This is a genomic window from Rheinheimera texasensis DSM 17496, from assembly GCF_000711985.1.
GTDB classification, from domain to species: Bacteria; Pseudomonadota; Gammaproteobacteria; order Enterobacterales; family Alteromonadaceae; genus Pararheinheimera; species Pararheinheimera texasensis.
Window position 1 is genome coordinate 1 of record NZ_KL544007.1, and the last position, 57,671, is coordinate 57,671.

The 57,671-nt window shown below is 51.9% G+C and carries 45 protein-coding genes and 1 tRNA gene (1 of these 46 running past the window's edge); 22 read left to right on the forward strand and 24 right to left on the reverse strand.

Annotation, left to right across the window (positions count from 1 at the left end):
• Positions 1 to 607: 607 nt before the first annotated feature.
• Positions 608 to 1,240: a hypothetical protein gene (locus Q399_RS0119220; RefSeq protein ID WP_031571430.1), complete on the forward strand. Its 633-nt coding sequence runs from the start codon at positions 608 to 610 to the stop codon at positions 1,238 to 1,240.
• Between the two features lie 171 nt (positions 1,241 to 1,411).
• On the opposite strand, the gene Q399_RS0119225 is transcribed toward Q399_RS0119220, so the two are convergent.
• Both Q399_RS0119225 and Q399_RS0119230 read right to left on the reverse strand, forming a co-directional pair.
• Positions 1,412 to 1,594, reverse strand: a complete 183-nt coding sequence (locus Q399_RS0119225) for a hypothetical protein (RefSeq protein WP_031571432.1) — start codon at positions 1,592 to 1,594, stop codon at positions 1,412 to 1,414.
• Positions 1,595 to 1,819: 225 nt separating this feature from the next.
• Entirely contained in the window at positions 1,820 to 2,440 is a 621-nt protein-coding gene (locus Q399_RS0119230; RefSeq protein WP_031571433.1) for a DUF2726 domain-containing protein, read from the reverse strand.
• A 269-nt stretch (positions 2,441 to 2,709) separates the two neighbouring features.
• On the opposite strand from Q399_RS0119230, the gene aceB reads away from it, so the two are divergent.
• On the forward strand, positions 2,710 to 4,302 hold the full coding sequence (aceB, locus tag Q399_RS0119235) for a malate synthase A (RefSeq protein ID WP_031571435.1): 1,593 nt from the start codon (positions 2,710 to 2,712) through the stop codon (positions 4,300 to 4,302).
• A gap of 81 nt (positions 4,303 to 4,383) precedes the next feature.
• Here aceB and Q399_RS0119240 read toward each other — a convergent pair whose 3' ends face one another.
• Positions 4,384 to 5,322 (reverse strand): LysR family transcriptional regulator, encoded by a 939-nt coding sequence (locus Q399_RS0119240; protein ID WP_031571437.1) that lies wholly within the window; start codon positions 5,320 to 5,322, stop codon positions 4,384 to 4,386.
• A 204-nt stretch (positions 5,323 to 5,526) separates the two neighbouring features.
• On the opposite strand from Q399_RS0119240, the gene Q399_RS0119245 reads away from it, so the two are divergent.
• Complete coding sequence (locus Q399_RS0119245; protein ID WP_031571439.1) at positions 5,527 to 7,122, forward strand: isocitrate lyase; 1,596 nt, start codon at positions 5,527 to 5,529, stop codon at positions 7,120 to 7,122.
• Positions 7,123 to 7,241: 119 nt separating this feature from the next.
• Here Q399_RS0119245 and Q399_RS0119250 read toward each other — a convergent pair whose 3' ends face one another.
• Positions 7,242 to 7,475, reverse strand: coding sequence for a hypothetical protein (locus Q399_RS0119250; RefSeq protein ID WP_157836356.1), 234 nt, complete (start codon positions 7,473 to 7,475; stop codon positions 7,242 to 7,244).
• Positions 7,476 to 7,605: 130 nt separating this feature from the next.
• Positions 7,606 to 8,490 carry an LOG family protein gene (locus Q399_RS0119255; protein WP_031571443.1) on the reverse strand — a complete coding sequence of 295 codons (885 nt, stop codon included), beginning with the start codon at positions 8,488 to 8,490 and terminating at the stop codon, positions 7,606 to 7,608.
• A gap of 127 nt (positions 8,491 to 8,617) precedes the next feature.
• Here Q399_RS0119255 and Q399_RS0119260 point away from each other — a divergent pair, with 127 nt between their 5' ends.
• Positions 8,618 to 10,024: an MBL fold metallo-hydrolase RNA specificity domain-containing protein gene (locus Q399_RS0119260; protein WP_031571444.1), complete on the forward strand. Its 1,407-nt coding sequence runs from the start codon at positions 8,618 to 8,620 to the stop codon at positions 10,022 to 10,024.
• On the opposite strand, the gene Q399_RS0119265 is transcribed toward Q399_RS0119260, so the two are convergent.
• From Q399_RS0119265 to Q399_RS0119275, 3 genes are all read right to left on the reverse strand, one after another.
• On the reverse strand, positions 9,990 to 10,766 hold the full coding sequence (locus tag Q399_RS0119265) for a type 2 periplasmic-binding domain-containing protein (protein ID WP_031571445.1): 777 nt from the start codon (positions 10,764 to 10,766) through the stop codon (positions 9,990 to 9,992). The genes Q399_RS0119260 and Q399_RS0119265 overlap by 35 nt on opposite strands.
• 57 nt (positions 10,767 to 10,823) lie before the next feature.
• Positions 10,824 to 11,981 (reverse strand): chorismate mutase, encoded by a 1,158-nt coding sequence (locus tag Q399_RS0119270; RefSeq protein WP_031571447.1) that lies wholly within the window; start codon positions 11,979 to 11,981, stop codon positions 10,824 to 10,826.
• A gap of 167 nt (positions 11,982 to 12,148) precedes the next feature.
• Positions 12,149 to 14,503: a penicillin acylase family protein gene (locus tag Q399_RS0119275; RefSeq protein ID WP_031571448.1), complete on the reverse strand. Its 2,355-nt coding sequence runs from the start codon at positions 14,501 to 14,503 to the stop codon at positions 12,149 to 12,151.
• 58 nt (positions 14,504 to 14,561) lie between these two features.
• On the opposite strand from Q399_RS0119275, the gene Q399_RS0119280 reads away from it, so the two are divergent.
• Positions 14,562 to 15,254: a cytochrome b/b6 domain-containing protein gene (locus Q399_RS0119280; RefSeq protein WP_037046792.1), complete on the forward strand. Its 693-nt coding sequence runs from the start codon at positions 14,562 to 14,564 to the stop codon at positions 15,252 to 15,254.
• Positions 15,255 to 15,316: 62 nt separating this feature from the next.
• Here Q399_RS0119280 and Q399_RS0119285 read toward each other — a convergent pair whose 3' ends face one another.
• Positions 15,317 to 15,772, reverse strand: coding sequence for a c-type cytochrome (locus tag Q399_RS0119285; RefSeq protein WP_031571453.1), 456 nt, complete (start codon positions 15,770 to 15,772; stop codon positions 15,317 to 15,319).
• 138 nt (positions 15,773 to 15,910) lie between these two features.
• Here Q399_RS0119285 and Q399_RS0119290 point away from each other — a divergent pair, with 138 nt between their 5' ends.
• From Q399_RS0119290 to Q399_RS0119300, 3 genes are read left to right on the forward strand one after another with little or no spacing between them, the layout of a single operon-like run.
• Positions 15,911 to 18,907: a bifunctional diguanylate cyclase/phosphodiesterase gene (locus tag Q399_RS0119290; RefSeq protein ID WP_031571455.1), complete on the forward strand. Its 2,997-nt coding sequence runs from the start codon at positions 15,911 to 15,913 to the stop codon at positions 18,905 to 18,907.
• 15 nt (positions 18,908 to 18,922) lie between these two features.
• Positions 18,923 to 22,027 carry an amidohydrolase family protein gene (locus Q399_RS0119295; protein ID WP_031571457.1) on the forward strand — a complete coding sequence of 1,035 codons (3,105 nt, stop codon included), beginning with the start codon at positions 18,923 to 18,925 and terminating at the stop codon, positions 22,025 to 22,027.
• A 15-nt stretch (positions 22,028 to 22,042) separates the two neighbouring features.
• A complete protein-coding gene (locus tag Q399_RS0119300) occupies positions 22,043 to 23,341 on the forward strand; it encodes an amidohydrolase family protein (protein ID WP_031571460.1) in 1,299 nt (432 codons plus the stop codon).
• A 218-nt stretch (positions 23,342 to 23,559) separates the two neighbouring features.
• Here Q399_RS0119300 and Q399_RS21250 read toward each other — a convergent pair whose 3' ends face one another.
• On the reverse strand, positions 23,560 to 23,961 hold the full coding sequence (locus Q399_RS21250) for a translation initiation factor (RefSeq protein ID WP_037046794.1): 402 nt from the start codon (positions 23,959 to 23,961) through the stop codon (positions 23,560 to 23,562).
• Between the two features lie 206 nt (positions 23,962 to 24,167).
• Between Q399_RS21250 and Q399_RS0119310 the strand changes: the two genes are divergently transcribed.
• The 3 genes from Q399_RS0119310 (at position 24,168) to Q399_RS0119320 (ending at position 27,007) form a co-directional block, all read left to right on the forward strand.
• Entirely contained in the window at positions 24,168 to 24,845 is a 678-nt protein-coding gene (locus Q399_RS0119310; RefSeq protein ID WP_031571464.1) for a GAF domain-containing protein, read from the forward strand.
• Between the two features lie 90 nt (positions 24,846 to 24,935).
• Positions 24,936 to 26,126 (forward strand): amino acid aminotransferase, encoded by a 1,191-nt coding sequence (locus Q399_RS0119315; protein WP_031571467.1) that lies wholly within the window; start codon positions 24,936 to 24,938, stop codon positions 26,124 to 26,126.
• Positions 26,127 to 26,275: 149 nt separating this feature from the next.
• Positions 26,276 to 27,007, forward strand: a complete 732-nt coding sequence (locus Q399_RS0119320) for a substrate-binding periplasmic protein (RefSeq protein ID WP_051686190.1) — start codon at positions 26,276 to 26,278, stop codon at positions 27,005 to 27,007.
• Between the two features lie 67 nt (positions 27,008 to 27,074).
• Here Q399_RS0119320 and ettA read toward each other — a convergent pair whose 3' ends face one another.
• Complete coding sequence (gene ettA, locus Q399_RS0119325) at positions 27,075 to 28,736, reverse strand: energy-dependent translational throttle protein EttA (RefSeq protein ID WP_031571471.1); 1,662 nt, start codon at positions 28,734 to 28,736, stop codon at positions 27,075 to 27,077.
• 189 nt (positions 28,737 to 28,925) lie between these two features.
• On the opposite strand from ettA, the gene Q399_RS0119330 reads away from it, so the two are divergent.
• A complete protein-coding gene (locus Q399_RS0119330) occupies positions 28,926 to 29,279 on the forward strand; it encodes a DUF2750 domain-containing protein (protein ID WP_031571474.1) in 354 nt (117 codons plus the stop codon).
• 71 nt (positions 29,280 to 29,350) lie between these two features.
• On the opposite strand, the gene Q399_RS0119335 is transcribed toward Q399_RS0119330, so the two are convergent.
• Entirely contained in the window at positions 29,351 to 30,082 is a 732-nt protein-coding gene (locus Q399_RS0119335) for a polyphosphate kinase 2 family protein (RefSeq protein ID WP_031571476.1), read from the reverse strand.
• Between the two features lie 137 nt (positions 30,083 to 30,219).
• Between Q399_RS0119335 and Q399_RS0119340 the strand changes: the two genes are divergently transcribed.
• From Q399_RS0119340 to Q399_RS0119350, 3 genes are read left to right on the forward strand one after another with little or no spacing between them, the layout of a single operon-like run.
• Entirely contained in the window at positions 30,220 to 30,819 is a 600-nt protein-coding gene (locus tag Q399_RS0119340) for a PepSY-associated TM helix domain-containing protein (RefSeq protein WP_031571479.1), read from the forward strand.
• A 55-nt stretch (positions 30,820 to 30,874) separates the two neighbouring features.
• Entirely contained in the window at positions 30,875 to 31,372 is a 498-nt protein-coding gene (locus tag Q399_RS0119345; RefSeq protein ID WP_031571483.1) for a DUF2271 domain-containing protein, read from the forward strand.
• A gap of 30 nt (positions 31,373 to 31,402) precedes the next feature.
• Positions 31,403 to 32,203 carry a DUF4198 domain-containing protein gene (locus Q399_RS0119350; protein WP_031571485.1) on the forward strand — a complete coding sequence of 267 codons (801 nt, stop codon included), beginning with the start codon at positions 31,403 to 31,405 and terminating at the stop codon, positions 32,201 to 32,203.
• 109 nt (positions 32,204 to 32,312) lie between these two features.
• On the opposite strand, the gene Q399_RS0119355 is transcribed toward Q399_RS0119350, so the two are convergent.
• Positions 32,313 to 32,516 (reverse strand): PA3496 family putative envelope integrity protein, encoded by a 204-nt coding sequence (locus Q399_RS0119355; RefSeq protein WP_031571487.1) that lies wholly within the window; start codon positions 32,514 to 32,516, stop codon positions 32,313 to 32,315.
• Positions 32,517 to 32,784: 268 nt separating this feature from the next.
• Between Q399_RS0119355 and Q399_RS0119360 the strand changes: the two genes are divergently transcribed.
• Entirely contained in the window at positions 32,785 to 33,342 is a 558-nt protein-coding gene (locus Q399_RS0119360; protein WP_031571489.1) for a glutathione peroxidase, read from the forward strand.
• A 50-nt stretch (positions 33,343 to 33,392) separates the two neighbouring features.
• Here the strand turns inward: Q399_RS0119360 and Q399_RS0119365 are convergent, their stop codons facing one another.
• Positions 33,393 to 34,157, reverse strand: coding sequence for a glycosyltransferase family 25 protein (locus Q399_RS0119365; protein ID WP_031571492.1), 765 nt, complete (start codon positions 34,155 to 34,157; stop codon positions 33,393 to 33,395).
• Positions 34,158 to 34,322: 165 nt separating this feature from the next.
• On the opposite strand from Q399_RS0119365, the gene Q399_RS0119370 reads away from it, so the two are divergent.
• Positions 34,323 to 35,066, forward strand: coding sequence for a sulfite exporter TauE/SafE family protein (locus tag Q399_RS0119370; protein WP_031571494.1), 744 nt, complete (start codon positions 34,323 to 34,325; stop codon positions 35,064 to 35,066).
• A 74-nt stretch (positions 35,067 to 35,140) separates the two neighbouring features.
• Positions 35,141 to 35,356, forward strand: coding sequence for a YgaP family membrane protein (locus Q399_RS0119375; protein ID WP_031571497.1), 216 nt, complete (start codon positions 35,141 to 35,143; stop codon positions 35,354 to 35,356).
• A 47-nt stretch (positions 35,357 to 35,403) separates the two neighbouring features.
• Here Q399_RS0119375 and rnhA read toward each other — a convergent pair whose 3' ends face one another.
• Positions 35,404 to 35,871 carry a ribonuclease HI gene (rnhA, locus tag Q399_RS0119380; RefSeq protein ID WP_031571501.1) on the reverse strand — a complete coding sequence of 156 codons (468 nt, stop codon included), beginning with the start codon at positions 35,869 to 35,871 and terminating at the stop codon, positions 35,404 to 35,406.
• 65 nt (positions 35,872 to 35,936) lie between these two features.
• Between rnhA and dnaQ the strand changes: the two genes are divergently transcribed.
• The 3 genes from dnaQ to Q399_RS0119395 all read left to right on the forward strand — a co-directional run bounded on the left by dnaQ (position 35,937) and on the right by Q399_RS0119395 (position 38,304).
• Positions 35,937 to 36,638, forward strand: coding sequence for a DNA polymerase III subunit epsilon (dnaQ, locus tag Q399_RS0119385; RefSeq protein ID WP_031571502.1), 702 nt, complete (start codon positions 35,937 to 35,939; stop codon positions 36,636 to 36,638).
• The gene (locus tag Q399_RS0119390) at positions 36,626 to 38,122 is read left to right on the forward strand and encodes a TIGR03503 family protein (protein ID WP_031571504.1); all 1,497 of its coding nucleotides are present in this window, start codon (positions 36,626 to 36,628) and stop codon (positions 38,120 to 38,122) included. The genes dnaQ and Q399_RS0119390 overlap by 13 nt, the downstream gene beginning before the upstream one ends.
• A gap of 105 nt (positions 38,123 to 38,227) precedes the next feature.
• Positions 38,228 to 38,304 (forward strand) — tRNA-Asp (locus Q399_RS0119395).
• A gap of 322 nt (positions 38,305 to 38,626) precedes the next feature.
• On the opposite strand, the gene Q399_RS0119400 is transcribed toward Q399_RS0119395, so the two are convergent.
• From Q399_RS0119400 to Q399_RS0119410, 3 genes are read right to left on the reverse strand one after another with little or no spacing between them, the layout of a single operon-like run.
• Positions 38,627 to 39,106: a hypothetical protein gene (locus Q399_RS0119400; protein WP_031571507.1), complete on the reverse strand. Its 480-nt coding sequence runs from the start codon at positions 39,104 to 39,106 to the stop codon at positions 38,627 to 38,629.
• 11 nt (positions 39,107 to 39,117) lie between these two features.
• The gene (locus Q399_RS0119405; RefSeq protein ID WP_031571510.1) at positions 39,118 to 43,959 is read right to left on the reverse strand and encodes an RHS repeat-associated core domain-containing protein; all 4,842 of its coding nucleotides are present in this window, start codon (positions 43,957 to 43,959) and stop codon (positions 39,118 to 39,120) included.
• A gap of 13 nt (positions 43,960 to 43,972) precedes the next feature.
• Positions 43,973 to 46,789, reverse strand: a complete 2,817-nt coding sequence (locus Q399_RS0119410; RefSeq protein WP_169739332.1) for a VCBS repeat-containing protein — start codon at positions 46,787 to 46,789, stop codon at positions 43,973 to 43,975.
• Between the two features lie 344 nt (positions 46,790 to 47,133).
• Between Q399_RS0119410 and Q399_RS0119415 the strand changes: the two genes are divergently transcribed.
• Positions 47,134 to 48,072, forward strand: coding sequence for a chemotaxis protein CheV (locus Q399_RS0119415; RefSeq protein WP_031571517.1), 939 nt, complete (start codon positions 47,134 to 47,136; stop codon positions 48,070 to 48,072).
• A gap of 85 nt (positions 48,073 to 48,157) precedes the next feature.
• Here Q399_RS0119415 and iadA read toward each other — a convergent pair whose 3' ends face one another.
• The 6 genes from iadA to Q399_RS0119445 all read right to left on the reverse strand — a co-directional run.
• Positions 48,158 to 49,333 carry a beta-aspartyl-peptidase gene (iadA, locus tag Q399_RS0119420; RefSeq protein ID WP_031571518.1) on the reverse strand — a complete coding sequence of 392 codons (1,176 nt, stop codon included), beginning with the start codon at positions 49,331 to 49,333 and terminating at the stop codon, positions 48,158 to 48,160.
• Between the two features lie 12 nt (positions 49,334 to 49,345).
• Positions 49,346 to 50,800, reverse strand: coding sequence for a putative basic amino acid antiporter YfcC (gene yfcC / locus Q399_RS0119425; RefSeq protein ID WP_051686192.1), 1,455 nt, complete (start codon positions 50,798 to 50,800; stop codon positions 49,346 to 49,348).
• A gap of 4 nt (positions 50,801 to 50,804) precedes the next feature.
• Entirely contained in the window at positions 50,805 to 52,550 is a 1,746-nt protein-coding gene (locus Q399_RS0119430; protein ID WP_031571522.1) for a cyanophycinase, read from the reverse strand.
• 60 nt (positions 52,551 to 52,610) lie between these two features.
• Positions 52,611 to 55,586 carry a TonB-dependent receptor gene (locus tag Q399_RS0119435; protein WP_031571525.1) on the reverse strand — a complete coding sequence of 992 codons (2,976 nt, stop codon included), beginning with the start codon at positions 55,584 to 55,586 and terminating at the stop codon, positions 52,611 to 52,613.
• A 318-nt stretch (positions 55,587 to 55,904) separates the two neighbouring features.
• Positions 55,905 to 56,798 (reverse strand): response regulator transcription factor, encoded by an 894-nt coding sequence (locus Q399_RS0119440; RefSeq protein ID WP_031571528.1) that lies wholly within the window; start codon positions 56,796 to 56,798, stop codon positions 55,905 to 55,907.
• 178 nt (positions 56,799 to 56,976) lie between these two features.
• Positions 56,977 to 57,671, reverse strand: the final stretch of a protein-coding gene (locus tag Q399_RS0119445) for a glycoside hydrolase family 3 protein (RefSeq protein ID WP_031571530.1). 1,861 nt of this gene lie beyond the right edge of the window; 695 of the gene's 2,556 nt are visible here — the last part of the coding sequence; its start codon lies beyond the right edge, outside the window; its stop codon occupies positions 56,977 to 56,979.

The following is a 57,671-nucleotide window of genomic DNA, read 5'->3' on the forward strand; positions in this document are numbered from 1 at the left end:
CATCATTCCGGGGGAGCACACCCGAAGCTCTGCGAGGGTGCAGACTATCAAGAAGCCGCGATGTTGAAGCCTTAAAATCTCCAAAGCCAACAGTTTGGCTCGTCTGGCCGTCACACGGCGGCTGAACGCCCTGAGCTCTGCGAGGGTGCAGACTCCCACGAAGCCGCAATGGTGAAGCCTTGAAATCTCCAAAGCCAACAGTTTGGCTCCTCTGGCTGTCACACAGCTGATGAACACACCCGAAGCTCCGTGAGGGGGCAGACTCAAACAGCGGGCCGCGTAGAGGCGAATCCATACATGGGGTGAGCAACTAGTACAGTGAAATCGGGAATAAGAGAGTCCGCTAGTTTGGCGTTGGTTCGGCGCTTTACTTCTGAGCAGCTTCTTTGGGGTAGAATCTGTCAGTCATTTCTAAAAGTTTAAGGAACTCAACGAAACAGAGTGACCATTGGTGCATTAATTGGCTTTTATCAGTATATCTGCCCCTAATCAAGGTAATAACTGTAGTCTCATATGATAAAATAATGATAAATATTTGTTTATTATTCCTAATCTGTTTTTGTGTTCTAAATTCTCCTGACCCAGATAAATACACAAGGAAGATAGAATGAAACGGTTTAGCGCCATGTTGGCTTATCTCGTGTTAGCAATGAGTTTTAATACATCTGCTGTAGAAAAAAATTACTTCGATACCTTTCCTTACGCTTGCAATCAAATGGAACAACCCAGTTCGGTTGCATACTTTAAGCAATACTCCCCTCATATGCTGATCCATGCTATCGACATTGATTTTGTTGTAAAACAAACAGGTGTTTGTACTTCGTTGTTGATTGCGCTAATGGAACAAGAAACAGGTCTTATCCGCCGTCACACCGTCAAGCGCAAGCCATGGATCCAGCCTTTTGGTCAATTGTCCAAGAAGTATGGATTTATTGCTCAACTTGTTGATGTTGCTGTAAAGCTTCGGCAATTGAAAAATCGGGCTTATTCAGGTTATCTCCCGGCAAATGAGAAAATGGCTTATTTATTTAATGTACAAATGCCGGTAGGAACTCCAAATCGTCTTCTGCAAATTGAAGCGCGAGCGCAATTTAAAACTCTATATAGAGATATGTTCATGTTGGAGTATGTTCCGACCTATTACTTGCATAGCAGCGATTTTGGTTTAAAGCAGGACTTGTTACTACGGAGTTGGCAGTTTCGTCAGGACATGGTCAGACCCATATTCGCAGTTGCCTGATAATGAGTTACCTGAGTGTTTGAAGTGCGGTAAAGAAGTTATCTTTTAAAAATGCTGAGAACTGAGAAGTTGCCTGCAAAATAGCGCTCCAGAAGATACTTAATTCATAAACTCTGATTTTCTTCCGTTTATCAAACGAAAAACGGACCTGAATCTTCAGGTCCGTTACGCTTACACCATTATATCAACATTCTGTCCCAAATTTCCGATTGGTGCTGCGGGTTGCGCCACAGTTGCACTTTGTAACAGTTGCATCGTCATTTGAGCTTCTTGTTTCTGCTGGGTTTTTGCCAAGGCGGCTCCCAGCATTTCATAGCTTTGGCCGACAGCCTGGCTACCGATGCTTTCAGTCATAGTTCCTCCCATGCCGTTACATCCTGTAGGTTATCGGCATATGCGCATGCAACTTTAAGGGAGTGATTATCACGCTAGCGGCTTATCACTGCAATTATGACAAGATCGTCAAGCTCGACAATCCGGCAAATAAAAAAGCCCCGTTTGTTGCAGCAAACGGGGCCGGGGGCTTTTCGCTAGGAGTGACTTATGGTTTCCAAAGCGTCAAGGTTCGATGGGTATTGGTCATCCAATCTGGACCAATGCCGTTGAATTCGTTTTCAATGCTTGTGTCGGTAAGGCAGTTGTCAGTGGGCGAACCGGCCGGGTAGGGCCTTTTTTCACTGTTCCTTTGACTAAAGGGAGCGGGGCCATCGGGATATTGCCAAGTTTCGCAGCCAAACCTTGTTGTATATCGGCAACAGTATAACCAGCTTTAATCTTCATTCGAATGTAAGGGATGCCGCTGGCTTCCAAAGCGCCGCTGACAAACCAGTCTGGCACTGCTTTGTGGCCTTCTTTATTGGTATTGTTGACCAGATCGATCACCGCAACAATGGACATATCGTCTGCGTTACAAAGCACATAATCCAGATATTTGGCGTTGAGCTTCAACAGCGCAGCTCTGCGGGTTTTACTGTCGGCATTATCTTTCAGTTCTAAGATATCAGCCAGTTTCACTCTATTGATAATTTTGTACTGTCCGCCTACGGCACGTTCGAGCAGTTGTAGAAATGATCGTTCGACCTGAGTAAACAGTTGGGTCTTTTTGTGAAAGGGGAATGGGTTGCCATGATGGATAAAACGGTTCACGACAATTGCCGCCATCACCGCTAACAACACCAATAGTACAATGATCAATTCCATAAACACCTCAGACAAATTTTTGACGTTCAGCAGAAACGGCGGTGCGCCGTGTGATTACTTAGCAGAAGTCATGCCAGAAAATGCGAGGTATTGATTGGATGATCATAATAATCGGTGATGCCAGACATATTTGGCATTAATGCCTGTGATAGTCTTTTCAGGCCTATAGTGCTGCAAGTAACAATAGTGCAGCGATATCCCGGCTGTCCTGTATTAAAGGACAGTTGATCGGTGTACTGAGAAAGTCCATACCAGATGAGGAAACTGTGATGACCACTTGTGCAGGATTAACGATTAAAGGCCCGCTGACGGCGGAATACGGACAAATTCTGACAGAAGCTGCCTGCAGCTTTGTCGTCGACCTTGTCCGTGAGTTCAGACCTGAACTGCACCAGTTACTAGCAACACGTCAGCAAGCGCAGGCCCGCTTCGATGCTGGTGCTTTACCAGACTTTTTACCAGAAACTGCACATATTCGTCAAAGTGACTGGCAGGTTGCTGCTATCCCTGCTGATTTACAGGATCGACGCACTGAAATCACAGGCCCGGTTGATCGGAAAATGATCATCAACGCGCTCAATGCCGACGTGAAAGTCTTTATGGCGGACTTTGAAGACTCGCAAGCGCCCAGCTGGCAAGGTGTGATTGAAGGCCAGATCAATTTGCGTGACGCCAATCTTGGTACTATCAGCTACAGCGACCCGCAATCAGGTAAACAGTATGCGCTGCGCGACAATCCGGCGCTGCTGATTGCCCGAGTTCGCGGTTTACATCTGTGGGAGCGACATCTGGAAGTCGACGGCGCTCAGGTACCGGGTTCACTGGTCGACTTCGCTTTGTATTTCTTCCATAACTATCAGATCCGTAAGAAAAAAGGCACTGGTGTTTATTATTACCTGCCGAAGCTGCAAAGCCACAAAGAAGCCGCCTGGTGGGATAAAGTGTTTCGCTTTACTGAAGCGCGCTTCCAGCAACCCGTTGGTTTTATCCGGGCGACAGTGCTGATCGAAACCTTACCCGCAGTGTTTGAAATGGACGAGATCCTGTACAGTCTGAAAGATCATATCGTGGCGCTGAACTGCGGTCGCTGGGACTATATTTTTAGCTATATCAAGACCTTGAAGAATCATCCAGACCGCGTTTTGCCTGACCGGCAAGTGGTAACGATGAATCAGCCGTTTTTAAGCGCATATTCCCGGTTGCTGATTAAAACTTGTCACAAACGGGGGGCGCTGGCTATGGGCGGTATGGCTGCTTTTATTCCGGCGAAAGATCCGGTGGCCAATGCGGCCATTTTGCAAAAAGTGACGGCAGATAAATCACTGGAAGCAAATAACGGCCATGACGGTACCTGGGTGGCGCATCCGGGGCTTGCCGCTACAGCCAATGCTGTCTTTGACGCCAAACTCGGTGAAAAGCCGAATCAGTTACATGTACTGCGTGAACAGGACGCGCCAATCAGCGCAGCCGAGCTGCTGCAACCGAGCGAAGGCGAGCGGACCGAAGCCGGGATGCGGACTAATATCCGCGTGGCACTGCAATATATTGCCGCCTGGATCAGCGGCAAAGGCTGCGTGCCGATCTATGGCCTGATGGAGGATGCGGCCACCGCAGAAATTTCCAGAACTTCAATCTGGCAATGGATAAAACATGGTAAGTCATTGTCAAACGGGCAATTAATTACCAAGGCTTTGTTCAGCCAGATGTTAACAGAAGAAAGTGCCGTCGTTCGGTCCGAAGTTGGGGAAGAGCTATGGCAACAACAATCCTTTGACAAAGCGGCGGCTTTATTGCTAAGTATCACCACAGCTGATGAGTTGGTGGACTTCCTGACCCTGCCAGCGTATGAGCTTTTAGTGTAACCCGAAGCAAAGAGGGGCATCCCAACCGCCCCTCTTTTTTTATCCGCAATCTGGCTCAGACACCATATGTCTGCCATTTGCCTAACTCAATTCATCCGCAATCTCGACAATCAATCGGCGCAACCAGATATGGCTGGCGTCCTGATGCAATAACGGGCTCCAAATCATCTTCAGTTCAATAGACGGGATGGGGAAAGGCGGGTCCAGTACCTGCATGCTGCTGTCGTTTCTATACAGCATAGCGGCGCGATAGGGCAGGGTCGCAATCAAATCGGTTTCGACGGCCAGATGCATCGCCACATGATAGTTTCGGGTGAATACGCCGATATTGCGCTGCTTACCAAATTTGGCCAGTGCTTCGTCGACCCAGCCGAGTTTTTGCACATCTGCCGGATCCATACCGACCCCAACGCCAAAACCGGTTTTACTGACCCAAATATGCTGGCCTTTTAAATAGGTATCTAAATTAAAGTTCTGCAAAATCGGGTTTTGTTTATGCACCAGACAAGCAAAGGCATCTTTCCAAATGGTTTTTTGGTGGAAGGATTGTGGTAGCTGGTCAAAGCGGTTAATCGCCATGTCCACTTTGCCGTTTTCAACGTCGTGGAAGGTCACGTCAGACGGCGTCATGATATCCAACGAAGTACCGGGCGCTTGCGCCCGCAACCGCTTCAGCAGTGCAGGGATCAGCGTGGAAGCCGCATAATCACTGGCCATAATACGAAACACCCGATGGCTGTGTGAAGGCTCAAACTCTTTGTTCGGCTGCAGCGTTTCTTCCAGCGTTAACAACACGCCGCGTACGATAGGCGCCAGTTCTTTTGCGCGTTCGGTTGGCACCATGCCGTCTGAGGTTCTGACCAAAATTGGGTCGTTCAACAGGTCGCGCAGGCGCTTCAGGCCATTGCTCATCGCCGGCTGCGTGATACTGAGCTGGTTGGCGGCGCGGGTGACATTTTTCTCCCTGAGCAACATGTCCAGATAGACCAACAGGTTTAAGTCGATTTTGCTGATATTCATCAAATCCCCCGTGAATTGGCTGTGCCGGCGGCAAATAAACCATTTTTCATATTCATATAATGAATGATGAGCATCAAAAAAATCAACTGGATGAATCGTTTTGCTGAAACCTATAGTGAAATGCAACAGCGCAGGGCACATACAACACCTGCATAGCTGCAAACAGAAAGAACCTAACAGCCCGAACCCGATGAGGATGCAGTGATGTCAGCCTACTTACAGAAAGTCCAGCAACTGGAACAAAGTGTTAAAGCCAATGGCAACGCCTGGAATGCCATCAGCGCTGAATATGCAACCCGGATGCAACTGCAGAACAGATTTAACAGCGGCCTCGACATTGCGCAGTACACCGCCGATATCATGCGCCGTGATATGGCAGAGTACGACGCCGACAGCGCCAGCTACACCCAGTCACTTGGCTGCTGGCACGGTTTTATCGGTCAGCAGAAACTGATTGCCATCAAAAAGCATTTTGGCAGCACGAAGAAACGTTATTTGTACCTGTCCGGCTGGATGATTGCAGCACTGCGCTCTGAGTTCGGACCACAGCCTGATCAATCAATGCATGAAAAAACCGCAGTGCCGGCGCTGATTGAAGAGCTGTATACCTTCTTAAAACAAGCAGATGCCCGTGAACTCGGCGGTTTGTTCCGTGAACTGGATGCTGCCCGTGCAGCCGACCAGCAAAGCAAAGTGACAGAGATCCTGGCGAAGATCGATAACTTTGAAACCCACGTGGTGCCGATTATCGCCGACATCGACGCCGGTTTTGGTAATGCCGAAGCGACTTACCTGCTGGCGAAAAAAATGATTGAAGCCGGCGCCTGCGCCATTCAGATTGAAAACCAGGTGTCAGACGAAAAACAATGTGGTCACCAGGACGGTAAAGTCACAGTGCCACATGCGGACTTCCTGGCAAAAATTAACGCGGTACGTTACGCCTTCCTCGAGCTTGGCATCGAAAACGGCATCATCGTGGCGCGCACCGATTCTTTAGGTGCTGGCCTTACCAAACAAATCGCTGTGACCAACGAACCTGGTGATTTAGGCGATTTGTACAACAGTTTCCTGGATGGCGACTACATCCAAAGCGCTGACGATATTCAGAACGGCGACGTGGTGGTAAAAGCCAATGGCAAGCTGTTAAAACCGAAACGCCTGCCAAGTGGCCTGTTCCAGTTCAAAGCTGGCTCAGGCGTTGACCGAGTGGTGCTGGATTGTATTACCTCGCTGCAGCATGGCGCTGACTTGCTGTGGATTGAAACGGAAAAACCACACGTTGGCCAAATCGCCGAAATGGTCGATCGTATTCGCGCTGTGGTACCAAACGCCAAGCTGGTATACAACAACAGTCCGTCCTTTAACTGGACATTGAACTTCCGTCAGCAGGTGTTTGATGCCTGGGCGGCAGAAGGCAAAGATGTGTCGGCTTATGACCGCGCCAAACTGATGAGTGTTGATTACGACAGCACCGCACTGGCGCTGGAAGCAGATGAGCGTATCCGTACGTTCCAGGCCGATGGCTCAAAACGCGCAGGGATTTTCCACCATCTGATCACGTTGCCGACGTATCACACGGCGGCGCTGTCGACCGACAATCTGGCCAAAGAGTATTTTGGCGAGGCCGGCATGCTGGGTTACGTAAAAGGTGTGCAGCGTCAAGAGATCCGTCAGGGCATTGCCTGCGTTAAACACCAGAATATGTCAGGGTCAGATATTGGCGATGACCATAAAGAATACTTTGCCGGTGAAGCTGCATTAAAAGCAGCCGGTAAAGATAACACCATGAATCAGTTCTGAGGGGCGCTGATTTGTTAACAGCCGGTAAGCATGGACAGCTTGCCGGTAATTGCTGAAACGAGTTTTACGTGGTCGGGTGAATCGACTGTTGGCAGCCAAAGATTGGCTGCCTTTTTTATTCAAGCGCTAAACTCACCCTGCGGCTGCAAATTTAGCAACAGCTGACTTAAACGTACTTTGTGATACGGCAGATGACGCTCGGCTTTGCCGGTTTTGAGCAGGACCAATGAGTGTTCCTGAAATTCTACTGCTGCCCGCGCCGTGCGGATTTGATTGCCGTGCCGGCTGAAAGGTACCTGGGCCAGCGTCAGGCGTTCACACAATAATAGCTTTAACATCCGTTTATCATACATCTGCATGTCTCCGCAAAACTGCAAGCAACATCAGGAGATATCCTGACGCCGGGCAGTCTATCGGCCAGAGATGACAGAAAATTGAATCTGAGCTGATTAAGTGGTTGAAAAATAACCGCTTGCTATCAATCTATTCTGCTGGCAGCTGATAGCTGTCGCAAATCACTTGCCAGGCAGCTTCTGCGCTATCTACAAAGCGGATCAGGGTCAAATCCTGCGGGCTGATGAGCCCCTCTTCAACCAGCAAATCAAAGTTGATTAATTTGCGCCAGAAGTGCTCGTCAAACAGCACCACCGGCACCTTACTGGCTTTTCCGGTTTGCAGCAGGGTCAGGGTTTCGAACAACTCGTCCAGAGTACCAAAACCACCCGGAAAGGCGACCAAAGCGCGGGCGCGTTGCAAGAAATGCATTTTGCGGATGGCAAAATAGTGAAACTGGAAACAAAACTCCGGCGTGATGTAAGGGTTGGGTTTTTGCTCGTGTGGCAGCACGATATTGAGGCCGATACTTTTGCCGCCGACCTGATAAGCGCCGCGATTGGCCGCTTCCATCACACCGGGGCCACCACCGCTGATAATCGTCAGGGCGCTTTTTGGGCAGTGCAGACTGTGTTGGGTCACCAGTTCGGCAAAGCGTTGTGCTTCAACATAATAACGGCTGTTACGCACCTGACGTTTGGCTTGTTGCAACAGCTGCTGATGTCGGGGTTCGTCAGGGGCCAATGCCAGTTGTTGCTGCGCCTGCGCCAACTTAAGCGACGCTTGTTCCGGCGACAAAAAACGCGCACTGCCAAACACCACGACAGTGGCTTTGACCTGATGTTGTTCCAGAATTAATTGCGGCTTCAGGTACTCCAGCTGCAGGCGGGCTGAACGTAATTCGTCTTGCATCAGAAATTCAGTATCGGCAAAAGCAAGGCGGTACGACGGATGGTCCTGCAGTTCCAGCGCCTGCTCTAAAGCGTCACGCGCCGAACTGAAGTGACGGGCTTCTAACGGGTTTTTTGCTTTCATAAAAAAGTCCTGTCTGTTTCCCTGTATTGATGGCATGAAGTGTCACAAATCAATAGTTTGATCTAGCCTAACATGTCCCAATTTTTTTTGGTGTAAGTTAGGCCTGTCTCTCCAGAAGGAAGCTGTCATGCCATTAGATGCACGTTTAACATTTTTAGGCGCGGCCCGTCAGGTGACCGGGTCTTGTTATTTATTGCAGTGGAACGGCCGGAATGTGTTGCTGGATTGCGGGATGCAGCAGGGCGGCGATCAGGTAACAGACTTGCATAAGTTCCGTTTTCAGTTCAGACCCAAAGATATTGACGCAGTCATTTTGTCGCATGCCCATATCGATCACAGTGGTTTGCTCACGTTACTGGTAGCGCGTGGATTCCGCGGCCGGATTTTTTGTTCAGAAGGCACAGCCAGTCTGTTACCAATTTTGTTAAAAGATGCGTTTTCGCTGTATATCAAAGATCTGGAGTGGCAGAACCGGCAACGGGCGCGGCTCGGTAAGCCGGAGCAAGACCCGATCATGAGTCTCAAAGATGTCATGGCGGTGACTGACAGTCTGGAGCCTTTGCCTTATCAGCAGGACACGGACGTGCTAGAAGGCTTGACACTACGCTTGCACGACGCTGGGCATATTCTGGGCTCGGCCATCGTTGAACTTTGGATCAAAGCCCATAAAGCGATGCGCCACCTGGTGTTTTCCGGCGATTTGGGCAATCCGGCCACCGTACTGATGCACGACCCGTCGCTAATTGAGAGCGCAGATGTGGTGTTGATGGAAAGTACCTATGGTGACCGCGACCATCAATGTCTGGACAATACCCTGGAAGAATTTGCCAGCGCGCTGGATGCGGCGCACAAAGCCGGTGGCAATGTGTTTATCCCGGCGTTTGCACTGGGTCGCTCGCAGGAAATTTTGTATTACTTAGGCTTGTTATATCATCAGGGCCGGCTAAAGCAACGCATGGTGGTGCTGGACAGCCCGATGGCGATCGAGATCACGCAGATTTACGACAAGCTGATCAAAGAGTTTGATCACAAAGATACGCAGGTGTTTGCCCGTTATGGCGCCAAAGATCTGAAATCGTTTTTGCCGATTTTGCATCTGACCAAAGATGTCGAAGAATCGATGGCTCTCAACCGGATTAATCAGGGCGCGATTATCATCGCCGGCAGCGGCATGTGTAACGGTGGCCGCATCCTGCACCACTTTAAACACAACCTGTGGAAAAACGTCAACCATCTGATTTTTGTTGGTTTTCAGGCCAAGGGAACCTTAGGACGCCGGTTGATTGACGGCGAAACTCGGGTGAAAATTCTCGGTCAGCCATTAGTGGTGCGGGCGGCTATCCATACCATCGGCGGTTTTTCTGCGCATGCCGGCCAAAGCCAATTGCTGGCCTGGGCCAAACATATCGGCGGTAAACCACAGTTTTATCTGGTTCACGGCGAACCGCAGGCGCAGGATGCCCTACAGGCCAAACTGACAGCGCTTGGGATCAACGTCTCTATTGCTGAACCGGCACAGTCGGTGGCTTTGTAAGATTTTCTGTGTGATTTGAGACCACATCCATATCACAAAGGGCTGATTGTTCAGCCCTTTTTTTCAAGATGAGTTCGTCGACTCTTTGGATAAAGTCGGTTGGGACTGTCGCGGAAAAAGCAATGCGTAATAAACCGTCGTCAACGGGCAGCGCTAAAGCCTTGTATTGCGACCGTTGCTCAGCCGGTAAACGGCGCAGATAAACTTCCGGGCTAATCAACAAATCAGCTCTGTTACCATCCAATAGAGCAAAGGTCTGTTCGAGACCTCGCGGATTTTCAATAAACCATTTGCTGCAGTTTTTATCGTGGCGTAACTTTTCAACCTGTTCACCCAGATATAAACCGGACATCGCGACGATAGTCGCTTGTTGCATCATAGGGTCGCACCAGCTTTTAATCTGGTCCCATTGTGGAGCGCCACTACGCCGGTACAGCCGGCTTTTACTGACAGCAAAAGCCTCACTGAACTGGAAACTGCGTTTGGGAGATTTAACCAGCCCTGTGACCAGCTGGATCTTATCTCGTTGTAACGCCGTTTCTTTTTGCGCAACTGACGGGTTGCCGCTAACAAACTGCAATGGACACCCAAGCTCTGCAAATAACTGTTGTTGCCATTGGTCAAGACAACCTAGCTGTTTACCTGTGCGCTCATAGATATGAAAGGTCGCTAATTGCACCGGGCATTCGGCGGCAATAGCTGCAGGAAAAATCAGCCAGCTAAGCCATAGCACTTGTTTCATGATCTCTCCCCCGCAGCATGCTGTAGCTTCCGGTATAGATGCCTGAGCGAACTGCTGTCAAGGCTGCACCACTGTCGGTGCCACATCCTCGCTCGGATAACAGCCCAATACTTTGACAAAGCGGGTGATGCGATTCAGTTCATCCAGCGCCCGTTTCATTGCGTAGTCATCGAGGTTGGCAAAGACGTCGACATAAAACATCTCTTCCCATGGATTGCCCGGGATTGGCCGCGATTCCAGTTTGCCCATGCTGATACCATGTTGTTTCAGTACTGTTAAAGCGTCGACCAAAGCGCCCGGTTGCTGGCCGGTGTACATAATAAAAGTGGTTTTGGCCGGAATGGCTTTGGCCACATTGATTGGTTTACGCGCGACCACAATAAAACGGCTGACATTGTCTTTTTGGTTGGCGAGTTCACGGCCTAAGACTTCGAGGCCATAGAGTTTGCCGCCTTCTTCACCGCCAATGGCGACCACGGACAAATCCTGCGCCTGACGTACCCGGTTAAAGGCATCACTCGAAGCGTCGCAATATTCGATTTTGACGTTGCTGAGTGTCTGCAGATATTGACTACACTGCGCGATAACTTGCGGGTGGGCGCAAATCTGTTTGATCTTACTCAGATCAGTGCCAGGTAATCCAAGCAGACAATGTTTAATCGGGTGGGTTAGTTCACCCACGATCGATAACCGCGTGTGCTGCAATAGATCAAACACTTCGTTGATACTGCCGCTGGAGGTGTTTTCAATCGGTAACACGGCGTAATCGGCGTGGCCGGTTTCCACCGCCTGCACGATTTCGTTAAAGCTGTCGCAGCCAATTTCAATCAGTTTTTCGGCGCGGCGGGTGAAGTATTTTTGCGTCGCCCAATAACTGTAGGAGCCCTGCCGGCCGAGGAATGCGACGCGGCAGACCGGACCGTTGTCGCCATTGAGCTGGCCTTGTACTTTGGCTTGTTGTTGTAAAACAGAATCTTCGATAATCACATGGTAAAGCCGGGTGACGTATTGGGCATCGAGGCCTAAGTCTTTGCCTTTACCAATTAGCGACAGCAACAGCTCTTCTTCGCGCTTCTGGTCGCGGATTGGTTTGTTTTGCGCCAGTTTGGCTTCAGCCACAGCGAGCGCCAGCGCGCGGCGTTTGGCTAATAAGCCCAGCAATTGCTGGTCTGTGTCACTGATGTCGTGACGAATTTGATCAAGTTCGATTGCCATTTTTCCTATCCCCTGAAACGAAAAAACCTCCCGGCTTGGGAGGTTTTCAACTGGTTTGACACACGCGCAGCCAGTTACCTCCCGGATTGGGTGGTAAAGCTAAAAAAGAAGCGAGTGGTCAGAATTTTTTGCATAGCCGTTACCTTATTCCGTCTGGATGGCTAAAGTCAACGCTGTGGCAGCAATTGCAGTGAATATTTTTCCGCCTGCGGCAAAAAGCCCAGCGGTTTTTCACCAAGCCAATAGGCGTGATCGGCCGCGTAAAACTCTGATAGCGGATGACCGGACTGACCGGCCGGGATCACTAAAATGCCGTCGGCTTCGTGGCCTGGCGATACCACCATGCGTTCGCTCTGTCCGTGTACCTTCAGCTGCACTCGCGGCATATGCCGGTCGCCGGCCAGTGGATCGGCCGGCATATTTAACCAGCGGCCGAGAAATGGCAGCGCTTTAGTCAATGGATGCTGAATTTCAGCGCTGTTGAGCGTTCCCCAGCGTGCTTTGCTTAAATCGCCTTCGGTTTGCGCTTTAAGCTGTGCGACCGAATCCAGTACGGCTTGTTGCAAAAGTGCATCCCAGCTCTGGAAGCTTCCAGGCAGGGTATCGCCGCGTCGGGCTTGTAACAGCGCCCAGGCCGGTGTTTCCGGCACCATTTTTAGATCACGTAGGCGCAGCTGCTGCGCTTCCAGTTGTGCGGCTAGTGGTGCAAACATCAGCTCCAGCGTTTTGTCGCGAAAGGCGCGTAGCAGACTATATCCGATGGCATCACGGCTGGCGGCCTTACTGTCGGTTTCAATCCACTGGCGGTATTGCTGCAGTTGCTGTGCGGCGACAAATTCAGGTGTCAGCACTTGCAATAACAGCTGTTGCCAGCGCTGGAGGAATAACGCTTCATGGTCGAGCTGAATATCGTGCAGTGATTTTTCGTCGTGCTGCGCTATGGCAAACAGGCGGTCGCGGATTTGTTTGCCACGGGCGCCTAAGTCATAGCCACCATTACCAAGCACCGCTAACGCATCGCCGCCGACCGAACGGGCATTGGCGGTCCAGAGCCGGCTGTCTTTTGGCGCATAGATTTGTGGATAATCTTTGGCAGACAAATAACCGGACCAGTAGTTTTTACCTTCACTCCAGTCCTGCGGCGTATCCCAGTCTTGTAACTGGCGGGATGGGATGGCACCGATGATGGTCCAACCGATTTGACCTTTGCTGTCGGCAACCAGCAGGTTCTGCGCCGGTACGCCGATACTGGGTGCAAGAGCTAATGCTTCGCTGCTGCTTTGCGCTGTCTCCAGTGCCAGTAAATTCAGGTTCAGACTTTCGCGGTCATAACCCACCCAGCGCAGCGCAAATTTATCAAATGGTGCTGGCATGACCGGGCCCCATTGGGTTTCTTTGACCAGCAGCACCACATCGGCTTCGCCTTTGACCTTAATCACTTCGTTGTTGTAGCTAAATTCCTGCAGACCGGCCGGTGTCTGATATTTTTGCCCGCTGGCGTCCAGCTTGAGGGCAATGACGTCATGCCAGTCGGCAGTGCTGTTGGTAAAGCCCCAGGCAATATGGCCGTTGCTGCCGGCGACTACCGCTGGCGTGCCGGGCAGAGTGACACCGGCGATGTTGTGTTGTTTGTCGCCTTCAGACCAGCTCATTTGCGCTTTATACCAAGTGCCCGGCACCCTAATGCCTAAGTGCATGTCGTCGGCCAGAATAGCGCGGCCATCTTTGCTGGCGCTGGCGGCAACGGCAAAGTTATTCGAGCCGATATCGCGGCTGTCAGTTAAGCCACAATCGCGGCACGCCTGCGCCGGAATGGCTTTTAACAATGCAGGCAGCGGGTTTGCCGGCAGTGGCAATGCCTTGGCTTCAGAGCCGTCGATGGCTGCCTGCCAGTCACTGCTGTGCTGAGTTAAAAACTGATACCACTCCAGCGGTAATGCTGCTTTCAGGGCACCTTGTGCCAGCTCATCTTTGCCTAATGAGCCCTGCAAATCCAGAAACATGCTGTAAATGACCAGCAGTGAATCGGCGCTTTGCCAGGGGCGCGGCTTTTGAGTCAGCAACAAGTATTCAAATGGCGGCAATCCAAGCTGTTGTAAGCCTGCGTTTGCTCCGGCGGCGTAGCGTTCCAGCATGTCGCGTTGCTGTTTCGGTAATTCGCGTAAAATGGCGTCCGCCCGGTCGCGGAAACGATGCATGCGTTGTTTTTTATCAAAATCTAGTGCGGCCGCGCCAAATAACTCTGCCAGTTCTCCGGCTGAGTTACGTCGCAGTAAATCCATCTGAAAATAACGTTCCTGGGCATGGGCAAACCCGAGCGCAAAGGCGGCATCGCCGCGGTTTTGTGCCCGGATACTCAGATAACCCTGAGCATCACGGCTGGATACGACCTGTTGCTGTACTGCTGCGCTCAGTTGACCTTGATATAAAGGCAGGCTTTGGTGCACCATCCAATAGGCGGCTATAGCGGCTATCGCCAGCAACGCTATGACGACTGCTAACATATTTTTTATAATTTTCATGCAGATGCGCTCATTTTGACTTGGAAAACTTAGATTATCACAGAAGATCAGGTGTTATATGCAACAAATTCAATCTGCCCTCACGCCGGTGTTTGACCTGGCAGTCCGGCTGTTTCACTGGTTGCAGGTACTGCTGCTGGGTGGGCTTTGGTACAGCGCTGAGCAGGAATGGTATGGCATTCATCAGCTGTTGGCTTACACGTTGGCGTCCCTGCTAGGAGCGCGGCTGATTTGGGGGCTGATTGGCAGTGACACGGCGCGTTTTCGCCATTTTGTACCTGGTTTTAGACAATTACGGCATTATCTGGCTACCAAAACACCTGCTGTCGGGCACAATCCGCTTTCAGCACTGATGATTCTGGCACTCATCCTGTTAGTAGCTCTGCAATTTTTTTCTGGGCTGATGACCACTGACGAAGTGATGACGGAAGGGCCGCTGTATAGTCTGGTGCCGGACTGGCTCAGTAGTCTGGCCGGCAGCTGGCACGAGCTGGGATTTAATCTGTTACTGGGGTTGGTTGCGCTGCATGTATTAGCTGCTGTGCTGCACCAGTGGCGTGGCGACAGAGTGATTAGTGCCATGTGGCATGGCCGCAAGGTACTTCCAGCGAATACGCCGGCACCGCAACTGCTGAACAGCTTCAAATACTTGCTGTTGGCGCTGATTTTGTTTTGCGGTCTGATGGGCTGGCAGGGCAGTGCGCTCTGGCCACAAGTTTTGACCGACCTGCAGACGATTGGCGTGCTGTGATATCAAAAAACGGAGCCAAAGCTCCGTTTTGTTTTTGCTATTAGCCTTTTCGTTGAGCGAAATTAATCGGCTTTGTATTTGTCGTGACAGGCTTTGCAGTTGCCACGGAAAGTAGCAAAAGCCGCTTTAATTTTGGCTTGATCGCCACTTTGTGCTGCAGTTTGCAGTGCTTTGGCGTCCAGTTGGAATTTGTCTGCTTTGGCGGTGAAATCTTTAAAATCGGCCCAAATCTCTGCTTTTGCATCACCACCGCCAGTTTCGGTGCCGGCAGTACTGAAGGCTGGCCACGGCAATGGCGCTAAAGCAGCCAGTGCGTCAGCACGTTGTTGTACGCGTTTGGCATCAAATGGCACTTTACCCTGCAACATCTCACCGATGTCGCCGGTATTGTGCCGGATCATGGTAAAGGCAGACTGGCGGTAATCCACCGCGTCTTTGGCGTCGGTAAAAGCGGTTGCTGCCTGTGCTGCAGCGGAAAGCGCGGCAGCTGCTACGAAAGTTGTGAATAGTTTTTTCATCGTCGGATTCTCATTTAGCGATTTAGCATGCAATAATGCTATAAGTTTTGTGCACTTGAGTACATTGATCTCACAGTGTTTTACCATCAGGCTACCGCAACGTCCAGTGATCGGACTTTCAACGAGCAGGCGTAACCCGTGAAGGAATCCATCTACAAGACGACTGGGCTCAACTCTCTCAGCATCAAATTTTCTGCACTGGTTTTTTTATTAACAGTGCTGGCCAGTACCGTCATTGCTTTTGCCATGCTGGCGTTACAGCAAGACGTGTTGATTGACCAGGAACACGCTGAGCTCGAACAAACCACTTCGCGCTATGCCAGGCAGCTGGATAATGAATTCTGGCAGAAAGAAAAAAAGGCCATCAGCGCGAATCAGGTTGTAAGCCGTTATCTGCAGCAACACCCAGCAGTAAAGGAACATCAGGCCGAAAGTTATGCCGACGGCAGCTTGCGCAGTAAAGATGATTTGTCGGCGGCGTTTCAGCAGCAACAAAATTTCCAGCGTCAGCCGCACGGCTATTTTGGCCAGACACAGCAGTTGTGGCAGCAACTGGCACCTGTGCTGCTCGAAGACTTCTTTAATTTCTATTTTATTTCCAAAGATGGATTTATCCGCATCTCCCCTGCCGATTGGGCGCTGGAAATTCCTGCCGATCATGATTTTCGCAAAGATATCTTTTTTTCGATAGCGACGCCCGAGCAAAATCCGGCCAGGTTACCGCGCTGGACACCGCTGTATTACGACTCAATCTGGCAAAAATGGATGACCAGCCTGGTGATCCCGGTCTATATCAATGACGAGTTTGTTGGTATCACCGGTACCGATTTGGTACTGGACGACATTTTTGCCGATTTGGGGCAGATTTCGCAGTGGGAGCCCGGCCGGCAGGCCATGTTATTTGACGGCAAAGGTAATTTATTACTGGACGCGCAAAACAGCCTGCAGCGGCAAATCGCCAAGCCGGCGATGAATCAACTGGCTGTTGGTATCAAACCGCAACAGGCTGAATTACATCAATTTATGCAAAGTGTGCTGGCCAGGCCATCGGCACAGGGGCAGCTCAGCCGTGAAGTGGAAAATTACGTCGCATCGACCGCGCGGATAGACCGGCTCGATTGGCACGTGATGTTGTATCACGCCAAAGCTGACGTGGTGAAAGGGCTACAGGACTACCGCAATAAAGTGGTGTTGTTATTTTTGCTGGTGGCGCTGATTGTGGCGCTGGCTCTGCAGTTTTTTATCTATAAATTTGTCCTGAAACGGCTGACCAATCTGGCCAATGCCGTGCAGAGGTTGTCGCACAACGACGGTGAAAAAATTGAACTGGACGATCGCTTCGATGAAATAGGTTTGTTAAACCGCGCTTTTGCCCGGATGTCCGATGAAATCACCCAGCTCATCGGTGGTCTCAATACCCGTATTCAGGAAAAAGAAGAAGCAGAGCGGGCGACACGTAAACTGAGTAAAGCCGTAGCCTTTTCCAGCTCAGGCATAGTGCTGACCGACAGCGCGCTGGTAGTCGAGTACGTCAACCCATTCTTACTGGAAATGATTGCCGCCGAGCCGGAAACGGTACTGGGCAAACCTTTGTCCTTGTTGTTTGCGCACGAAATGCGCTTTGTTGGCGAAGATATTTTGCAAAGTCTGCAGGAGCGTCATCACTGGCGTGGCGATATGCTGCTGCAACAGGGTAACAAACAATTCTGGGCCAGCCTGGCGATAGCGCCTATTCGTGATGATAAAGGTGATGTCAGTAACTATGTCTGTGCCATGCAGGACATTTCTTTTATTAAAGAAAGTCAGCGCAAAATGGAACAACTGGCGTATTACGACGTGCTGACCGGCCTTGCCAACCGCAGTTATTTCCGTGATCAGCTGAGAAAAGCGATAGCGATGGCGGCACGGGGTTATTACCACTTTGCGCTGTTGTATTTTGATTTAGATGAATTCAAACGCATTAACGATACCCTCGGCCATGATGCCGGCGATGAACTGCTCAAAGAAGTGGCACGGCGGCTGATTAGCCGGCTGCGCGAAGAAGATACGATTGCGCGGCTCGGCGGCGATGAATTCGCGGTGATTTTAAGCGGCATTTCCGATCGCAAAGCAGCAGCAACTATTGCCGAGAATCTGCAGCAAGCCTTTGCTCAGCCGGTACGACTGGCAGGCCATGATGTAGCCATCAGCGCCAGTATCGGCATCACCATAGCGCCGCAGGACGCCGACGAAGAGGAAATGCTGCTCAAACACGCTGACCTTGCGATGTATGAAGCCAAAGCGCGCGGCAAAAATACTTACCATTTCTTTAGTCAGGAACTCAATGACGCCGCCAATGACCGGCTGCAAATCGAAAACCAGCTGCGTGAGGCCATTCGCGAGCAACAGTTCCTGCTGTATTACCAGCCAAAAATTGATATCCGCACCAATGAAGTCAAAGGTTACGAAACGCTGCTGCGCTGGCTGCGGCCGGACAACACTATGGTGCCGCCACTGAAGTTTATTCCGGTCGCCGAATCGACCGGTTTAATTGTGCAAATCGGCGAGTGGATATTATGGGAAGCCTGCCGTTTTCTGGCGCGCCAGCACGCCCGTGGCTTGCTGGTGACTGTGTCCGTGAACCTGTCAGCCCGTCAGTTTACCGATCAGGATTTACCGGGCCTGGTGGAGCGCATCCTCAAACGTACCGGCGCTTTGCCGGAGTATCTGATTCTGGAAATTACCGAAAGTATGCTAATGGGCGACACTGATGCGGCCATTACCCAGCTCAATGAGTTAAAACGGCTCGGATTGGCTTTATCAATTGATGACTTTGGTACAGGCTATTCTTCGCTGAGTTATCTGAAGCGTTTCCCTGTTGATGAACTGAAAATCGACCGCTCTTTTGTCAAAGACATTCCGGACGACAAAAACGACATGGACATTACTGCGGCCATTATTGCGATGGCGCAGAAAATGGACCTGCGGGTTGTAGCCGAAGGGGTTGAGACCGCAGAGCAGGTCGAATTCCTGCTGAACAATACTTGTTATCTGGTACAGGGTTATTACTTCAGCATGCCGTTGGCCGAGCAGGAACTGTCCCGCTTAAACTTCAGTGTGAACACGCAAAAGCTTACTCAAAAAACAATCACTTAATTCAGGAACATCAGAATGAAGCCACTTCGTTTATCGCTGCTCAGTGCAGCGGTTGTCTGTGCTGTTGCGCCAGCATGGGCTGATCCAACGCAGCCGCTGCAGGGCATCCGTGATAATAGTGCTCAGCTGTTGGCTTTCACCGGAGCGGTTGTGCATACCGAACCCGGCAAAACGCTGAGCAATGCCACTGTGCTGGTGCAAAGCGGCAAAATCACTGCTGTTGGCACCAATTTAAAAATCCCGGCAGGCTTTCGCCAGATTGATGTCGCCGGCTACCACCTGTATCCGGGTTTTATCGATTTATATGGCCAATATGGTGTGGAAAAAGCGTCCTCAGAGCGCAGCGGTGGTCGTGGCGATGGCCCGATGTATCAGAACCCACGTAGAGGTGGCAATGCAGTCAACGCCGCAATCCATGCCGAACAGCGCTGGGCTGACAGTTTTATGCCAAATGCTGATGATGCCAAAGCTTATCAGCAGCAAGGTTTCACCACAGTACAGTCTGCCCGTCAGGACGGTATTTTCCGCGGCCAGGCCGTGGTTGCTTCGACCGGCAAAGGCTTGCCAGGCGAGCTGATTTTAAATGCCGATGGTCAGCATTTTTTATCGTTTGACCCGGGCAGCTCGAAACAAAGTTATCCGTCTTCCCTGATGGGCAGTATTGCGCTGGTGCGTCAGACGCTGGCCGATGCGCAGTGGTATCAGCAAGCATACGGCAAAGCCGACTGGCGTTTATTCCGCGAACCAGTACCTTTTAACGCCGCTTTAGCCGCGCTTGGTCAGTTAAATCAGACCGGTCTGGTGTTTGAAGTCAATAACGAGCGTAACCTGCTGCGTGCTGACAGTCTGTTAAAAGAATTCAACTTGCCAAAAGTCGCGCTGGTCGCTTCCGGTTATGAGTACGTGCGGGCGGCGGATGTGAAAAAGACCGGTCGCAACCTGATTGTGCCATTGGCTTATCCGGCCGCGCCAAGTGTCGGTAAGCTGGATGACCAGCTTGATGTTAGTCTGGCGGATTTACGTCATTGGGAACGGGCACCGACCAACGCAGGCGCGCTGGAAAAAGCCGGAGTGAATTTTGCCCTGACTACCCACAAGCTGGACGATAAAGCCAAGTTCTGGCCAAACGTTCGTACCGCAATTAAATATGGTCTCAGCACTGAAAAAGCGCTGGCGGCGTTAACCACAGTGCCGGCTGAACTGATTGGTATGCCAGGCCAGCTCGGCCGGATAGCCAGTGGTTATCAGGCTGATTTAGTCGTCAGTAAAGGCGATTTATTTAAAGACGGTGAAATTGTTGCGACCTGGAACCGCGGTGTCGAAACTCAGTTTAAACCGCTGCAAAACGCCGATGTGGCCGGTGATTACGCGCTGAATGTTGCTGGTAAAGCACTGAAACTGAACTTAAGCGGTGCTTTGGGTAAAGTCGAAGGCAAAGTGCAGCAAGGTGAAAAAGAAGCCAAGCTGGAAAACCTCAGTGTCGACAAACAGCAGGTGCAGTTTGGTTTTAGCCTCAAAGACGTTGACGCCGGTGACGGTGTGGCACTGTTTAGCGGTTCGATGGCTGGCAATTTGCTCCAGGGCACCTTACAGCTGCCGGATGGCAGTCAGCAGGCGCTGACACTAAGCCGTCAGGCTGCAGCTGTTAAAGCCGATGAGAAAAAAGCTGAAGACAGCACTTTATTGTCGCAGCTGAGCATGCCGAATCAGGCATATGGTGTGGCAAACGCACCGCAACGCCAGAACGTACATATCAAAAATGCCACGGTCTGGACTTCGGACAAAGCCGGTAAGCTGGAAAATACCGATGTGATTGTCCGCGATGGTGTGTTCACTGAAATTGGCAAAAACTTAAAAACGCCGTCAGGTTTTGTCGAAATTGACGCCACCGGCATGCATGTAACTGCCGGCATCATCGATGAGCACTCGCATATCGCCATTGAATCAGGCGTTAACGAAGGCTCCGACGCGGTGACCTCAGAAGTGCATATCGGCGATGTGTTAAACCCGGATGACATCAATATTTACCGCGGTTTAGCCGGTGGAACCACCACAGCACAGCTGCTGCACGGCAGTGCTAACCCAATCGGTGGCAAAGCGCAGGTGATCCAGCTGCGTTGGGGCGTGTCTCCTGAAGGCCTGAAGTTTAAAGCTGCACCAGCAAGCATCAAGTTTGCGCTCGGTGAAAACGTCAAGCAATCAAACTGGGGTGATAACTACACCAGCCGTTATCCGCAGAGCCGCGTTGGCGTGGAAACCACCATTCGTGATGCGTTCCAGGCCGCCAAAGAATACAAAGCCGCCTGGGCAGCTTACGATGACTTATCGTCGTCAGAGCAAAAACGCACAGTGCCGCCACGCGTTGATTACCGCCTGCAGACGCTGGTGGAAATTCTCGACAACAAGCGGTTTGTCCACACCCACTCTTATGTCGCTTCAGAAATTCTGATGCTGATTAAGCTGGCGGATGAAACCGGCTTTAAAGTCACCACTTTCACGCACATTCTTGAGGGTTACAAAACCGCCAAGGAAATGAAAGAGCATGGGGCCAGCGCGTCAACTTTTGCCGACTGGTGGGCGTACAAGATGGAAGTAAAAGATGCTATCCCAACCAACACTTGTCTGATGGCAGACCAGGGTGTGGTGGTATCTGTGAACTCTGACAGCCCGGATTTACAGCGCCGGTTAAATCAGGAAGCGGCCAAGTCGGTGAAATACTGCGGTATGTCAGAAGAAGACGCACTGAAGATGGTCACGATCAACCCGGCTATTCAACTGAAAGTTGATCAGAAAGTCGGTTCTATTGCTGAAGGGAAGCAAGCAGACTTTGTGTTGTGGTCAGAGCATCCGTTGTCAGTTTATGCCAAAGCGATGCAGACCTGGATTGACGGCACCAAGTACTATGATCGTAATGTCGATATGACGCTTAATGCCGGTATTGAACGCGAGAAACAACAGCTGATCCAAAAAGTGTTAAAAGCACCGGACAGCGCCAAAGCGGGCAGTGGTGGTGAGATGAAAAAACCAGAACCAATCTGGCACTGTGAAGACAACGGCGACTACCTGGACCTGGCTTTTGGCCGTGTCGCAGGTGCGCAACAACACGCTCATCAACACTAAGCAAAGGAGCTTCAGATGACTTTTAAATTGAATAGCCTGTCGCTGCTTTGCATCGCAGCTTTTGCCACCCCGGCACTGGCGACCTCGCCGGTACCGGCAGCAGCGCAGCAAGGCGCAGTATTACTGAACGATGCGACCTTACATACGGTCAGCAATGGCGTGCTGGAAAACACCGACCTGTTGATGGTTGACGGCAAAATTGCCGCCATCGGCAAAGACTTGTCAGCGCCAGCCGGCGGCACTGTGGTTGAACTGCAGGGTAAGCATGTTTACCCGGGCCTGATTGCGCTTGCTAACCAGCTAGGTCTGGTGGAGATTGAAGCGGTGCGCGCCACCGATGATACCCATGAAGTGACGGATACTAACCCGGACGTGCGGGCACAAGTGGCGTACGACGCCCAATCGGATGTGATCCCAACTGTGCGCTCTAATGGCATCAGTTACAGCCTGGTATTCCCGGCCGGTAGCCTGCTGATGGGCCAAAGCAGCCTGATGCAGCTTGATGCCTGGAGCTGGCAGGACGCGACGGTCAAAGCCGGTGTTGCTTTGCACATCAACTGGCCGAATGCCAGTGTGCTGAGCTCGCCGTGGAATCCGAAAAAGCCAGAAGAGTTAGCCAAGCAAAACGCTGAAGATCTGCAAAAGCTGTATGACACCATGGCGCAGGCCAAAGCCTATGTCGATGCGAAAAAAGCTGGTGCTATTAAAGCGTTGGATTCGCGTTGGGAAGCCATGATCCCGGTATTCAGCGGTGAACGTGCAGTGTTTGCTCATGCTGAAGATGCCCGGCAAATCCGTCAGGCCATCGCATTGGCTGACAAATATCAGCTGAAGCTGACCATTGTCGGCGGCCGTGACAGCTGGCGCGTTGCTGATGAGCTGGCGGCGCGGAAAGTGCCGGTGATCTTCGGCTCACCTTTTGGTATTCCAGATCGTGACGACGAAGCCGTCGACACTGCTTATGCCACACCGGCCAAGCTGGCCAAAGCCGGTGTCACTTTCGCCCTGGCGATTGGCAGTTACTGGGATAGCCGTAACCTGGCCTTTGGCGCCGGTCAGGCGGTGGCTTTTGGTTTGGATAAAGAACAGGCACTGGCTGCTGTGACATTAAATGCAGCCAAAATCGCCGGTGTTGACGACAGACTCGGTTCTTTGGAAGTGGGCAAAGCCGCGACAGTGGTGGTGTCTGAAGGCGACATTCTGGATTACCGCAGCAGCAAAATCAGTTCGATGTGGATTGACGGCCGTGCGGTTGATTTAAACAACAAACAAAAAGATCTGCACCAGAAATATCAACAGCGTTATAGCCGGTGATAGGGTTGAATGTTTGATCTGAAAAAGCGGCTTCGGCCGCTTTTTTGTTGTCATGAAGAAATACTGACTTCTTCCGGCTCGTCGCGGAGCACCTCCCGGCCCTCACCATAGGTTCGGGCGTTCGCCGGGCATGCAGCCAAACTGTTGGCTGCATGAGATCCCCGGCTCACCGTAAAAACGGCGAGACGCAAAGCAGTTTGCGTCTCGAAACCCCGTTTTTACCCCCCCGACCACTTGTGTTTGTAGCCGAGTTTGGTCAGTTCTTGTTGGATGACTTCGCGTTTGTCGCCCTGAATTTCGATAATGCCGTCTTTGACCGCGCCGCCGCAGCCGCATTTCTTTTTCAGCAGTGCGGCGATTTCAGCGAGCTTTTCTTCGGGTTCGGCGATGCCGGCGATGGTGATGACGCCTTTGCCGTTACGGCCTTTAGTTTCACGTTTTAAGCGCAAAAAGCCGTCAGCAAAGGCCTGGCCTGTGGCTTTTTCTGCTTTAGGTGCGTCAATGCGACCGCTGTCGGTGCTGTAAACCAGACTATCGCCGGCAGGTGTTGTTGGTTTTGCCGTGGCCTGGCCGCCGAGTTGCTGTTGCCAGTCGGCTAAGGAGATTTTTTTTGAACTCATGCTCGGTTCCGTTTCGTCGTGCGCTGTTGTTCAGCCTGGAATCGTGGCAAGATAAAGCAACACAAGGCGCACAGCAATGCTTCCGTTTTAATCTATTGCAGCTGCTGGCGTAAACGCTGAATTTCCCCGCAAAGTCTTGGATTTTTGCCTCAATCTGGTAGACTGCTGCGGCATTTTTAGAAATCTGGACGGCTATTTTGCTTCAAATGTCGATTCAAGCATATCTCGCACGCTGCGGCGTACAGAGCGATACTATTTCCGCTGATTTTTACCAGCAAGTGGCAGATTATCAGCTGCAGCTCACAACTTTAGCGCCGGCCAGCACCGTACAATGGCAGTTCCGGGTACCGGAACTCGGCGAAGGCGGCAGTTGTTCTTTATTTGGCCAGCTGGCGGAAGAACCATATGATTTGGCGCCGATCCTGGGCGGGCAAACTGACGCTAACCAGCAATTGCTGGCCAAAGTCACTGCTATCGTCCAGTTTTATCAGGCGCAGAGCGCCAGCCATTGGTTTGGTGTGTATCAGCGCAGGAAGAATTCGGCCGGCGAAACTGTGTTAGTGAAACTGGCCTATTTCGGCGCTGAAAGCCGGGCAGAATTTCCACTAACCGCCGAATTTGCGGCCATCAGTAATAACAGTACTGTTGGCTTGTCGGGGCAGGGGCGGATTATCAACGACGTGGCGGCTTATCTGGCAAAAGGCGGCGAGTATTACACTTGCGACCCGAAAGTCCAGGCCGAAGCTTGTTTGCCACTGCTTGGCGCTGATGGCGCTGTTATCGGCATCATTGATTCCGAAGCATTCACACAAAACTTATTTCACGGTAAAGAGCTGGCGCTGCTGGTTGCAGTCGCGCTGACTTTGCCGGCGCTGCTGGCCTGATAACATCAGACCACCGCGCATGCAGGCTGAGGTTATGCTGCAGCCGAAGAATTTTTAACAGTATCAGCAACAGTAACAGGTGAGCACTTTATGTTTTCTCGTTTACAGCCGGTAGCGACAGATCCGATTTTGGGTTTAATGGCCGCGTACAAAGAAGATCCGAATCCACTGAAAGTGGACCTGGGTGTCGGTGTCTACAAAGACGAAGCGGGCCACACGGCTGTGCTGGAATGTGTGAAAAAAGCGGAAAAGCTGCGGCTGGATAACGAAGACAGCAAAACTTATATCGGCATGGCTGGCGATTTAAGCTTCAACGCTCATATCGAAAAACTGGCGTTTGGCCCGCATAAAGTATTGTTGGAAGGCCGTACCACCACGGCGCACACGCCAGGCGGTACCGGTGCGCTGCGCGTCGCTGCTGAATTTATCAAAAAGGCCAACCCGGATGCGACTATTTGGGTCACCAGTCCAACCTGGGCCAACCACATTTCGATGTTTCAGGCTGCGGGCCTGAAAGTCAAAGAATACGCCTACTACGATTACGACACTAAAGGCCTGAAAGAAGAGGCGATGTTCGCTGAACTCGCCACAGTGCCGGCCGGTGACGTGGTATTAGTGCATGCCTGCTGTCATAACCCAAGCGGCATGGATTTAAACTTTGTTCAGTGGCAGAAGTTTGCGGCGCTGGCGAAAGAACGTGGTTTCACGCCATTGGTCGACATGGCGTATCAAGGCTTTGGTTTGGGCCTGGACGAAGATACCCAGGGTCTTCGTCACCTCGCCAACGAAGTGGAAGAACTGATCCTGTGTACGTCCTGTTCGAAAAACTTCGGTTTATACCGTGAGCGGATTGGTGCAGTGTCTGTAGTCGTCGACAGCAATAAAATGCTGGAAACGGCCCGCACCAACTTACTGGCCGTGGTGCGTAGCATCTATTCTATGCCACCGGCGCACGGCGCTATTATCGTCAGCCATATTCTGGATAGCGCGGAACTCACTGCTTTGTGGCACCAGGAACTGGCCGTGATGCGTAACCGTATCAACGACTACCGTCAGCTGATTATTGACAAACTGCAGGCCGAAGGCGTGCAGCAGGATTTCAGCTTTATTACCAAACAACACGGTATGTTTAGCTTCCTTGGTATTAATAAAGAGCAAATCGAGCGGCTGCGAAAAGAATTCAGTATTTATATGGTGGGCTCCAGCCGCGTCAGTATCGCGGGCCTGAATCACAGCAATATTGATTATTTCGCCAAAGCTGTGGCGACCGTGCTGAAATAAATCAGCTCCGTCGTGTTTATCGCTGCAACAAAGGCAACTTAACGGTTGCCTTTGTTTTTTGTGCTGTTTAAGGTAAAGCAAAGTGATCAATCGGAGCGCACAGGTTGCGGCAATTGGCAGTGAAGCGGTGGCAGGGATGTCTGATAGTAATGATGTTGGGGCTGACGCTTGGTAAACCGGCAGTCGCAGCACAACCGCTGCGGGTGGTGCTGGAAGTTTCACCACCGCATCAGACGCTGGATAACGGCAAAGTCGGCGGCCTGACGACTGCTGTGGTTGCAGAGTTGCTGCAACAGGCTGGCTTATCGGCAAGCTTCGAGGTGTATCCCTGGGCGCGCGCTTTTAAAATCGCGGCGACGACACCGGATGTGCTGATTTATAACATGGCGCGCACTCCGGAGCGCGAAGCGCAGTTTGAATGGATTGGTATTGTAACCCGTTATAAGTTTGGTTTGTTAAAGCTGAGCCAGCGGGAGGATATTCAGGTCAGTCAACTGGCGGATATCAAACATTATGTCGTAGGCGCGCAGCGCGAAGATTTTTCTGCTGAGTGGCTTAAGGATGCAGCGAAGCAACCACCGGAAAAGCTGGAACTGCAGCCAGATGTCATTGAAACCTGGCGTTTACTGGTCAACGGCAAGCTGGACCTGATGATTGATGATCCGCAGGCCATCGACGATATGCTGCACCAACATCAGCTGGAGCGCAGTGATATCGAGTTTGTGCTATTTCCGCCAGAACTGGAGCAACAAACCTGGATTGCGCTGAAAAAAGGCTCATCGCCGGAGTTGGTGCAACGGCTGCGTCGGGCTTACCAGCAAGTTCGAGGTGGCAGCGCTTATCAGCAAGCGATGGGGCAAATCGTCAGCAAAGCCCATTAGCGTTGTTTGCTACTTCATAAAAAAATCCCTGCCAAAGCAGGGATTTTTATCCGAACAATTTTCGTCGTTAAATCTTCTTGTATTTAATGCGGTGCGGCTCTAATGCCTGCGCACCGTAAGTCGCTTTTAACCAGGCTTCGTAATCCGAATAGTTGCCTTCGAAGAAGTTCACTTTGCCTTCGTCGCGGTAATCGAGGATGTGCGTGGCGATACGGTCGAGGAACCAGCGGTCGTGCGAGATCACCATGGCGCAGCCCGGGAAATCCAGCAAGGCGTTTTCTAAGGCCCGCAGTGTTTCCACGTCTAAATCGTTGGTCGGTTCGTCGAGCAGCAGCATGTTGCCGCCGGCTTTTAACAGGGCTGCCAAGTGCACGCGGTTGCGCTCACCACCGGACAATTCGCCGATAAACTTCTGCTGGTCGTTGCCTTTGAAGTTAAAGCGGCCAACGTAAGCCCGGCTTGGAATAGTGAAGTTGCCGATTTGCAGCATGTCCTGACCGTTGGAAATTTCCTGCCAAACGGTATTTTTCGGATTCATGTTGTCGCGGAACTGGTCGACGCTCGCCAGCTGCACGGTTTCACCGACTTCAATAGTGCCGGCATCTGGCTGCTCTGAGCCGCTTATCATGCGGAACAGCGTTGATTTACCGGCACCGTTGGCACCGATAATGCCGACAATCGCGCCTTTTGGCACGCTGAAGCTTAAATCGTCAATCAGCACGCGGTCGCCATAGGATTTGCGCAGGTTTTTCACTTCCAGCACTTTGTCGCCTAAACGAGGTCCTGGCGGAATGAACAACTCATTAGTTTCGTTGCGTTTCTGGAATTCCTGGCTTTGCAGTTCTTCAAAACGCGCCATGCGCGCTTTGGACTTGGCATGGCGGCCTTTAGGATTGGTACGCACCCATTCCAGTTCTTGTTTGATGGAGCGCTGGCGGGCGTTTTCGGTTTTCTCTTCCAGCTGCAGACGGGCTTCTTTTTGTTCCAGCCAGCTGGAGTAGTTACCCTGCCATGGGATCCCTTCGCCGCGGTCCAGCTCTAAGATCCAGCCGGCAACGTTGTCGAGGAAATAACGGTCGTGGGTAATTGCCACCACAGTACCGGTGTAATCGTGCAGGAAGCGCTCCAGCCAGGCGACAGATTCAGCATCTAAGTGGTTGGTCGGTTCGTCCAGCAGCAGCATGTCTGGTTTTTCTAACAGCAAGCGGCAAATAGCGACACGGCGGCGTTCACCACCGGACAGCACTTTGATTTCGGCGTCCCATGGCGGCAGACGCAGCGCATCGGCGGCGCGTTCTAAAATATTGTCGAGGTTGTGGCCATCTTTAGCCTGAATGATCGCTTCCAGCTCGCCTTGTTCACGGGCCAGCGCGTCAAAATCTGCGTTTTCGTCGGCATAAGCGGCGTACACGGCGTCAAGGCGGGCAAAGGCGTTTTTCACGTCGGCGACGGCTTCTTCCACCACTTCGCGCACGGTTTTGCTCATATCCAGCACGGGTTCCTGTGGCAGGTAACCGATGTTGATGCCGGCCAGTGGCTTGGCTTCACCGTCGAACTCCTTGTCGACGCCGGCCATAATACGCAGCAGGGTGGATTTACCTGAACCGTTTAAACCGAGCACACCGATTTTGGCGCCTGGGAAAAACGATAATGAAATGTCTTTTAAAATCGTACGCTTAGGTGGAACCACCTTCGACATCCGATACATCGAATAAATGTATTGAGCCATGATTGGAGTTGTCCCTTCAGGAAGAATGCAGCGAATTGTACGTTATTTTTCGAAGGGGCGGGAACCTGCCACAGTGACAAATTCAGCCTGAGGCAAAAATTTCCGGTGCCAATCAGCAAAGCTTCTGGGATAATCTTTAAAGCACGGCCGGACATTCCCGTCCCGGCGACCCAACACAGGACTTCAATCATGGCTGAATATGCACACGATCCGGTATTTCAGGGCTTTATCGCCGAAGCGCGCTCAGAAGCACAAGTTTGGGTGCTGGCGCATGGCGAAGATTTGCTGGTGGTCGAATCGGTTGAATTTGAAGACACTGATGTGATGCCATTCTGGTCGAATGAAGCTGCGGCTCAAGCACACTGCAGTGAAGAATGGGCAGAATACAAACCGGAGGCCATTCCGCTGGATATTTTCTGCGAAGGCTGGTTAAAAGAGATGTATGACGACGGCGTGCTGATTGGCACCAACTGGGACAGCGAATTAAATGGCCCGGAAGTGGAACCACGCGAAATACTCGAAGCGCTGTCGCAGCTGCAATAACTCGTTTCTGCGCCATGAAAACCCGGTTTTACCAGGTTTTTGTTATTCTGTGCTCTGCTTTGAACCAGGGTTCACTTTTCAGCACCGGCAAAAAAATCTTCTACCGCTTGGGGCAAAGCCGCCGGCAGCACCTGCAAGTCGCGACTGAACTCCCGCAGCAATAGTTGGAATACCGCCAGTCGCGCCTGATGTTTATCATTGGCGTCAATACAATGCCAGGGCGCCTGTGGGGTTGAAGTGCGGCTAAACATCTCATCGCGCGCTACGATGTAGTCATCCCAGCGCGCCCGGTTACGGATATCCTCAGCGGTGAGTTTCCATTGTTTCGCCGGGTCCAGGTAACGCTCGGTGAAACGGCGCAGCTGGGTATCGGCGCTGATATCGAGCCAGATTTTCACCAGTACAAAACCCTCTTGCTGCAACATCTGCTCAAAAGCATTGATTTGCTCATAAGCACGTTGCCAGACGTTGTCATCCACCAGCTGCTCCACCCGTTCCACCAGCACCCGGCCATACCAGGAACGGTCAAACACCGCCCAATGGCCTTGTTGCGGCAGCCGTTGCCAGAAACGCTGCAACCAATGCTGGTTGCGTTCGGCGTCGTTCGGGGCGTTGGTCGGCCAGACATGCAACCAGCGTGGGTCCAGACACCAGCCAAGCCGGCGGATAATGCCGCCTTTGCCGGCTGCATCCGGCCCTTCCAGAACTATGACCGCGCCGCGCTGTTGCCGCCCCATTGCCTGTTGTAGCAGTACCAGCTGATGTTGTAATTGGCGTAATGCTTCGGTGTGCTGATCTGACATCGTTGAATTCCATCGCTGACTATCTACCAATATCTTGCGTCAGTTCAGCGGTCTTTGCATGCTCTTTACATAGGCATTGTTGCAAATAAGAATGAATCTCAGTAACATTCAGGCCAGTTTTAACCGGAGGTAGTGCTTTGTCGCGTTTTCTGCGTTGGTTGCACATTTATGTGTCGATGGCCGTGCTGGTGGTGTTTGTATTTTTTGCCCTGACCGGTATCACGCTGAATCATCCGGAATGGCAAATGGATGCCGGCAAACAAAGTGACAGTGTGCAGTTGCAGCTACCGCCACAGTTAGTTGCGCTGGCGTTTAGCGAAGATCAGTTGCAGCAGGCGGCACAGGCGCAGCAAATCGCTGACTGGCTGCGGACAGAGCATCAGGTGCAAGGTGCCGTGTTTGCTTTTGTCTATGATGCCGACGAGCAGCTGCTGGAACTCGATTTTAAGCAACCGGCCGGTTTTACCAATGTGCAAATTGAGCTGGAAAGCGGCGCGGTGGAATTGTCGCGCGAATTCGGCGGTTATCTGGCACTGCTCAATGACCTGCATAAAGGCCGTTACGCCGGTACGGCCTGGAAATGGCTGATTGATATCGTGGCGGCGGCTTGTTTGTTGTTTGCGCTGAGCGGTTTTTATTTGTTGTGGCGACAGCCCGGCAGGCGTTGGTGGGGCGTGCAGTGCGCGTTGACCGGCGCCGGTGTGATGTTGTTGGTTTATCTGGCCGCGCTGCACTGATGGGTCGAATGTTGATCTGCAGACGGTGTGAAGTGGTGAAAAGGAGAGTAGGGCGTTGAAAAAAACATGCAGTGTGGCACTGATGCTGGCTTTAGGTTTTAGCATGCCGGCCACGGCCAGTGATCTGGAGATCTCATTACAGCTGCCAAAAATAAGCGAAGGCCAGTATCACCGGCCTTATGTGGCGGTCTGGGTCGAAGACAGCAGCGAAAAGTCAGTACGTTTAATTGAGATCTGGCGGGAAAAACCAGATTGGATCAAAGATTTACGCCGCTTTTGGCGCAAAACCGGCCGCGCTGACCAGCCGCTGGTGGATGCCCGTACCGGCGCGACCAAAGGCCCGGGCGCTTATCAGCTGCGCTGGGATGGCAAAGATGACAAAGGCGCAATGGTACCAAAGGGGGCCTATCAGCTGGTGATTGAAGCGGCGCGCGAACATGGTGGCCGGCAGCTGGTGAAACAGAAATTTAATTGGGATGGCAGTGCCATCACCCTGACCGTTGCAGCCGGTAACGAAATCGGTGAGGTTCAACTGAACCGCAAAGCGCCTTAACAACGTTGATTTTTAGCAAGGACATATCTAATGAAAACAGTTCATTTATTCACTCTGAGCGCGTTGTTTGCCGCTTCCAGCGCGTTGGCCCACACGATGAACGTGCTGCCAAGCCATTATGTGCAATCAAAAACCGGCGGTTTTGTCACAGTGGATTTATTTGCCAGCAATATGACGTTTCAGGCGGATAAAGGTGTTGGCGTCGATGGTTTTAAAGTGGTGTTGCCAGACGGTACTGTGGCAAAGCCAGCCTCCGCCGCACAGGGTAAACGCAAGTCGATGGCTGATGTTGAATTGCCGGTCGCCGGAACTTACCGCTTAGAAATGGGGGGGCAGCCGCGTTATTTCACCAGCTATAAAGTCGGTGGTGAGCAAAAACGGCTGATGGGTGACAAGCAAAAAGCTGCCAAAGAGCTGCCAAAAGACGCGACAGATGTGGTCACCACACAAGGCCGCAACCGCGCACTGGCATTTGTTACTGTCAATGGCCCGACTGACACAGTGCTGAAAACCACAGGGCAAGGCCTGGAATTCAGTTTTGACCGCCACCCGGCGGACATTGTCGCCGGCGAAGCTGTGACTGTAACTTTAATGCTGAACGGCAAGCCAATCGAAGGTGTCAAAGCTGATCTGTCATTTGACGGTGAGTTGTATCGCAATGACCCGGCGCGTCAGCATCTGGTCACTGACAAAGCTGGCCAGTTTAGTTTCACGCCAGCCAATGCCGGGCGTTATTTGCTGGAAGCGTCAGCCGAAGCGGTACTGAAGTCTGATAAAGCCGACAAAATCCGCGAAGGTTTTACCTTGAGTTTTGAAGCGGCCTTACCTTAATAGCAAGGCCTGCTGCGCCGGCGCCTTGCTGGCGCCGCAGAAAGCAAAAAAAAAGAGGAGCGAGCTCCTCTTTTTTAACCAGCGATGCGTTCACATCTGCTGTGACTGTTTAACCGACCAGGTCGATTTCCAGTTCATCTTCGTCATCCAAATCCAACATCTGCCGTAAGCGTTTTTGCTCCATCAGATCGTCGATCCGGCGTCTGGCTTCGACTTTATGTTTATTTTTCGCGTCTTTATTGCTGATCTTTGTCAGCTTGATGTCGGCGCCTGCATCAGCAGTGCCGTAGTCCCCTGCAATCATTTCGGCCATTTTATGCGACTTCCCTATGTAATTCTTTTTTCGAGCCGCCCTCGTTTTAGTCCTATTTCAGAGACTGCTAAAGAGATTTATTTTTATCGTAATCATAAACAATGTTTATCGATGCGCTAAGTAGTTGCTCTTTATCGCAGTTCAGCTTCCTCTGGTCGGATCCGCAGACAGATCTACCGGATCGTTCGCTGAAAAATTAAACAATGGCAGATGGTAGTCGGGATCTTTTTTGCCAATTCAGCGTATGATCAGAAAAAAAGGAGGGTATATGCGTGTGTTAAAATTAGCGTCTTTGTTATCGGTTCTGGGGTTGGCTTTAGTCAGTGGTCAAGCAGCCGCAGCCCAATGTGGTGATGTGCTGAATCATTCGATGCAGCAATTGCGCAGTAAAGAAACTGTCGATTTATGTGAGTCCTATCAGGATAAAACTTTGCTCATCGTCAATACCGCCAGCAAATGCGGTTTTACCCCACAATTCAAAGCATTACAGGCTTTGTCTCAGAAGTATGCCAGCAAAGGTCTGGTGGTTTTAGGCTTTCCGTCTGACGATTTTATGCAGGAGCATGATGACGAAGCCAAAACCGCTGAAGTCTGTTACATCAACTACGGCGTGAAGTTTCCGATGTTCTCCACCAGCCCGGTGCGCGGCGATGATGCCAACCCGGTGTTCAAAGCGCTCATTGCCAAAACCGGTGAAAAACCAAGCTGGAACTTTAACAAATATCTGGTCAGCAAAGGCGAGACCACAGTGAAACACTTTGGTAGCAAAGTAAGCCCGGACGACCCGGCGTTTATTGCTGAAGTCGAAAAGATGCTGGCGCAGTAAAAAGTAGCCACAGCGAAAAAGCCCGCGATGAACGCGGGCTTTTTTCTGGCCTATTTCACGATAACTTTGTTCAGATCACCCGACTGATAACGCCAGCGTTGCCATGCCACTTGCAGGCGGTATTTCAGATTGCGCAGCGCAGTGGTATCGCCCTTGCGGCTGCCGCCGCTGATTTGATTGATCACACTGTCGAATTTCGTTGATGGCCAGATGGTGTAGGGCAGTAGAGAAAATAACTGCAGGTCCAGTTCGGCACCGAATTGCAAATCTAAATCCACCGGTCGGAAGAATTTGTCACGTTGCAGCATTTTCTTGGCACCGCTTAAACTCATGGCGTAACCGGTGGCGCAGTTTGGAACGCGCTTGAAATTCACCAGTTCAAAACCGCTATCCAGAGCTTTGCGGGCAAATGCTGGCGTATCTCTGTCGTCTGAAAGCTTAATATGGTCCCAACCACTCAGCTGGCTGATTTGCGCCAGGGCGTCAGCGAAGCGGGTGTCTACATCTATGTCATCTTCCAGCACAATGGCCACTTCAATATTTTGCTCGACCATCAATTGCCAGACGCCGCGATGCGATAAATAACAACCTAATTCACCCGGTGATAAAGATCGGCGGAAATACTGCAGGTTCGCGCTTTTATCGTAACAGGCATCAACTTCTGCCGGGCTTAAGTCTTTGCCGTAAACCCCGCGAAACCGTTGTGGCTGGATCCCCAGCGCCTGTAGCTGTTGTTCTGCATGGACAAAACGCTCAGGTGAGCTGTCCAGGTTGATGATAAACACCGGGATGTGAGCAAGAGCGGGTAAAGTCATGAATGGTCCTGCAGCAAAATACAAAGGCGCTAGTGTAAGCAAATTCAACCAGGCACTCCACGTAATTTACGTCGCCCGGATTTTGTATGGCTTGAGTTCTGTCAGGGACTGTCTTAATATTGGTTTTAGTTATTAGCATAGAACGTAATGAAATAAGGAGCTGCCATGAGCTGGACTATGCCGTTGCTGGCAGCTTTATTAATCGGCATTACGTTGGGCCTGTTTGGCTCCGGTGGTTCTATTCTGACGGTACCGGTACTGATTTTTCTACTGGATATGCCGGAAAAACTGGCGATCAGCACTGCGCTTGGCGTGGTGGCGTTGATTAGTCTGGGCGCTGTATTGCCATATGTCTGGCGCCGTCAGGTGGCAGGCAGCTTGCTGGCGCAACTGGCGTTACCCGGCATGGCGGGGGCGGCGCTTGGCGGTTATGTCAGTCAATGGCTGCCGGCATTCATACAGTTGTTGATTCTGGCAGCGTTGATGCTACTCAGCAGTGTCAATATGTGGCGCACGCATCCCTGGCAATTCCAGTTACCGCGGGTCTGGCAAGTCATGCTGGCGGGCACGGGGCTTGGTCTTATCACTGGCCTGGTCGGCGTAGGCGGTGGTTTTTTGCTGGTGCCGCTGCTGCTGGCGATAAGCGACCTGTCCTCACAGCGGGTGGTTGCAACCAGTCTGGCGCTGGTGTTTCTGCAAAGCTGCAGCGGTTTTGTCAGTTTGTGGTTCAGTCAGCCACAGCTGAGACCAGATTTATGGCTGGTCGGTAGTTTTGGTTTGGTCGGTGTGGTTGGAAGCCTGTTTGGCTTGCTGGCGCTGCAATATTTGCCGCAGCGCTGGTTCCGGCGCGCTTTTGCATTATTTTTACCGGTGTTGGCTGTCAGTTTAGTGCTACAGCACTGGCGTTAAGCTGACGTTGGCGGTGTGCGACAAATAAAAATTTATCGTATATATTAGAAAATATTAATTTACTGGAGGTGGCTATGACGGTTGAAAGAGCTTTATTAGTGTTCGCAGGGTCTATGGTGTTGCTGTCAGTGTTGCTGACCTACTATGTGCACCCGAACTTTGTCTGGCTGACGTTGTTTGTCGGCGCCAATATGATCCAAAGCGCCTTTACCGGCTTTTGCCCGGCGGTAATGGTGATGAAAAAACTGGGGCTGAAAACTGAAGCGCAAAAAGCCTGCGCTGTGCGTTGAGCGTGAGTATGCGGTGAGCTTGTGAGTGCTCTGATCTGCGAAGCCAATCAGATCCGGCTAAAACCCGGATCTGGTTGAGTCGCCTGATGAGTCGCCGCTTCGCGAGCTAACACATCACAGCGTTCGTTTTCCGGATGACCGGCATGGCCTTTCACCCAGTGCCAGCGGATGTCGTGGGTCTGGCATGCTGCGTCGAGGCGTTGCCATAAATCTTTGTTTTTCACTGGTTCTTTGGCTGCTGTGCGCCAGTTATTGCGTTTCCAGTTCACCAGCCACTGCGTGATGCCCTGGCGGACATACTGACTGTCGGTGGAGATATCTACAGAGCATGGGCGCTTCAGACATTCCAGCGCGGCAATAGCAGCCATCAGTTCCATCCGGTTGTTGGTGGTCTCGATAAAACCGCCGGATAACTCTTTGACATGCTGCTGATACTTCATCACTACACCATAGCCGCCCGGGCCCGGATTACCGAGGCAGGAGCCATCGGTGTAGATTTCAACAGTTTTATGCATCAAGACTTCCCAGCTATCACAACGGCGTATACTCTAACGCAAAAAGTGCTGAAAAACGATTTCTCATGGCAAAACGTCAGATCATCCTCGATACCGAAACCACCGGTATCAACCCGCAGGAAGGCCACCGCATCATTGAGATCGGTTGTGTCGAGATGTTCAACCGCCGGCTTACCGGCAATAACTTCCATGTCTATTTAAATCCGGACCGGTTTATCGAACAGGAAGCCATTAATATCCACGGTATCACCAACGAATTTGTCGCCGACAAACAACGCTTCCGCGACATCGCCCAACAGTTTTTTGACTATGTGCAGGGCGCCGAGCTAGTGATCCACAATGCCGCGTTTGACGTCGGCTTTATTAATCACGAATTTAAATTGCTGGCGGAGCCATTGCCGCCGGTCGACAGTGTCTGTGCCATTCTCGATACGCTGAAGCTGGCGCGGGATTTACATCCTGGCCAGAAAAATAACCTTGATGCTTTGTGCCGCCGGTATGACATCGTCAACAGCCACCGGACTTTCCACGGCGCTTTACTCGATGCCGAGATTCTGGCTGATGTGTATCTGGCGATGACCGGAGGGCAGGTCAGTCTGAACCTGGCCAGTAATAGCGGTAGTGAACAAAATAATCAGCAACAAATCGGGTTGGTACGGCGCGGGCCGTTAAAAGTTGTCAGCGCCAGCGCAGACGAGCTGGCCGCACATGAAAAACGACTGGATTTGGTACAGAAAAAAGGTGGGTCTTGCCTGTGGCGCAGTTAAAGTGGCTTTCGTTGTTGTGGATTGGTGCAGCGCTGTTGGCGCCACATGCTTTTGCTCAAACCAGCGCCGCAGCTGAAACCAAAGCGGCTGCACCGGCCGAAAAACAGGTTATCACTGAGCTGAAAGACATTGCCGGCACTAACAGTATTCCGCTGCTTGGCAACCGGTTTCGCATTGATTATGCCGTTGATGAAGTGACGCTGGTGTTTTTCCGCAAAAAAGGCGCGCCGTCTGTGGTGCTGGTGCGGCCGGATGGCAGCAAAGTTTACGCCCGCACAGCCAAAGACAACGGCATGCAGTGGTTTGACGATAAAACCTATGACCTGATTAAAATGACCAAGCCTACGCCGGGCCCCTGGCAGGCGATTGGTGAAATTTTGCCGGAAAGCCGCATTATGGTGCTGACAGACATTGGTCTGGACGTTGATGCGCTGCCCAAAGACCTGATGGTTGGCGAAATTTTTAAAGTCACAGCCCGGCTCAGTAACGGCGGCAAGCCAGTCAATGTCAAAGATTTTCGCGATATTCTGCAGCTGGATGTGTTGTTGTTCAGCACGCAAAAGCCCGGTTTTGACAATTCCAATGCCACAGTGCTGAATTTCACCACTTTTGCTGATGATGGCAAAAACTACGACGAAAGACCGCGTGACGCCATCTTCACCGGTGAATTTAACTTAAAAGTGCAGGCAGGGGAGTGGTTACCCAAGTATTTGGTAAAAACACCTTTATACACGCGGGAACTGATGCAAGAGCCAGTGTTGGTGGTGCGCACACCGATCAAAACTGAATCCGTAGAAAGCCTGACGCCGGATGAGCCGCATCAGGTGATTTATCAGGTGACTGACGGACCGCTGAATCCCGATACTTTAATAGTTCAAGGCCGGCTGCGTTACCCCAATGGGGAAGTGCAGAGTTTTTCACTCGGTGAGCAAAAAGGTGATAAACGCATTTTGCGCGTGGCTAATGCTGGCGTTGGTACTTATCGCATCGAGCAGATGCTTTTTGGTAAAACACAGAGTGGCCGTGATGTGGTGATTAGTCTGCCGGAATATACTTTTGCCGCCATCGGTCCGAAGATAGCTGTGCCGGAAATTCCGGTTGCTGATAAAGTTGCAGCGTCAACTGAGGCAGGGGCAAAAAATCAGTCTGATCCGGCAGCAAGTCAGGCTGAAATACCGGTAGAACCACCGGCTGAGTTTCCGCTGGGGCTGGTGATAGGGGTGAATCTGCTGATTTTAATCGGCGGTGGTGGCGCGATTTTTCTGACGATGAATCAGAATGCGCAGCGGACCTTTAGCATGTTAGTGGCCAAGGTGAATCCGGCCGCTATCCTGCGCCGGAAAAAAGCTGGTGTTGGGGATATTGCATCTGTTGAAGCAGAATCAAGCCCGGCCACTGCGGCTGACAGCGCCGCAGCGGTGAAAAAAGCACCGAAAAACAAAGCCTCTGACGATATTTTGGACCTTTCGTTACCGGATGATTAAGCTTTAGCCAAATCCGGCAAAAAAGAAGTTGACGGGTCTGGGGCAGAACCGTATTATTCCCGCCGCAACGCAGCATCCCCAACTGATATGCTGTGTTGAAGGCTTGGAGCGGTAGTTCAGTCGGTTAGAATACCGGCCTGTCACGCCGGGGGTCGCGGGTTCGAGTCCCGTCCGCTCCGCCACTTTACTGCACTGAACAGCAGTAAAACAATAACCAGCCAAGTGCTGGTTTTTTTGTGCCTGCGATTTGTCTGTCGCATATTGTGTTGTTGATCAGTCAAAATCAGCAGAGGTGAGCAGTTTCGTCAGTGCCAGCAGCTGTAGGCGCTGCAGCAAATTGACAGCCCTGCTGGAGAGGACTGATCACTTCTACTGGAAATGACTGATCAGGCTGCTGGGGATTTTGCGCGGTTTTTAGTAAAAAAAGGACACCTGTTTATGGGCGTCCTTTTCATTTATTGGTGTCTATTTACTATTTAAGCAGTAGCTACGGCATTATTTATACTATTCAATTATATAACAGTCATTAATTTTAAACTCTGGGGAAAACGCACCTTTATTAAAGTAAGCATCCACTGAAACTGCACCAGGAGCAGGGGATGTAATGATTGCAATACTTAAGCCACTTTTATTAAACAACACAATCCCGCACTCTGAATAGTATTCGTCACATTCATATGCAATCAACTTTGCAGAACTAATTGCAAAACCTTCAATTGATTCCAAACTAGAACTATCTGAACCTAAAAAACGATTCTCTCCTATTGATACCTTGATAAAACCTACTTCCTGCCAACCGTCTAAATCACCTGTCTTTGATGACAGTGTGACCACACATCCATTATCAGCCATTAACCTGAGACACCAAGTGCACGCAAGACTTTGGTGGTTAGGTATCTGGTAAGCTATGAGAGTAAGTCCCTCTAGCTTGGCTTGGATGCTATTCCAATTAAGACCATCAGCATCTATTTTAAATTTTTTCATTTTCGGCCCTGCTACTTCTTTTCGTAGTGCAAAGTTTCATGCGGTTTGTCACCTTTTGCTGGGATATCAATACTTGCCCCCCCACTAGAATTCGTAGGCCTCCCAAAGATCCCATTCTCTCCGATTGAGCTGCCTGGTGGAGCTGAGTCTCCTTCCCCTGCGGGGCGGGTTCCACCAGTAAGGGTTTGCAAATCTTGTTCATAGTCACCTGTTCCGCCATTTTCGGGTGTAAGCGGACCGGAAGTATGTCTAGTCCCGCTTTTATTAGGACCTGCGCGTGAATCGCTTTGATCTCCAACTAGTTTTCCTGGCACCTCTGGGGCTGAAGAATTGTTATTCCCACTGTTAGCGGCTTCATTTAAAACCGCTCCCACAACGACTTTAGCTATCTGCACTCCTCTGCCTGCAGGAGAAGCACTAATAACCATTCTGACCCCTGCAATTTTTTGTGCAGTACTTAATGGTTGTAGCGTTGCAGCCATTCCTTGGGGATTGTAGGAGCTTCTGCCATCCGGATCTGTAAATTTATATGGATTATTATTCGCATAGGCGTAGCGATTAAAACCGTAAGTCCCGTTTGTTCCATACAGATGGGCGACGGTATCCACCGGATCATTCGAATAGAACCGCCCAATCACCGGGTCATAATACCGCTGCTGCATATAAGTTAAACTTAAATCCTTGTCTTCGACATGGCCGGTGTAACCTGGTTTGTCTTCAAGTGCTGCGGCGGAACCGGTTTTGGCGATAAGCTCTTTACCGAGGTGAATATAACGGGTCTGGCCGTTCGGGCCGTCGGTCATTAGTAAGCTGCCGGACAGGTCATAGATGCTGTAACCATTGCTGGAGCCGGTTTTTTTCACTCTGCGGCCGTGGCCGTCGTATTGATAGCTGATGGTGCCTGAGCTGGTCAGCTGGTTGGCGCGGTTAAACTGGAAGGCGCGTTTGCCATTGTTAATCACGTTACCGCGATCGTCGTAGCTGAAGCTGTAGCCCCCGCTGACGGTATTTAAGCGTTTGCTGGTGCTGTGGTAGCTGTAACTCAGGTTTTGCGTGCCCAGCACTTTGCTGCTGAGATTGCCAAGGCTGTCGTAGCTAAAGCTGCCAGTGCCCCAAACGCCACTCGCTGTGTCCAGCCGGTCCAGGTCATCAAAGGTCATGCTAATAGATTGACTGGCGGTTACCAGGTCTGTAATAGCATCCAGATTGTCATTGTCATCATAGCCATAACGCTGCCCCATGCGGTTTGTGCTGCCAGATTTGACCCGCCGTTCATCAGGTTTAAAGGCTGCATTCAGGGTTTGATTGAAGGTCAGGCCATTGCCATAGGTGTAACTTTTGAGCTGACCATTGGGGTGGTACAGCACATCGCTGGCGTACGTTTGACTGTCTGCCACCTGAGTTGGTAGCCCCAGCGCATTGGGCGCATAAGCAAGTGTGGCACCACCGTAGGTTTTGCTTTGCAAGTGGCCGTGATTGTTATAGGCAAGACCAATGGTATAGGTCTTACTGTCCAGGCTCAGGCTTTGCTCGTAGGGCAGGTTCAGGCTGTTATAGGCATAACTCCAGCTGTTATTGCCGTTTACCAGGCCGGTCAAATTGCCCTGGCGGTCTAAAGTGACGGTTTTGGTGGCGGTGCCGTCGGCATAACTGGTTTCCCAGGCGTCGCCTAACTTGTCATAGGTTTGGGTGACCCAGCTGCTGGCTGCGTTGATGTAGTCAGAACAACTATTGCTGCTGTCCGCCGGATTATCGGACAACCCTTCGGCATAGTCGGTGACCTGGCCAAGTATATTATATTTCAGCACTTTGATGCCGGTTTCCGGCCGTTTTTGCAGGCACAGGCGCATGGCACTGTCATACCGGCGCTCTTCGGTAACATCGCCTTGCGTGATAGATACAGGCAGATTGGCGATGTTGTAACTGATGGTGGTGGTTACACCTTCTGGCTGACTGATAAGCATGGCCAAATCTGTCGCCGGGCTGCCATAGGCCAGATACTGCGTAGTGGTGCTGTGGCCTTTGCCGTTGCTGACACTGATGCTGTTATTGCTGCCGTAGCTGAAACTCAGGTTGCCGTTGGCGGTATTGGTCTGGCTGACGATGCGCTGTAAACCATCATAAGTTGTAGAGGTGCCGTAAGTTTCGGTGCTGGAAGCTGAAGGGACAGAGGTAAAAGTTGCCTTACCGTATGCGTTGAACTGCTGATTGATATAACGCACTGTGTCAGCTTCATCGTCGTTGTCCCATTCTTTACTGAGTACCGGTTGCATTAGCGCATCTAAGGTGATGGTTTTCCGGTAACTGCCGCGGGTGATTTTTTGCAGCAGGGCGCCAACCGCGCTGGTATCGGCCTCATAGCTGATGCTGGTGTTGAGCCACTGGCTGTCTTCCGGGTCAATCAGTGTCAGCCGGTTCAGGCTGTCGTAGCTATAGCTGGTTTTGTTGCCGTTGAGGTCCTTCGCCCAGGCGATAGTACCGGTGTCGTTGACACTGAGGCTCACAGTAAAATTTCCGGTGATATAGCGGTTGGGCAGTTTGATACTCTCTGGTTTTCCCCGTTTATAACTGCCAAATTCAACCCAGCGGTCGGTGATGGCGTAAGTGGTTTTTTTCAGCGTACCGTCCGCGTTGTACTGGTGACTATGGACGACTAGCTGTCCATTGCGGCTTTCGGTTTTTGGTAATGATTTTTCTGCATCGGTTGGCGCGTAGTAAGTCGCTGAACGCTCAGAATAGCTGTTGCCATTTTGGCTGATTTGACGATTGGCTTCCTGGTTTAACACCCAGTTGCTGGTGTCCTGATGATAAGTCGTCACAATGGTGCGCTCAGGTACGCCCAGTGAATTGTTTTCTACGGTTTTGGTCGGCAAACCATAGCTGTTGTACTCAGGATATTCGGTGGTGAAACTATCTCCTGCCACACCACCTGTGTAACTAATCACTTTTTCACTGGTTTTATTGATGTAGTTCTCATGTGGTGCCGGGTTGTCGGTCAGATACGCAGTCCCGAGCTCATTGCCCGTATAGGAGGTCATCTCGACTGAGCCTCCGGTAGCCACCGCCGCAAACTTCCGTTCAATCCGGCGCAGCAAGCTGCTGCCATCAGTGTCGTAATACTCAGTGCCGACTTCCTGCCCGTCGGTATGGTCCCAACGCCGGCTAAAGATATGCACGGTTTTGGCACCATCAGGTGTGGTGATGCTGGTAGATCGTAAATCCATCAGGTTGTAAGTGGCTGGTGTGGCTGCAAGGCCAGTCAGTTGCGCACCAGTACCGGCAACGTTCCACGAACCTTTGTTCTGGGAATATGCATACTGCCAGCTCATCGCGGATAGCCCCGGGCCGCTCAGCGTTTTTTGCTCCAGCGAATTCGTCACAAAACATAAGTCATTGGTGTGGACGTCACCATGGGGATAGCCGCTGTAATTTGACAGGACCTTAGGCACCTGTGAGCGGCCAAACCGGGTAAAACGCATTGATAAATCGAGGCGGGCGCCATTGGGATGAACTAAGAACGCTGATTGCGCCGGATTGGTCGCCGGTAACAAATCCAGGCATTGGGTTTCGATGATTTGGTAAAGGTCGACAATGGCTTCGTCACCTTCTGGGTTGTATTTAATGTGGTAGTAGTAGTCACGCTGCGTGGCACTGCCTGGTGTGATGTTCAGTGCGGCTAAAGAGAACTGCCACTTCTTGCCGTCCGGCCGCTCCACTTCAATCAGCGAGTCATTGTTACTGGGGTGAGTTGCATTCTGGTAACGGTAAGTCCAGGTCTGGCCGTTGGCCGTCATGGAACGGACCCGCTTTTTACCATAAGTATTGGTTTCATAAGCGATATCGATTTGCCGACCATCTGGACTAGAAATGGAGCTAAGCTGGCCGTCGGTATAGGTGTAATTCACCGTATTGCCGAAACGGTCGGTGATTTTAGATACCAATAAATACGCATTATACTTGGCAACGACTTCGTCAAACCCCAGACCATTGGCCGCACTCATCGGAGTGGTGGGGATCAGCTTAGGCTGAGTAAATTCATAAGTGACGCCTTCTGGTGAGGTAGCTTTTAAACCTTCAATCGTCACACCATCAACAGACACAGCCGTGCAGGCAAATTTCCAGTTTTTAATAAAACGTTGTGCGACATAGTTCTGGTATTTCACCTGAACTTTTTCACTGATAACGCCGGGGATATCCAGCGTCTCACCACTCCAATAATCACCGGATGCGAGAATTTGGTTGGGGCCAACAGCAAAATTGCCCGGATTGAGCTGGCCTGAGCACATGCTACCGCTGCCCCAGTTCCCAGAGAATCGCTGATAGGTGATGTGATCATAAATCACCGTCGTGCTGATACTGGGAATAGCAATATTCCATTCACCGAGATTCAGGTTGCTGTAGTGGGCATAGTTTGCACCTTTGAAGATACGGCGAAACTCGACCGGTATATTGAAGTTGCCAGGGATACTTATATCCACTTGTTGCAAAGACACCGCGCCGGTGTTGAGGTCTATAGTTTCACCAAATAACGCAGTGGTTTCTGGCGTGACTTGTTCGCTGACTTTGAGTTTATCCAGAATCATCGCGCTCATATTGGTACCCGGCACGACGACATCATCACTCATCAGTTCGTCGTAGACGGACGTGACGCTGCCGCCCTGCGCCTGATCTTTTTTCTTGGCTTTTTTCACCGCTTTGTATTGTTTCGGCTGTTTTGGTGTAACGCCGGGTTCAATCGCAGCAAGCCAGATTGCGGTGGCATCTTTAACTTTTTGTGTTTCCGGCCCCGCGTTTATCGACAGGCTGGTCAGCGCCAAAGTGGCCAGAATGGTCAGAGTAGAAATATGCTTCATCTGAATTAATCCCTTAATTATCCTTGCTCTCGCCAAATGGTTTGTATTCCGTGCGTTTTTTCACGTTGCCACTGGCATCGGTTTCTAAAATCACGGATCCAAGCACGTCGGTGTGTAAATAGATGATGGTTTGTACTGAAGGTTGAGCTGTAAAAGTTGCCGTGACAGTACATGCACCGGTAATAGCCGCTGTGGTGTAAGTCTTGCCAGACAAACTGCCGCCACAGCCTGAGGCTGCTGCGGTGTAGCCCGTGTTAGGGGTCACGGTGAATGCTGTCGTCTGACCGTGGTTGACGGTTTTGCCGGCAGAAATAGTACCGTTCTCACCAGCAGTGGTCGTGACGCTGTACTTCCGTTGGCTGAAGGTAGCGCTGACTTGGCAGTCAGCTGTAATGGCACCGGTGGTGTAAACGGAGCCAACCAGTTTGCCGTTGCAGCCCCAGGCATCAGCAGAGTAGCCAGTGTTTGGCGTCACAACAAAAGTGGTTGTTTTGCCGTAGTCGACAGTTTTCTCCGGAGGGTCGATGGTGCCGTTCGCAGTGGCTGTGGTTGTTACTGTCCAGACTTTCGTTTTAAATGTGGCTTTCACATCACATGTTGAGGTGATAGGGCCTGTAACGTAAGAGTTACCAGAGCGCTTGCCATTGCAGCCCGTGATAGCCTGCACTTCTTTACCAATCCCTGGCGTCACATTAAAAGTGGCGCGGTCGCCATGTAACACTTTTGTTGAAGGGGTTGGTGAAATAGTGCCGCCGCCATCTGTTGAACTACCGACAACATAGGACTTGCGACTAAAAACAGCATCTACTTCGCAGTCAGAGGTAATAGCCCCAGTGGTGTAGATGGTGCCAACCAGCTCGCCGTTGCAGCCCCTGGCATCTGGCGAGTAGCCAGTGTCTGGCGTCACAACAAAGGTGGTTGTTTTGCCGTATTCGACAGTTTGCTTCGGTGGAGCGATGGTGCCGTTCGCTGCGGCTTTGGCCTTTACTGTAAAGGTTTGCGCTTTAAAAGTGGCGTGAACATCACATACCGAGGTGATAGGGCCTGTAACGTAAGCGTTCCCAGTCCGTTGACCATTGCAGCCTTTGATATCAAGCACTTCTTTGCCAATCCCTGGCGTCACATTAAAAGTGGCGCGGTCGCCATGTAACACTTTTGTTGAAGGGGTTGGTGAAATAGTGCCGCCGCCATCTGTTGAACTACCGACAACATAGGACTGGCGACTAAAAACAGCATCTACTTCGCAGCCTGCATTAATAGACCCTGTTGTGTAGGTGCTGCCAGATAATTTCCCATTACAACCTTGCACCGATGAAATTACAAAGCCAACTGCTGTCGATAGATTGAAAGAGGTTGTTTGGCCGTGGATCACTTTGGTGTTAGTCGGTGCAATACTGCCGCCGTCTGTCGCAGTTGCTGTGACGGTGTGAGACACGACAGGTGACAGGATTGTGATAGTCGAGGACGGCCCAAACCCCGAGCAGCCATTGTAGTTACAGCTCCGATACATTAATTGATAATTCCCTGCAGTGTTAATTGACACTTTGAGGGATGCAGTCGGTTTCGGCGGATATAAAGTTGTCGGTGCCGCGACTGTACCTAAATACTGCAGATTACCGCTGGGATCCTGAGCTGATAGTTGATAGGTCAGTGCGTTGTAGTCATTGTTGCTTGCCAGCACGACGTTAAACTGGACACCCTGCGCCGCCTGGTTAAAGCTCACTCGGGGCGCCTCAGTCGGAGGTTTGGGAATGATACCACCAGGACAAGCTTGCAGTGTGGTGATTTCGTCAGCCGCAATCATGTCTCCCGGACAACCTTGCAGTTCCGTGATATCGGACTGCAATGAGGGCTTTACAGTATTGCCAATGCTGACAACCGGGCAATATTCCTCAGCAATCATGGTTTCAGTATCAAACAGTCTGCCAGCGCAATTACTGTTTTGCACGGTCCGTTCCGCATGGTTGTAAGCCCGAAATAAAACCGTCTGATGGTCCGATTTACGTCTGACTGCAGTAATACCTGATGCGCTATCCGACCAGCTGACATCAGCTTGCCGCACCGGGATTAACTTCCCGTCATCGCTGGCAAACCTGCCTTTCCCCTCACTATAAAGCAACACATGCGGTTGCTTACCGTCCTTTGACAAGGCAAAAACATCATCGTGGCCGTCTTTGTTAAAATCTCGGATGATCAAACGTTCATTATTTTTCAGTCCCCACTGCACGGTCTTGGATAGTTTTTTTGCAGTACCAAAATGATGCTGTTTTTCTGCCAGAATGAGCTGATGTTCGCCTTTAATGCTGTCAAGTTGCAGTAGATCTGCTTTCCCGTCCCCATTGAAATCACCACTGTAATAGAGTGAAGAGGGACTGGCGCGTAACCATTTGAATTGCCTGGAATCGTAGTGTTGTGTTGGAACTGACAGGTCTGCAGCGCTGTTGATGTACTTAAATAGCCAGGCGGAACTGCCATTATTTGCAATGGCCATTAAAGCTGCGTCATCTTGCGCAGTCGTTGTCAGCGCCAACAATTGGAACTTTTCCCGGTGCCAATGCACCTGATTAATTTTCTGCGGTAATTCGATGGGGTTTGTATAGTCATAGCGCTGTGCCGCGCTATTTTGACCTAAAACCAGATAGTGTTTGTCTGCAGCTGTCTTTGCCTGAAATAACAAATCCGGATAGCCGTCGTGGTTAAAATCCGCCTGCAGTATTTGGTGGGTCGCGGGATCCCAGTTAAGTGAAGCCGCTCCAGCCATTGGGCAGCTGCATGCCAAAAGCAAAGCCGCGTAAGCGAACCAATATCTGCTCAGGTATATCCTTGTCATTCAGGTCTCCTCAATTGTTCTTGATGAAAATTCATCCAATTAAAGGAGTTTTTGCGACTCTGTTGTTTATTTTGTGTGAAAATAAAAACAATATAATGTTTTTATAAGATGTATTGTTGTTAGGAACGTGGGCAACCGGGTTTAGCCAATCTGTCAGCAGACGCCCTTGCAACACAGTCAATCACAGCGCTGTTATTCCGCAAGCACTTGTCATCAGTAGCTCAAATGAAATTCCTTGTCCGAAGTCAGTTTCTCCAACCGAAAACTTTGCTATGTTTAGCAACAGGTTATATATCATTAGTCTGGTCAGTTCAGCATCAGCAGCATAGCCACGCGGAGGGCTCATGAGCAGTTTATTATCCAGTATCGATTCCAAGACCAACATGGTTGGTAAAAACCGGCTCGAATTGTTGTTATTCCGGCTCAATTCCGCGCAGTTGTTTGGTATTAATGTGTTTAAGGTGCGTGAAGTGCTGATATGCCCGGAATTGTCAGCCCTACCTGGAGCGCACTCGCATGTGCGTGGCATTGCGCATTTACGTGGTGAGCCGGTGACGGTGATTGACTTGAGTCAGGCCACGGGCGGAAAGCCGGTCACCGATTTATCGACCGCTTATATTTTAGTGACCGAATACAACCGCAATACCCAGGGCTTTTTAGTTGCAGGCGTTGACCGCATTGTCAGCAGCAGCTGGGAGCAAATCCATCCGGCGCCGCAAGGGGCGGGCAAAGCGCATTATGTGACGGCCGTGACTGAGGTTGATAAAAAGCTGGTGCAAATTCTTGATGTTGAGAAGGTTTTTAACGAAATCTCGCCAGCGGATGAAACTGTCAGTGAGTCGGTGAAAGAAAAATCCAAAGACGTTGATTTTAAAAACCTGGTGGTGTTGGTCGCTGATGATTCGGCGGTGGCGCGTAATCAGGTCAAGCGCGCTTTATCGGCGATTGGCGTCGAAATTCAGACCGTCAACGACGGCCGCTCTGCGCTGAACTGGCTGAAAAATCTGGCCGATGACATTGGCGGCGATATCTCGCACAAAATGCCGCTGTTAATTTCGGATATCGAAATGCCGGAAATGGATGGTTATACCTTAACCGCCGAAGTCAAAGCGGACGAACGGCTGCGCAATATCCATATCGTGCTGCACTCCAGTTTAAGTGGTGTGTTTAATCAGGCGATGATTGAAAAAGTGGGTGCGGACCAGTTTATCGCCAAGTTTCATCCGGATGAGCTGGTGTCGGCCGTGCAAAAATGGATGTCGGACCGCGCACCACAGGCCTGATTTTGCTATAACGAGCAATATAAACAGCAACAACAAAAACAGCGCCGGTTGGCGCTGTTTGGCTATCAAAGCGGGATAAAAGAGCTTATACAAATAACGAATCCCGTTGTACAGGGACAGGCAAACTACCGTCGCTATAGCGCCAGATCCCGCGGCTCATCACAGCCCGCACTGCCAGCGTCTCTTTATCCAGCAGTACCAAATCAGCGTCTTTACCGACGGTTATTTCACCTTTTTGTGGCAGTTTCAACACCCGCGCCGGGTTTGTTGTCGCGACGCTGAGCGCTACTGGCAGCGGTACGCCCAGCCGCACTGCAGCGACTACTTCTTCCAGTAAACTACCGATCCGGCCAATACCAAGGCCAATAAACTGTTGCTGGTCATCAAACAGCGGCAAAGATGCATTGGCATCGGATGAAAAGGTAATGCGACTACAATCGAGCCCCAGTTGCCAGGCCTGCAGCAGTGCTTTGGCACATTGCACCTCACCGGCGGCCAGTTCTTGCGGCGTAGTACTGGTGGTAAAATCAATCCAGCCGCCGGCTTGTAAAAAGGCAAAGCCTTGCTCCACAAGCTGTTGATTGCGATTCATATGCGTCGGATAAAACTGGGTCAGCGGAATATCGCTGCTGGCCGCGACTTCGCGCAATAACGACACCCCCGCAGAAGCAGGCCCGACATGCACGCTGACGATGCCGGCCTTGCCGGACAACATGCCGCCCACCCGCGCTTCAGCGGCTAGTTTTTTCAGCTCGTCTGGTGTCGGCTGGGAGCTGCGGTGGTCGGCAATGGCCACTTCACCGACGCCGATAAATTTATCAATCAGCAGCAAATCTTCGCTGATGGTTGGGAACAAAGTGCGCACAGGGATTTGGTAAGAGCCGGTATGGCAATAACAGTTCAGGCCCTCTTCGGTCAGCGCATGGGCTTTGGCCAATAAGTTGGTCAGGGTGCGGGTGATGCTGTCAGTGCCGAGCACGCCAACCAGAGTCGTGACGCCACTGGCAAAGGCATCATCGGCATTGAGCTCCGGCGTTCTGGTGCGAAAGCCGCCTTCACCGCCGCCACCGATAATATGCGCCAGTGAATCGACTAAACCCGGCACCAGATAGCAGCCAGTGGCGTTGATGCGCTGCACCGCATTGCCCTGAATATCAATCTTGGCGTTGACTGCACTGATGCGCTGGCCGGCGACCAGCACCTGTTGCTGGCCCTGTGCCTGTGGGCTGAAAACTTCTGCATGTTCAATCAGCGTGATCATAAATACCTTCTTTTAAAATCCTGTCCAGACGGCAATCGCCATCGCGCTGATACTCATCAGTGTCAGCAATAACCATAACGACCACATGGCTTTGAGCCAGCGGCTGAATTCAACGCCGGCAATCGCCAGCGTTCCCATCAGCGCAGGGGAGGTCGGATAAAACAAATGGGCCAGACCGTCGCCAAGCTGGAACGCCAGTACTGCGGTTTGGCGCGACACCCCGACTAAATCGGATAAAGGCGCCATTAACGGCATCGTCAGCGCGGCCTGGCCTGAGCCCGAGGTAACGAGGAAGTTAAACGCACTCTGAAATACCAGCATGCCTTGCGCGGCGACCATCGAGCTGTGGCCATCAATAGTGCTGGCTGCGTGCTGCAAAATGGTGTTGATGACAGAAGGTTTGGCCGGATCTGTGCCGCCCAGCAGCAATAAAATGCCCTGCGCAATGCCCACTACCATGGCGGCCGGCAACAGCTGCGCGGCGCCGGTTTTAAAGGCGTCGACATAATCATTGGTACGGCCTTGTTGCGGTAAAAACAGCCGGGCTAATAGCGCCGACACACAACCAATCACCAGAAACTGACTGGCAATTTCGCGCAGATAATAGCCTTGGGTCACGACGCCCCAGACCAGCCAGACCATGCCGGCGGCAAAACACAACACAATCAGCAAATGTGGCCAGGCGAACTTTTGCTCCAGTGCAAAAGGCTGTACTGGCGCTGCGCCTTGCTGGTTTTTGCGCAGCCGTTCGGCGCGGCTCATCATCCAGATGATATAAATCAGTGTGAACACCAGCCACATCACCATGCGAAATCCGGCACCGGACAAAGGCGGCAGGCCGGCAATACTCTGGGCGATAGCAACCGAAAACGGGTTCATCCAGGAGGTGGCAAAACCGACCTGCGTCGCGCCGTAGGTCAGCAACACCCCTGTGATGGCGTCATAGCCAAGCAAGCGCACCAGCGGCACCAGAAATACGGCAAAAGCCATCGCTTCTTCGCCCATGCCAAACACGGCGCCGCCCAACGAGAAAAACAGCGCCATCACTGGCAATAACAAGCGGGCTTTGTGCTGCAGCCGGTTTATGAGCCACTTCAGCATTTCGTCGATAGCGCCGGTTCTGAGTACGATGCCAAAGCTACCGCCGACCAGCAGGATAAACACCACCACGCCAATGGCGGAGCCGGAGCGGCTACCGGAGGTCATGCCGTCAAAAAAGGCGCTGAAAAAGCCGGTTTGCTCACCGGCAGTAAAAATCGGTGCTAACGAGGCTTCACCGACCGCCTGATAACTGCCGGCTTGCAACAGATGACGGCCGGTTTCGGCATCCAGCCTGGTTTCAAACTGGCCCGGCGCGAGCAGGGCGGTCAGCAGTAAAGCGAGCAATAACACGCCGCCGACAATCAGCAGGGTATCGGGCATTTGCCAGCCGCGGCTGGTGTTGGTGACTGGAGTAGGTGTATGCATCTGGCTATCCTTGAGTGCGGTTTAGCTGCAGACTAAGCGGCTGTGCCAGATAATGCCAGCGGCCATCGCTACGCTGACAGGCTGCCACTTTACCTTCAACGCCAAGTTGCCAACGTACACTGAGGCCAGGTTGGCTCAGCGGCGCGTAAGCCTCGCTGTCCACTTTGGCCGCATCGGTTGCCGGAGGCTCGCCGCAAGACAGTTGGCCCTGATACTTCACTGCAGCAGTGCCAGTACCCGACAGCTGCTGCCAGTGCACAACGTCGCCGGGCAGCAGGCGGCTGACTTTCAGCTGCGTGAGTTTGGCGTCCGGCGCATTGAGGCTGCCTTGCGCGGCTGTGCGGTCTATCACCCAGACCGCACCACTGCCCAGCACTTCCAGCGCAGCGTCCTGGCCATTGCCGTCCTTGTCAGATGCGAAACGGGCGCGCAGCACTGTGGCTTCATCAACGCCAAAACCGGCCGGCGCTTTGGCGTCTTGTACCAGCGTCAATAACCGGCCTTCGCGGTTGCGCTCGCGAAAATGTGTATCGGCGATGCCGAGGCTGAATAACTGCAGCCCGCCTTGTGGCCGGTAGGTCAGTTGTTCGTCGGCAAGTACCTTGCCGCAGCTTTGGCTCAAGCGGCACAGCGGCGCGTCTATATCATGCGCCAGCGCACCAAATTGCAGTGCATGGGCACTACGCCCGCCACTGATCATGGCGATATCGCCAAGCGGGCGACCCGATTGCACGGCATTGCCGGCACTGGACCCGCCTAAGGGCACAGCTTCAAACCGGACGCGTTGCAACAGGCGTTCGGTCAGTGCCAGCCACTTGCCGTCTGGCCCGGTCAGCGCTCTTAACGTTAATGATTGATCGCCGCCGTTGATAAACACTGCATCAGCGCGTTCAATTAATTCGGCCATGGCTTTGGGATCAGCACAGAGTTTTTGCTGCTGTGCCGCCAGTTCCGGATAACGTTCGGCGCGGCGCAGCTGACCTGAGTGTTTCAGCCGGCCTGCCTCAATGGCTTTGCAATCCCACGGCTGGTTTTGCTGGCTCAGCGCCGGTTCCAGCGGCAGCCAGTCGACATCAGCACCGGCGGCGCTGAACAGCTGTTGGTAATAATCGACCCATTCATAAGGGTTGTAAGAGGAGGCGGTGATCAGCAGCAGCCGCGGTTTTTGCGTGGCCGGGGTTTGTGGACTACGTAGCTGACGGCGCTGCTGTGCTGACGTGACAAAAGACTGAAACAAATGCTGGGTCACGGCATAAGTGCCTGGCCAATACACTGCCATCCGCGCCGTGCTGCCGTCCGGGCGCTGCGGCCTCACTTCACAGCTGTCTTCGATTACACTGTATTCGTCACCACTAAGCCGATGCTGCTCACTGAATGTATCCAAAGCGGCGCTGGTCAGAAGCTGGTCCTGCTGACCGCGCAGCGCTTGCAGAATACTGAGCCGGCGGGTTTCGCTGTCGCCGGCCACAGGCCAGTGCGGCAGTTGCTGCAACAGTTGCAGACTGCTTTTATCACAGCGATACGTTTTGCCGGTCTGTGCCTGCCGGGCGGCAAAATAAGCTTGTGCTGCCTGCAGCTGTGAAGTTTCGCAGTATTCCGGTTCCACGCTGGAACAAATGCGCTCACCGCCACCAAACAACCATAGTTCTTTGCCGGGCAAAGTCTGCGCGGCGAACGCCTGCGATGCGGACAACAGCAAAAGTGTCAGCGCCGGCAACGCAAAAGCGGGCCGTTTCAAAAAAACTAACATGATAACTCCGGAAAAAGACCGCTCCCCACCAAGGCAACAACATGCGGGGAGCGGCGCTTGTTAAAACGAGTACCGCGCGGTCAGACGGACAGATCTAGGCGTCTGATAGTTCAGGTCGTGCCGGAAGTTTGGGTTTTGCCCGGTATCTTCCAGCGAGACATCACCCTGTTCGTCATACTCGGTGACTTGCTGGCTATTCAGCAGGTTAAACACCTGCATTTGCAGCTTGAGGCCAGGTACTTTCACCGGCTGATACGTCAGGCCGGCGTCTAAGGTGTAAGTCCATGGTGTGCGGCCATACTGCCCGCGATGGGTCAGCACCTGCTCGCCGGCTTCGTTACGGCAATACAGGGTGGACGCGGCATACCGTTCGAACACTTCATATTCCGGGTCGTCGACGTCAAAGGCCGGATATCCAAAACAGCTGACCGGCCGGCCGGATTGCACCGCCAGATTGGCGGAAATTTCCAGCTCGTCAGTAAGTTCATAACCGCCAAATACTTTGAAGCTATGGCGGCGGTCATTCGACAGGTAGCCGTCGGTGCCATCAACAAACATTTTGTGGTCGAAGTCGTTGGTGAGGCCGGGCGATTCCACTTCAAGGAAGCTGTTCACCAAGCCTTCGGCATTACCTTTGCTATAAGCCAGTGTATAGCTGCCCTGCAGATACCAACCGTCGGCGCGGCCGCGTTCAAAGAAGAATTCCAGCGCTTTATAAGTGCGTTTGTATTCTTCCAGCTGCAGATAGTCATTGGAGACTGTGACGCGTTTTAACTCGCCATCGCCGGCAACATCCATATCCATCTGCAGGTCGCGGCCCGGGTTCACGATAATGCAGGTGGCCAGGGTGTCGGCGTCGAAATCGTCATAACCCTGATCAGCGGCGAAGTCGATAAAGGCCTGGCGGCCACAATAATCGTCGACGCCGTTTTTCACTTCGCGGGCAATGGCTTTCACGCCACCGGTCCAGCCATCAAACAACTCGCGCTGGTAACCGACAATCAGCTCGTCCTGCAACATCGGCTCTAAGTCGGCCGAGGCAACAGTAGCCGGATCCGGCGAGGTATTGCGGCCGCTGGTCAGCGTATCACCGAGTTTTTGCCCGAGCTGACGTGGTGCCTGCGTCACCGGGTCGACTGTGCCGTCATACAGGTAATATTCGGTGGTGACATATTGCCAGTTCGACGCCCGCACGTTGGTGTTGGCGGCGATAGGAATAAAATAACGGCCGGCGTTGGCAAAGACTTTGGCGCTGCCGTCTGAATTGACGTCCCAGGCAAAACCTAAGCGCGGCGCCAGCATGTCTTTGGCGTCGACAAAAGACACGCCGTCGCCGTTGAGGTTATCAAAAGATTCGTTACGCAGACCGGCATACAGCATCACGTCTTCCGTGACATAAAAACTGTCTTCGAGGTAAATCGCGTCGTTTTTCACTTCATAGCTGCCGGCTGGCGAACTGCGCGTACGTTTACGCACCACATTGGCATTTGGCGCCACGTTCACACCATTCCAGCGGTCGGCAAACGGCAGCGGTGTATAAATCCGATAGAACACGCCGCCGGAATATTCAGCGCCGGCGCGTACTGAGGTGAAGGTTTCACTGTCGTATCCAAAGCGGATAGTATGGGCGTCCAGTGCCCATTCACCGTCGATGCGCAGCGCTTTGCGCTCGTCGGTGTTAGGGCCGAAGTTCAGCGTGCGCACGTTAATCTCGTTCCAGCAGCCAACGTCGGTGATGTCGTCGGTATCCTGATCATAAATATCGACCAGCGGACATTCGTTGCCCGGCAGCGGGTCCGGTGTCACATAAGCGGCGTCGGTTTTCAGATAACCGTACATCACGCCCAAGTTAAAATTGTCGGTCAGCTGGCCGGTGTATTTACCGATGACGATGTTACCGCCATCGCGTTCCTGATATTGCGTGCGCAGATTGCCATGCTGGCCGGTGTAATACTGATCAGCCGGGTTGCGATAAGTGGTGTAGTCCGTTTTATTGACGTTGCGGATGCCGGTCAGCTCGAAGATGTGGCTGTCGGTGATATACCAGTCCAGTTTCACTAAGCCATTTGGGCTGTTGTTGTCGCTCGCCGTGCTGTTGTCGGCACTAAAACGATCGCGGCTGTGTTTTTTGCCTTCGACCAGGCCATAGATAAACAGCTTATCCTGAATAAGCGCGCCGCCACCACCAACGCTGTACACCAGCTTGTCTTCTTCATCCGCTGAGCGGTAAGCCGAATAATAGCTGTTGTCACCCGGCGCTAAGCCCGGCACTTTACTGACCACATCTTTACCGTGGCCGGCGAGGCTGGCCGGGTCCCACACCACTGAACTGGTAAATTCCCAGTCATTGGTGCCGCGTTTGGTGACTATGTTAATAACACCACCTAAAGCACGGCCATATTCTGCGCCGTAGCCGCCGGTTTTCACCTGCTGCTCGCCGATGGCATCAAAAGGCACTTTGCCATAAGACAAAAAGGTACGGGCGTTAGTGACGTCAAAGCCGTTGATGTAATAGCCGTTTTCGGCAACTGATGCGCCGCCGAACGACGCCAGATTGCCAAAACCACTGTCGCCACGCACTGTGCCTGGCGCGAGCAATGCTACGTCAGAAATATCACGGCCGACTGGCAGCATTTCCAGCTGGTCGGCACTAAACACCGTACTGGATTCGACCGACGAGGTGTCGATTGGATTGATAGCCCGGCCTTGTACCGCAATGCGTTCAATGTCGCCGTCGGCGAAACTGACCGGGGTACCTGTGCCGAGCGATACTGTCACTTCACGGGCGATACCGGCGTTTTCCACTTTATAACGACCGCCCGGTAACTGGCTGAATTGGAAGCGGCCATTCTGGTCGACCTGGATTTGCCGTTTTAAGCCGGTGTCGAGGTTTTGTACTGTGACAGTGCTGCCTTTGGCGGCCTGGCCAAAAATCGAGCCGACGGACAAGTCTGCCTGTGCTGCGGGGGCCAGAGCCAGCGCGACCAGCGAGGCCAGAGCGGTTTTTTTCAGGATGTTCAAACTGTTGCGTTGCATAGGATCTCCAGCGTTGTGCTTGTCTGTGGCCGCCTTAATCTGTATTCGTGTGCCGACCGCACTGCGCAAAAAGTCCGGTACGGGGCGAGCCAACTTTGATATTAGAGCTGAGTAACCGGAACAGAAATATCCAGTTAGGGATAGGGCGCAGCACTCAGGTGCAGTGAGTGCGCAATTTCCTATTGCTTAAGGAATAGGCAAGCAGGCGGCTTGCCTCAGACTGGTGCAGTGAGCGGCCCGGCGGGCTCTAGAGCGCCACTATTCCTTCGCTGTGTCGCCTTGCCTGAGGCAATTTCAGGCTGCTCTGCTGTTCGCTTATTAAACTATATGGTGCTCTTGTGCCTGCTGATAACTATGCAGCGGATCTTCTGGTAAACCGGGGCGGGCGAAGGGGATGCAATTGATAAATAACGAGAATAATTCCGCTTGTGAGCCAATCTCCAGTTTGCGGTAAATGTTTTTGCGATGGATTTTGACGGTGCCGTCCGAGGTTTGTAATTTCTCCGCGGTCAGCGCTGAAGAATAACCGCGCAGCAGATACCACAATACATCCCGCTCGCGTGGCGTCAGCAAAGAACTGGCGAAGTTACTCAGTGTAGTTTCTACCTGTAAATGGGTTTGGTCTGAGCTGTTGGCGAGCGGCAACGGCGTGGCCAGCTGATGGTGGCGGGTCAGCGCAGCATCGAGCACCGGCATCACCATATTGAGCGCCTGTACGTCGGCACGGCTGAAGGTATTGCTGTTGATATTACGCTGCATAAAAAAATTCAGCGCCGTGTTGTCGTCAATGCGCCACAGCACATCAATCGAATCGGCCACGCCGATTTTGCTGTAAAAGGCGGTGTAATAACTGCTTTGATAAAAATCGTCGGGTGCCACATCGGCCAGCCAGTAGGTGCCGCTTTGGCAGCCTTTCAAAAACAGCTGATACTGCGGGTCCAGCGCATAAGGCCCGGTGGAATAAATATCGGCGTGTAAACTGCGGTCAAACGGATGGAACCGGTGCAGCAGGCTTAACGGCTTTTGCTGGCGGTAAAACACCAAAAGTCCGCTGGAGTCGACCGGGCAGACGGCTTCGAGTACATCCAGTACGGCGGCGAAAAAGCCCGGTTTACCCAGCTGTTGCCACAAAGCGACCTGAGCATCGAGCATGCGTTGATCCCAAATCAGTGCCAGTGAGCCCCGATGATAAACTTCCGGTTTTGCGCGCACACCGCCTCCCTGTCGCCTGCTGTAAAAAAGCCAAAGCAGTACCTTAACGTGTTTTGTCGCTGCTGCCTATTAGCGCAAAGGCGATGTTGAGATGAGTGTTTTGAATTTGTCGTCTGGTTGCCGGGAGTGATGGCAAAAAAACAGCGGCCGAAGCCGCTGCTATTGATTTTTTAGTCTGTCACTGACAGGACAAACTGGCTTTGCCGGCCAAACCTGGTACCAGACGGATATCCGACAGCTGCACTTTGTTGGCGGCTTTGCTGCTTAACACAAAGCTTTGCTGTACTTTGCCAAAGTCGGTGCCTTTAAAACAGGCGAGGTCAATACTGAGGGTCTGCCAGCCGGTTTTGCCTTGAAGCAGCGGCGTCAGGTCGACCGAGCCACCACATTGTTCACCGCAGCCGAGGCTTAAGTTCAGGCCTTGCACGGGTTGTACTGGGTTGATTTGCAATTCCAGCACGGCGTTACTTTCACGGTAGCCACGCAAATCGCGGGGGAAATTACTAGCGAGCGCCACGGCATTATCAATCTTGCCACCGAAGTTGATTTCGCGGCCATCTTCCTGCACGCGCCGGTCTATTGATTTAAAGCTCAGGTCACCCAGTGTCTGCACATTGGCGGTGACAGGAGCCATTTGCGTACCGCTTCGGAGCCAGAACTGCCACGGTGCTTTGGCTGCGCGTTCAAATAGCGGCAGTGGCTCATGGGCGCCATTGCCGCCGGCAGCCTGTTCCGGCAGTGCTTTACTGAGCGGGCCGCTGTCTTTGCTGGTGTAGCTTAAACCAAAACCATAGGGCAATAATGGTGTCTGACCGTCGTTCAGATTGACTTTAAATTGCGTCGGCGATACTGGCCAGCTGTAACTCAGCTTGC

Excerpts from the sequence above, each read along its gene's own strand:
- Q399_RS0119265 (WP_031571445.1), bottom strand. The coding sequence starts at position 10,766 with ATGAAACAAGTGCTATGGCTTAGCTGGCTGATTTTTCCTGCAGCTATT.
- Q399_RS0119435 (WP_031571525.1), bottom strand. The coding sequence starts at position 55,586 with ATGCAACGCAACAGTTTGAACATCCTGAAAAAAACCGCTCTGGCCTCG.
- Q399_RS0119310 (WP_031571464.1), top strand. The coding sequence starts at position 24,168 with ATGTCGATTCAAGCATATCTCGCACGCTGCGGCGTACAGAGCGATACT.
- Q399_RS0119260 (WP_031571444.1), top strand. The coding sequence starts at position 8,618 with ATGCCATTAGATGCACGTTTAACATTTTTAGGCGCGGCCCGTCAGGTG.
- Q399_RS0119355 (WP_031571487.1), bottom strand. The coding sequence starts at position 32,516 with ATGGCCGAAATGATTGCAGGGGACTACGGCACTGCTGATGCAGGCGCC.
- Q399_RS0119410 (WP_169739332.1), bottom strand. The coding sequence starts at position 46,789 with ATGACAAGGATATACCTGAGCAGATATTGGTTCGCTTACGCGGCTTTG.
- Q399_RS0119430 (WP_031571522.1), bottom strand. The coding sequence starts at position 52,550 with ATGTTAGTTTTTTTGAAACGGCCCGCTTTTGCGTTGCCGGCGCTGACA.
- Q399_RS0119250 (WP_157836356.1), bottom strand. The coding sequence starts at position 7,475 with ATGTATGATAAACGGATGTTAAAGCTATTATTGTGTGAACGCCTGACG.
- Q399_RS0119230 (WP_031571433.1), bottom strand. The coding sequence starts at position 2,440 with ATGGAATTGATCATTGTACTATTGGTGTTGTTAGCGGTGATGGCGGCA.
- Q399_RS21250 (WP_037046794.1), bottom strand. The coding sequence starts at position 23,961 with ATGAGTTCAAAAAAAATCTCCTTAGCCGACTGGCAACAGCAACTCGGC.
- Q399_RS0119375 (WP_031571497.1), top strand. The coding sequence starts at position 35,141 with ATGACGGTTGAAAGAGCTTTATTAGTGTTCGCAGGGTCTATGGTGTTG.
- Q399_RS0119365 (WP_031571492.1), bottom strand. The coding sequence starts at position 34,157 with ATGACTTTACCCGCTCTTGCTCACATCCCGGTGTTTATCATCAACCTG.
- yfcC (WP_051686192.1), bottom strand. The coding sequence starts at position 50,800 with ATGCATACACCTACTCCAGTCACCAACACCAGCCGCGGCTGGCAAATG.
- Q399_RS0119315 (WP_031571467.1), top strand. The coding sequence starts at position 24,936 with ATGTTTTCTCGTTTACAGCCGGTAGCGACAGATCCGATTTTGGGTTTA.
- Q399_RS0119280 (WP_037046792.1), top strand. The coding sequence starts at position 14,562 with ATGCAACAAATTCAATCTGCCCTCACGCCGGTGTTTGACCTGGCAGTC.
- Q399_RS0119270 (WP_031571447.1), bottom strand. The coding sequence starts at position 11,981 with ATGGCAATCGAACTTGATCAAATTCGTCACGACATCAGTGACACAGAC.
- Q399_RS0119320 (WP_051686190.1), top strand. The coding sequence starts at position 26,276 with ATGATGTTGGGGCTGACGCTTGGTAAACCGGCAGTCGCAGCACAACCG.
- Q399_RS0119360 (WP_031571489.1), top strand. The coding sequence starts at position 32,785 with ATGCGTGTGTTAAAATTAGCGTCTTTGTTATCGGTTCTGGGGTTGGCT.
- Q399_RS0119335 (WP_031571476.1), bottom strand. The coding sequence starts at position 30,082 with ATGTCAGATCAGCACACCGAAGCATTACGCCAATTACAACATCAGCTG.
- Q399_RS0119275 (WP_031571448.1), bottom strand. The coding sequence starts at position 14,503 with ATGAAAATTATAAAAAATATGTTAGCAGTCGTCATAGCGTTGCTGGCG.
- iadA (WP_031571518.1), bottom strand. The coding sequence starts at position 49,333 with ATGATCACGCTGATTGAACATGCAGAAGTTTTCAGCCCACAGGCACAG.
- Q399_RS0119220 (WP_031571430.1), top strand. The coding sequence starts at position 608 with ATGAAACGGTTTAGCGCCATGTTGGCTTATCTCGTGTTAGCAATGAGT.
- ettA (WP_031571471.1), bottom strand. The coding sequence starts at position 28,736 with ATGGCTCAATACATTTATTCGATGTATCGGATGTCGAAGGTGGTTCCA.
- Q399_RS0119255 (WP_031571443.1), bottom strand. The coding sequence starts at position 8,490 with ATGAAAGCAAAAAACCCGTTAGAAGCCCGTCACTTCAGTTCGGCGCGT.
- Q399_RS0119415 (WP_031571517.1), top strand. The coding sequence starts at position 47,134 with ATGAGCAGTTTATTATCCAGTATCGATTCCAAGACCAACATGGTTGGT.
- Q399_RS0119225 (WP_031571432.1), bottom strand. The coding sequence starts at position 1,594 with ATGACTGAAAGCATCGGTAGCCAGGCTGTCGGCCAAAGCTATGAAATG.
- Q399_RS0119300 (WP_031571460.1), top strand. The coding sequence starts at position 22,043 with ATGACTTTTAAATTGAATAGCCTGTCGCTGCTTTGCATCGCAGCTTTT.
- Q399_RS0119330 (WP_031571474.1), top strand. The coding sequence starts at position 28,926 with ATGGCTGAATATGCACACGATCCGGTATTTCAGGGCTTTATCGCCGAA.
- Q399_RS0119405 (WP_031571510.1), bottom strand. The coding sequence starts at position 43,959 with ATGAAGCATATTTCTACTCTGACCATTCTGGCCACTTTGGCGCTGACC.
- rnhA (WP_031571501.1), bottom strand. The coding sequence starts at position 35,871 with ATGCATAAAACTGTTGAAATCTACACCGATGGCTCCTGCCTCGGTAAT.
- Q399_RS0119285 (WP_031571453.1), bottom strand. The coding sequence starts at position 15,772 with ATGAAAAAACTATTCACAACTTTCGTAGCAGCTGCCGCGCTTTCCGCT.
- Q399_RS0119295 (WP_031571457.1), top strand. The coding sequence starts at position 18,923 with ATGAAGCCACTTCGTTTATCGCTGCTCAGTGCAGCGGTTGTCTGTGCT.
- Q399_RS0119350 (WP_031571485.1), top strand. The coding sequence starts at position 31,403 with ATGAAAACAGTTCATTTATTCACTCTGAGCGCGTTGTTTGCCGCTTCC.
- dnaQ (WP_031571502.1), top strand. The coding sequence starts at position 35,937 with ATGGCAAAACGTCAGATCATCCTCGATACCGAAACCACCGGTATCAAC.
- Q399_RS0119240 (WP_031571437.1), bottom strand. The coding sequence starts at position 5,322 with ATGAATATCAGCAAAATCGACTTAAACCTGTTGGTCTATCTGGACATG.
- Q399_RS0119245 (WP_031571439.1), top strand. The coding sequence starts at position 5,527 with ATGTCAGCCTACTTACAGAAAGTCCAGCAACTGGAACAAAGTGTTAAA.
- Q399_RS0119400 (WP_031571507.1), bottom strand. The coding sequence starts at position 39,106 with ATGAAAAAATTTAAAATAGATGCTGATGGTCTTAATTGGAATAGCATC.
- aceB (WP_031571435.1), top strand. The coding sequence starts at position 2,710 with ATGACCACTTGTGCAGGATTAACGATTAAAGGCCCGCTGACGGCGGAA.
- Q399_RS0119370 (WP_031571494.1), top strand. The coding sequence starts at position 34,323 with ATGAGCTGGACTATGCCGTTGCTGGCAGCTTTATTAATCGGCATTACG.